Origin of the sequence: Clostridium sp., assembly GCF_050717535.1 — a bacterium.
Taxonomy (GTDB): domain Bacteria; phylum Bacillota; class Clostridia; order Clostridiales; family Clostridiaceae; genus Clostridium_AD.
In genome coordinates, this window is sequence record NZ_JBOITM010000090.1 from 1 (window position 1) to 57,671 (window position 57,671).

Annotated in this window: 46 protein-coding genes; 42 read left to right on the plus strand and 4 right to left on the minus strand. The window is 31.4% G+C overall.

The window, feature by feature from the left end; all coding sequences use genetic code 11:
- The 8 genes from pglZ to ACREVU_RS19655 all read left to right on the plus strand — a co-directional run.
- Positions 1-2,291, plus strand: a 2,291-nt coding sequence (pglZ, locus tag ACREVU_RS19620; protein WP_431553284.1) for a BREX-1 system phosphatase PglZ type A, incomplete at its 5' end; no start/stop codon positions are given.
- Between the two features lie 72 nt (positions 2,292-2,363).
- On the plus strand, positions 2,364-3,566 hold the full coding sequence (locus ACREVU_RS19625; RefSeq protein ID WP_431553285.1) for a GmrSD restriction endonuclease domain-containing protein: 1,203 nt from the start codon (positions 2,364-2,366) through the stop codon (positions 3,564-3,566).
- Positions 3,559-4,593, plus strand: a complete 1,035-nt coding sequence (locus ACREVU_RS19630; protein ID WP_431553286.1) for a DUF3696 domain-containing protein — start codon at positions 3,559-3,561, stop codon at positions 4,591-4,593. Before ACREVU_RS19625 ends, ACREVU_RS19630 begins: the two co-directional genes overlap by 8 nt.
- Positions 4,594-4,595: 2 nt before the next feature.
- Positions 4,596-5,369, plus strand: a complete 774-nt coding sequence (locus tag ACREVU_RS19635) for a hypothetical protein (protein ID WP_431553287.1) — start codon at positions 4,596-4,598, stop codon at positions 5,367-5,369.
- Between the two features lie 161 nt (positions 5,370-5,530).
- Positions 5,531-7,561, plus strand: a complete 2,031-nt coding sequence (gene brxL, locus ACREVU_RS19640; protein WP_431553288.1) for a protease Lon-related BREX system protein BrxL — start codon at positions 5,531-5,533, stop codon at positions 7,559-7,561.
- 606 nt (positions 7,562-8,167) lie between these two features.
- The gene (locus tag ACREVU_RS19645; RefSeq protein ID WP_431553289.1) at positions 8,168-8,455 is read left to right on the plus strand and encodes a hypothetical protein; all 288 of its coding nucleotides are present in this window, start codon (positions 8,168-8,170) and stop codon (positions 8,453-8,455) included.
- A gap of 681 nt (positions 8,456-9,136) precedes the next feature.
- Positions 9,137-10,402, plus strand: coding sequence for an MFS transporter (locus ACREVU_RS19650; protein WP_431553290.1), 1,266 nt, complete (start codon positions 9,137-9,139; stop codon positions 10,400-10,402).
- A gap of 295 nt (positions 10,403-10,697) precedes the next feature.
- Positions 10,698-11,300 (plus strand): ArsR/SmtB family transcription factor, encoded by a 603-nt coding sequence (locus tag ACREVU_RS19655; RefSeq protein WP_431553291.1) that lies wholly within the window; start codon positions 10,698-10,700, stop codon positions 11,298-11,300.
- Between the two features lie 113 nt (positions 11,301-11,413).
- On the opposite strand, the gene fliB is transcribed toward ACREVU_RS19655, so the two are convergent.
- Entirely contained in the window at positions 11,414-12,634 is a 1,221-nt protein-coding gene (gene fliB / locus ACREVU_RS19660; protein ID WP_431553292.1) for a flagellin lysine-N-methylase, read from the minus strand.
- Positions 12,635-13,123: 489 nt separating this feature from the next.
- On the opposite strand from fliB, the gene ACREVU_RS19665 reads away from it, so the two are divergent.
- The 12 genes from ACREVU_RS19665 to ACREVU_RS19720 all read left to right on the plus strand — a co-directional run bounded on the left by ACREVU_RS19665 (position 13,124) and on the right by ACREVU_RS19720 (position 24,486).
- The gene (locus ACREVU_RS19665; protein ID WP_431553331.1) at positions 13,124-13,561 is read left to right on the plus strand and encodes an HI0074 family nucleotidyltransferase substrate-binding subunit; all 438 of its coding nucleotides are present in this window, start codon (positions 13,124-13,126) and stop codon (positions 13,559-13,561) included.
- Position 13,562: 1 nt separating this feature from the next.
- Positions 13,563-13,853, plus strand: a complete 291-nt coding sequence (locus ACREVU_RS19670; protein ID WP_431553293.1) for a nucleotidyltransferase family protein — start codon at positions 13,563-13,565, stop codon at positions 13,851-13,853.
- 797 nt (positions 13,854-14,650) lie between these two features.
- Positions 14,651-14,977 (plus strand): TerB family tellurite resistance protein, encoded by a 327-nt coding sequence (locus ACREVU_RS19675; RefSeq protein ID WP_431553332.1) that lies wholly within the window; start codon positions 14,651-14,653, stop codon positions 14,975-14,977.
- Positions 14,978-15,072: 95 nt separating this feature from the next.
- Positions 15,073-16,107, plus strand: coding sequence for a hypothetical protein (locus ACREVU_RS19680; RefSeq protein ID WP_431553294.1), 1,035 nt, complete (start codon positions 15,073-15,075; stop codon positions 16,105-16,107).
- Between the two features lie 235 nt (positions 16,108-16,342).
- Positions 16,343-19,885 (plus strand): tetratricopeptide repeat protein, encoded by a 3,543-nt coding sequence (locus tag ACREVU_RS19685; RefSeq protein ID WP_431553295.1) that lies wholly within the window; start codon positions 16,343-16,345, stop codon positions 19,883-19,885.
- A 379-nt stretch (positions 19,886-20,264) separates the two neighbouring features.
- The gene (locus ACREVU_RS19690; protein WP_431553296.1) at positions 20,265-20,909 is read left to right on the plus strand and encodes a Crp/Fnr family transcriptional regulator; all 645 of its coding nucleotides are present in this window, start codon (positions 20,265-20,267) and stop codon (positions 20,907-20,909) included.
- A 78-nt stretch (positions 20,910-20,987) separates the two neighbouring features.
- The gene (gene modA / locus ACREVU_RS19695) at positions 20,988-21,815 is read left to right on the plus strand and encodes a molybdate ABC transporter substrate-binding protein (protein ID WP_431553297.1); all 828 of its coding nucleotides are present in this window, start codon (positions 20,988-20,990) and stop codon (positions 21,813-21,815) included.
- Positions 21,815-22,612: an ABC transporter permease gene (locus ACREVU_RS19700; RefSeq protein WP_431553298.1), complete on the plus strand. Its 798-nt coding sequence runs from the start codon at positions 21,815-21,817 to the stop codon at positions 22,610-22,612. The genes modA and ACREVU_RS19700 overlap by 1 nt, the downstream gene beginning before the upstream one ends.
- Complete coding sequence (locus ACREVU_RS19705; RefSeq protein WP_431553299.1) at positions 22,605-23,333, plus strand: ATP-binding cassette domain-containing protein; 729 nt, start codon at positions 22,605-22,607, stop codon at positions 23,331-23,333. Before ACREVU_RS19700 ends, ACREVU_RS19705 begins: the two co-directional genes overlap by 8 nt.
- Positions 23,311-24,057 carry a Rossmann-like domain-containing protein gene (locus ACREVU_RS19710; RefSeq protein WP_431553300.1) on the plus strand — a complete coding sequence of 249 codons (747 nt, stop codon included), beginning with the start codon at positions 23,311-23,313 and terminating at the stop codon, positions 24,055-24,057. The genes ACREVU_RS19705 and ACREVU_RS19710 overlap by 23 nt, the downstream gene beginning before the upstream one ends.
- Positions 24,058-24,115: 58 nt before the next feature.
- Positions 24,116-24,316, plus strand: a complete 201-nt coding sequence (locus ACREVU_RS19715; RefSeq protein ID WP_431553301.1) for a hypothetical protein — start codon at positions 24,116-24,118, stop codon at positions 24,314-24,316.
- A 47-nt stretch (positions 24,317-24,363) separates the two neighbouring features.
- Positions 24,364-24,486, plus strand: coding sequence for a hypothetical protein (locus tag ACREVU_RS19720; protein WP_431553302.1), 123 nt, complete (start codon positions 24,364-24,366; stop codon positions 24,484-24,486).
- Positions 24,487-24,696: 210 nt separating this feature from the next.
- Here ACREVU_RS19720 and ACREVU_RS19725 read toward each other — a convergent pair whose 3' ends face one another.
- Positions 24,697-24,969: a DUF5661 family protein gene (locus ACREVU_RS19725; protein ID WP_431553303.1), complete on the minus strand. Its 273-nt coding sequence runs from the start codon at positions 24,967-24,969 to the stop codon at positions 24,697-24,699.
- Positions 24,970-25,336: 367 nt separating this feature from the next.
- Here ACREVU_RS19725 and ACREVU_RS19730 point away from each other — a divergent pair, with 367 nt between their 5' ends.
- The 14 genes from ACREVU_RS19730 (at position 25,337) to ACREVU_RS19795 (ending at position 44,589) form a co-directional block, all read left to right on the plus strand.
- On the plus strand, positions 25,337-27,019 hold the full coding sequence (locus ACREVU_RS19730) for a PucR family transcriptional regulator (RefSeq protein ID WP_431553304.1): 1,683 nt from the start codon (positions 25,337-25,339) through the stop codon (positions 27,017-27,019).
- Between the two features lie 204 nt (positions 27,020-27,223).
- Complete coding sequence (fdrA, locus tag ACREVU_RS19735) at positions 27,224-29,764, plus strand: acyl-CoA synthetase FdrA (protein ID WP_503417263.1); 2,541 nt, start codon at positions 27,224-27,226, stop codon at positions 29,762-29,764.
- Between the two features lie 14 nt (positions 29,765-29,778).
- Positions 29,779-31,188, plus strand: coding sequence for a YlbE family protein (locus ACREVU_RS19740; RefSeq protein WP_431553306.1), 1,410 nt, complete (start codon positions 29,779-29,781; stop codon positions 31,186-31,188).
- Between the two features lie 20 nt (positions 31,189-31,208).
- On the plus strand, positions 31,209-32,009 hold the full coding sequence (locus ACREVU_RS19745) for a cyclase family protein (protein WP_431553307.1): 801 nt from the start codon (positions 31,209-31,211) through the stop codon (positions 32,007-32,009).
- A 99-nt stretch (positions 32,010-32,108) separates the two neighbouring features.
- On the plus strand, positions 32,109-32,783 hold the full coding sequence (locus ACREVU_RS19750) for a hypothetical protein (RefSeq protein WP_431553308.1): 675 nt from the start codon (positions 32,109-32,111) through the stop codon (positions 32,781-32,783).
- Entirely contained in the window at positions 32,780-33,976 is a 1,197-nt protein-coding gene (locus ACREVU_RS19755) for a thiolase C-terminal domain-containing protein (protein WP_431553309.1), read from the plus strand. The genes ACREVU_RS19750 and ACREVU_RS19755 overlap by 4 nt, the downstream gene beginning before the upstream one ends.
- A gap of 2 nt (positions 33,977-33,978) precedes the next feature.
- Complete coding sequence (locus tag ACREVU_RS19760) at positions 33,979-34,326, plus strand: Zn-ribbon domain-containing OB-fold protein (RefSeq protein ID WP_431553310.1); 348 nt, start codon at positions 33,979-33,981, stop codon at positions 34,324-34,326.
- A 168-nt stretch (positions 34,327-34,494) separates the two neighbouring features.
- Positions 34,495-35,763 (plus strand): uracil-xanthine permease family protein, encoded by a 1,269-nt coding sequence (locus ACREVU_RS19765; protein WP_431553311.1) that lies wholly within the window; start codon positions 34,495-34,497, stop codon positions 35,761-35,763.
- Positions 35,764-35,912: 149 nt separating this feature from the next.
- Positions 35,913-36,767, plus strand: coding sequence for an FAD binding domain-containing protein (locus tag ACREVU_RS19770; protein ID WP_431553312.1), 855 nt, complete (start codon positions 35,913-35,915; stop codon positions 36,765-36,767).
- 1 nt (position 36,768) lies between these two features.
- Positions 36,769-37,311, plus strand: a complete 543-nt coding sequence (locus ACREVU_RS19775) for a (2Fe-2S)-binding protein (protein WP_431553313.1) — start codon at positions 36,769-36,771, stop codon at positions 37,309-37,311.
- A complete protein-coding gene (locus ACREVU_RS19780) occupies positions 37,304-39,661 on the plus strand; it encodes a xanthine dehydrogenase family protein molybdopterin-binding subunit (RefSeq protein ID WP_431553314.1) in 2,358 nt (785 codons plus the stop codon). The genes ACREVU_RS19775 and ACREVU_RS19780 overlap by 8 nt, the downstream gene beginning before the upstream one ends.
- A 22-nt stretch (positions 39,662-39,683) precedes the next feature.
- Positions 39,684-40,319: a nucleotidyltransferase family protein gene (locus tag ACREVU_RS19785; protein WP_431553315.1), complete on the plus strand. Its 636-nt coding sequence runs from the start codon at positions 39,684-39,686 to the stop codon at positions 40,317-40,319.
- Positions 40,320-41,016: 697 nt separating this feature from the next.
- Positions 41,017-42,741, plus strand: a complete 1,725-nt coding sequence (locus ACREVU_RS19790) for an ABC transporter ATP-binding protein (RefSeq protein ID WP_431553316.1) — start codon at positions 41,017-41,019, stop codon at positions 42,739-42,741.
- The gene (locus ACREVU_RS19795) at positions 42,742-44,589 is read left to right on the plus strand and encodes an ABC transporter ATP-binding protein (protein WP_431553317.1); all 1,848 of its coding nucleotides are present in this window, start codon (positions 42,742-42,744) and stop codon (positions 44,587-44,589) included.
- Positions 44,590-44,870: 281 nt separating this feature from the next.
- Here ACREVU_RS19795 and ACREVU_RS19800 read toward each other — a convergent pair whose 3' ends face one another.
- Complete coding sequence (locus ACREVU_RS19800; protein ID WP_431553318.1) at positions 44,871-45,743, minus strand: cobalamin-dependent protein; 873 nt, start codon at positions 45,741-45,743, stop codon at positions 44,871-44,873.
- Between the two features lie 185 nt (positions 45,744-45,928).
- On the opposite strand from ACREVU_RS19800, the gene ACREVU_RS19805 reads away from it, so the two are divergent.
- The 5 genes from ACREVU_RS19805 (at position 45,929) to ACREVU_RS19825 (ending at position 50,420) form a co-directional block, all read left to right on the plus strand.
- The gene (locus tag ACREVU_RS19805) at positions 45,929-46,474 is read left to right on the plus strand and encodes an ECF transporter S component (protein WP_431553333.1); all 546 of its coding nucleotides are present in this window, start codon (positions 45,929-45,931) and stop codon (positions 46,472-46,474) included.
- Positions 46,475-46,476: 2 nt separating this feature from the next.
- Positions 46,477-47,007: a DICT sensory domain-containing protein gene (locus tag ACREVU_RS19810; RefSeq protein ID WP_431553319.1), complete on the plus strand. Its 531-nt coding sequence runs from the start codon at positions 46,477-46,479 to the stop codon at positions 47,005-47,007.
- 292 nt (positions 47,008-47,299) lie between these two features.
- Positions 47,300-48,196, plus strand: coding sequence for a carbohydrate ABC transporter permease (locus ACREVU_RS19815; RefSeq protein ID WP_431553320.1), 897 nt, complete (start codon positions 47,300-47,302; stop codon positions 48,194-48,196).
- 26 nt (positions 48,197-48,222) lie between these two features.
- Positions 48,223-49,020: a carbohydrate ABC transporter permease gene (locus tag ACREVU_RS19820; RefSeq protein WP_431553321.1), complete on the plus strand. Its 798-nt coding sequence runs from the start codon at positions 48,223-48,225 to the stop codon at positions 49,018-49,020.
- A gap of 41 nt (positions 49,021-49,061) precedes the next feature.
- Positions 49,062-50,420 (plus strand): ABC transporter substrate-binding protein, encoded by a 1,359-nt coding sequence (locus ACREVU_RS19825; RefSeq protein ID WP_431553322.1) that lies wholly within the window; start codon positions 49,062-49,064, stop codon positions 50,418-50,420.
- Between the two features lie 267 nt (positions 50,421-50,687).
- Here the strand turns inward: ACREVU_RS19825 and ACREVU_RS19830 are convergent, their stop codons facing one another.
- A complete protein-coding gene (locus ACREVU_RS19830) occupies positions 50,688-52,037 on the minus strand; it encodes an APC family permease (RefSeq protein WP_431553323.1) in 1,350 nt (449 codons plus the stop codon).
- A 196-nt stretch (positions 52,038-52,233) separates the two neighbouring features.
- Here ACREVU_RS19830 and ACREVU_RS19835 point away from each other — a divergent pair, with 196 nt between their 5' ends.
- From ACREVU_RS19835 to cphA, 3 genes are all read left to right on the plus strand, one after another.
- Positions 52,234-53,913 (plus strand): cyanophycin synthetase family protein, encoded by a 1,680-nt coding sequence (locus ACREVU_RS19835; protein ID WP_431553324.1) that lies wholly within the window; start codon positions 52,234-52,236, stop codon positions 53,911-53,913.
- Between the two features lie 72 nt (positions 53,914-53,985).
- On the plus strand, positions 53,986-54,789 hold the full coding sequence (locus tag ACREVU_RS19840; RefSeq protein ID WP_431553325.1) for a cyanophycinase: 804 nt from the start codon (positions 53,986-53,988) through the stop codon (positions 54,787-54,789).
- Positions 54,790-54,866: 77 nt separating this feature from the next.
- Positions 54,867-57,518 carry a cyanophycin synthetase gene (gene cphA, locus ACREVU_RS19845; RefSeq protein WP_431553326.1) on the plus strand — a complete coding sequence of 884 codons (2,652 nt, stop codon included), beginning with the start codon at positions 54,867-54,869 and terminating at the stop codon, positions 57,516-57,518.
- Positions 57,519-57,671 lie beyond the last annotated feature (153 nt).

The window sequence follows — 57,671 nt, forward strand, 5'->3', positions numbered from 1 at the left end:
ACAGTACAGAGTTTTCTACAGATAAAACTACTGCTATTATGAGAGATATTGGTGTAACAGATTATACACTAAGAGGGGTATTTAAGAAATATCTAAAATTCTTTAATAATAAAGATAGATATGCTGCTTTTACATCATATGAATTAGAAGACTATACTGAAGAGAAAGTTGATATTGCAGTGCTTTCTTCAATATGCAAACTTGATATTTGCGACATTGAAGCTGTATTAAAGGTGTTATTCGAAGAAGAATTAAGAGAGAAAAATAAATATTTAGAAGCCATAGAGAAATTTGGTGATATTGATGCCTTTTGGAGATTAATTGAAAAATATTATGGATTTAACTTAGAGGATAAAGACTTACCTTGTAAGGGCTTAGAAAAATTAATGATATTCTTTATGGTTACAAATTTGGATTACACAATGGAAGAAACTATACCTAAAACTTGGGAGCAATATGTATCTTCTAAAAAAGGAGATTGTATAATATTTGTAAATCATTTTATGAATCATTCTGTTGACTCTAAAACATATGATTTACTTGCAAATAAGATTGGAAGTAAATTAAATATAGATCAGTATTTAAAAGAGTGGGATTTAGATAACTACATAAAATGTGATACATTTAAAGATTTTGACAAGGCTATTTTAAATAAATTAGTAGATCAGTTATTGAATGATATTGAGGAATATGATAAGTATTTACGAATAATATCAGCAAGAAGAACAACTCACTTCTTTAATGATTTTGAGCAGGAATACGATGCTATAAATGCTGCTATAGAGTTATTTAAAATGAAGAAAAATTTAGGTGGGGTTATAAGACAACAAAAAACTTATGAATTAATTGAGAAATATGTAAATGAGTATTATATAGTGGATAAAGCCTATAGAAGATTTTACGTAGCTTTTGATAAAGCAGAGAATAAAGAAGCTTTAATGGAATTACGAGATAAAGTAGAGAATATCTATGTTAATTGGTATGTAGATGAACTATCAGTAAAGTGGTCGAATGCTATTAGCGAGGAACTAAAAGATAACTGGAACATACCTTTAGTTACTCAGCAAAAGGATTTCTACAATACATTTATAAAATCTCACGTAAATAAAAATGAGAGAGTGTTTGTAGTTATATCTGATGCATTAAGGTATGAGGCTGCTAAAGAGTTTAGTGATATATTAAATGTTGAAAGAAATGGATTTACAGAGATATCTTATATGCAGGGTGTAGTACCGTCTTATACAAAATTAGGAATGGCAAGTTTACTTCCTAGTAGTAATATTGAAATGGACGATAAGTTTGGAGTTATAGTAGATGGAATTAATTCTTCTGGAACAAGTAATAGAGAAAAGATTTTATCTAAATATTCACAGGAAGCTGTTGCTATTACATACAAAGAAATAGTTGAAATGTCTAGGGCTGATTTTAGAAAGGCTTTTACTGGAAAGAAATTAATATATATATATCATAATTCTATAGATGCGAGAGGGGATCATGCATCCACAGAAAGAGAAGTATTTAATGCTGTGGATGAAGACTTTAAAGAGTTAAAAACTTTAGTAAATGATTTAATTAATAATGTTAGTGCTTCTAATATATATATAACTTCAGACCATGGATTTATATATAAGCGTGGCTCAATAACTGAAAGCGATAAAACATCTAAGAATGTAGAAGATGCTGCGGAGCTTAAGAGAAGATTTATAATTAGCAATAAAAAAGAAGATATGGAAGGTACAATTTGCTTCTCAATGGATTATATATTGGGTAAAGATAGCGGCAAGTATGTTACTGTTCCTAGAGGATCAAATAGATTTAAAGTGCAAGGAGAAGGTGCAAACTTTGTCCATGGTGGAGCAACACTGCAAGAAATGGTAGTGCCAGTTATAAGATTCAAGAATGATAAAAGTAAAAATGGTAAATCTGATATAAAGAAGGTAGATGTAAAACTTACTAATATATCAAGAAAGATTACAAGTGCCATAACTTATTTAGAATTTTTCCAAACGGAGAAGGTAGAAGATAAAAAAATACCTTTAAGATTAAAAATTTATTTTGCAGATGAAGAAGGAAATAGAATTAGTAATGAGAATATAATTATTGTGGATAGTAAATCGACTAAGCCTGAAGAAAGAAGTTATAAAGAAAAGTTTACGTTGAGAAATATTGTATACGATAAAACAGTAAAATATTATTTGGTTATGGAAGATGAAGAAGAAACAGTAGAGAATATCTATGAGAAGATACCTTTTAATATAGATATTGCTATCGCTAATGAATTTGGATTTTAAAGAATAGGAATTTATAATTAATTAAAAGATGTTTTTACTGTAAAACATCTTTTAATATGTGAGGAGAAGGTATTGAAGGAGATTAGTGACAAAGAAAAGTATGGGATAGAAAATGAAAATCCAGAACTTGATGGAGAAGAATCATTGAATCCTGAAAAAAAAATATCAAATATAATTTCGGTAGAAAATATTAAAATAGATCCAGCCTATTTTTCTATATTCGAATTAAAAAGAAAATATGATAGAACAAGAAAACAAAATGGTAATTCAACTGAATACACGAAAACAGATAAGAGAAATCAAATAATTTTAGATAGTGATTTTCAAAGAGAAAAAGTATGGAAAATAAAGCAACAATCTGAATTAATTGAAAGTGTGTTAATTGGATTACCTATACCGATAATGTACTTATCAGAGGATAAGTTTGGAAACTTAATTGTTGTTGATGGAAGACAAAGGCTAACAGCATTTTTTGATTTTTTAGATAATAAATTTGAATTAACAGAATTAAAGATATTAACAAAGATATCACATAAAAGATTTAATGATATTGATCCACTATATCAATCGAAGATAGAAGATTATCAATTAATTACACAAATTATAAAACCACCCACTCCAGATAGTGTTAAATTTCATGTGTTTGATAGGGTAAATAGGGGTGGGACTCCATTAAATAATCAGGAAATGAGAAATGCGTTATATCAAGGAAATTCCACAAAATTATTAGAAAAATTAGCTAAAGATGATTTGTTTAAGGTAGCTACATATAATGGATTAAAACCAAAGAGAATGAAAGATAAATATACAATATTACGATCAATAGCTTTTTATTTATGGGCCGAAAAATCATTAACTGATGAGCAGGGAAAGTTGATTAAATATGAAGGAGATATTGATGATTTTTTAGGTAAAACTATGGAATTTTTAAATTATGCAAAAGATATAATTTTAATTAATTTAGAAGAAAAATTCAAAGTATCTATGAGAAATTCATATAGAATATTAGGTGAAGATGCATTTAGGCTAACAAGAAGTGAAGCAGGAAATAAATCGCCTATTAACATGAATGTATTTGAAGTATTGGTTTATATTATGATAATGCTTGGGGATAATGTTAATTTAGATAGAATTATAAAAGAAAAATATTTTGCAATGATAAATGATCCTGTATTTTTAGACAATATTGCAAATCATAGGGATGCTGTGAACAAAGTCGAGGATAGATTTAATAAAAACTTAGAAAGTTTTCGTGAGGTGATAATTGGTGATTAATAGTTTAATGGTACAAGGACTTAAATCAATTGATAATATTAAATTAAGTTTTAAAAATTTGAACTTATTGGTAGGAGTTAATTCATCAGGAAAATCAACAATAATACAAAGTTTATTATTAGCAAGTCAGAATATATCAAATGATAAACCTAATTTAAATGGCAATTTAGTATCAATGGGAGATTTTAGAGAACTAAGAAATTCCAATACTAATGCAAAAGATATAATTATAAATATTGAAGATAACACTGGTAATTGTAAATTAGTATTTAATGATTTAAAAGCTTCACTCACAGGCAATGACTTTTTAAAGTCTAATATAGAATTTGATAAAGAATTATATTATTTATCAGCTGCACGTATAGGTCATATGGATACTTATGAAAAAAACACAAAGGAAATTTATAAATTTGGATTACAAGGAGAGTATTGTTTATCCTATTTTGATAAACATATGGGATATGTACTTGAACAATGTTTATTAGTTGATAATATAAGTGGAACCTTAGAATACAATGTTAATTACTGGTTCAACTATATTATAGGAGGTAGTCTAAAGACAGAAGATATAAAGCAAACAGATAGATTAAAGGCGCAATTTAGCGGAGCAAGTGGTATAAAAGTAAGAACAAAAAATACAGGATCTGGATTAAGTTATATAATTAGCATTATAATTATATGCCTTTCTCTAAAAGAAAATGAGACTTTTATAATAGAAAATCCTGAAATCCATTTGCATCCCAAAGCGCAGTCTAGGCTAACTGAATTCTTCATTTTTATTTCAAAAGCAAGCAGACAGTTAGTAATTGAAACACATAGCGATCACTTTTTTAATGGACTTAGAGTTGCTATAGCTAATAATACTATATGCAATGAGGATGTGTCTATTAATTTTTTAAGCTTAGATGATAAAAACTGTACAATAAATAGTGAAATTAAAATTTCTAAAAGGGGCAGAATTCTTGACCCGCCAAAAGATTTATTTGATCAATTTGAAATAGATTTAGATAGTATGCTAGGAATATAGATATGAGTGTAATAGTAAATGATTTTTCCCTAGATGGCCAGTTTTTAAGCATTGAAGAATTTTTAGATAGTTTGGCTGAAATAACACTTCCAACTTTAAAGATATTAGAAAATTTAGAAGTTAAAATTCATAAGAGCTACGAAACATATAATATAATGATTACTAAAAATAAATCATTATATGATCTTATAAATATAAAAGGTAGTGCAGAAACGGCACGTTTAAAAATGATGTTAATTAATCCCTATTGGAGTGATGAAATAAAATCTTCAAATAAATCAATATACAAATGTGAATATACAACTAGCATGAATGGTTATTGCTTAGCAGAGGCACTGGAGAGAACTCTACCAGTAGTGTCTTTTGTTCATGATAAATTTTTGGAAAGCTCAATTAAGATTAAGAAAGATAATGAAGAATTTATGCTTGATAATTTATGTAATAAGAATATATTACTAAAAATATTTAGACAAACTGGTAAAATAGATAGCTTAAAATATCTATTACTAAAACATAGTTTATATGATAGTTTTGGATTATCGTTAGGAAGGGATTTATTTAGAGAATTGGTAGATGAAGCACATTTACACAATGACGATTTAATTGTAATAGTCGATGATATGGAGAAGTTGATTGAGCTTACAGTTAAGGGAGAAGATCCAGGAAGGTTATCCAAACCAATAGAAGGTAAAATAAAGGAATTTCGGACGACGTTATCAGGCCGTAGAGAAATTAGAATACTTTATTTTGAAAAGGGAAGAAAGATAATTTTTTAAATGGGTTTCTAAAAAAAACACGACAAACGCCAGTAAGTGAAATCGAAAAAGCTAAGATATTAATCAAGAGACTATAATAGATTGGCTATATATATACAAAAATGAGAAAAAACTGTATAGAAGAGTTAAAAGTAAGGGATTTTTGTTATAGGAGAGATAAAATGGATGAACTAAGTAAAAAACTAAACACTTATTTTGCAGGTAAGGTTGTAAGAAAAGACCTAACTAAAAAAATTAAAGAAGGAGCAAATGTTCCTGTTTACGTGCTTGAATATTTGCTTGGAATGTACTGTGCTACAGATGATGAAGATAGCATAAATGACGGTGTTGAAAGAGTAAAAAAAATATTATCTGATAACTTTGTAAGACCTGACGAATCAGAAAAAATTAAATCAAAGATTAAAGAACTAGGAAAATATACTGTTATAGATAAGGTAACTGTTAAATTAAATGAGAGAAAAGATATATATGAAGCGGAGTTTTCAAATCTTGGATTAAAAGGTGTGGCAATCTCTTCTCATTTTGTAAAGGAATTTGAAAAGTTATTGGCTGGTGGTATATGGTGCATCCTTAAAATGGGTTACTTTTTTGAGGAAGAATTAAAAGGGGTAAGTCCTTTTAGTATAGACGGCCTTACGCCAATACAGATGCCAAACGTTGATTTAGAAGAACTATTCGAGCAGAGAAAAAACTTTACTAAAGATGAATGGATAGACGCACTTCTTCGTGCCACTGGAATGGAACCAACTCAATTTGAAGATAAAGTGAAATGGCATTTACTAGAAAGATTAGTTCCACTAGTAGAGAATAACTATAACGTTTGTGAACTCGGGCCAAGAGGAACAGGAAAATCACATATTTATAAAGAAATATCTCCTAACTCAATACTAATATCTGGTGGTCAAACTACTGTAGCAAATCTATTCTACAATATGGCTAGTAAGAAAATTGGACTTGTTGGGATGTGGGATTGTGTGGCTTTTGATGAAGTCGCTGGAATAACATTTAAAGACAATGATGGAATTCAAATAATGAAAGATTATATGGCATCAGGTTCTTTTGCTAGAGGTCGCGAAGAAAAAAATGCAAATGCCTCCATGGTTTTTGTAGGAAATATTAATCAAAGTGTTGAGGTGCTACTAAAGACGTCACACTTATTTGAACCATTTCCAGAAGCAATGGCCTATGATAGTGCCTTCTTTGATAGAGTGCATTACTATATACCAGGTTGGGAAATTCCTAAAATGAGACCAGAATTTTTTACAGATGAATATGGATTCATAGTTGATTACCTTGCTGAGTTTTTAAGAGAAATGAGAAAGAAAACTTTCTCTGATGCTTATGAAAAATATTTTAAATTAGGAAATAACTTAAATCAAAGGGATGTAATATCGGTTAGAAAAACTGTATCCGGACTTATTAAGTTATTATATCCAAATGGAGAATTTGGAAGAGATGAAGTAGAAGAAGTATTAATATATGCTCTAGTAGGTAGAAGGAGAGTTAAGGAGCAGTTAAAGAAGATAGGTGGCATGGAATTCTATGATGTTCAGTTCTCCTATATAGATATGGAAACAATGAATGAGGAATTTGTTCCAGTTCTAGAACAAGGTGGAGGTAAAATCATACCAGAAGGTATGGGAAAACCAGGTCATATATATACAATCGGAAGAGGAAAGTCTGGGATGATTGGAGCATATAAGATTGAGACACAAGTAGTTACTGGTTCAGGCAAATTTGAAAAAACAGGACTCGGGTCTGATAGAGAAGCAAAGGAAGCAATTGAAACAGCATTCAGATTCTTTAAAGCAAATGCTAAGAACATTAGTGGAACAATAAGTACATCGACAAAGGATTACCAAATGCATGTGCAGGATATACATGGGGTAGGGCTTACTAGTGAACTTGCTTTAACGGCATTTATTGCACTTTGCTCAGGGGCCTTAAATAAACCAGCACAAAGTCAGATTGTTGTTTTAGGTTCTATGAGTATTGGAGGAACTATAAATAAGGTTGAAGAACTGGCGAATGTACTTCAGGTATGTTTTGATAGTGGAGCAAAGAAAATCTTAATTCCAATGTCATCCGCAGTAGATATTGCAATGGTTCCTGCAGAATTATTTGCTAAGTTTCAAATATCTTTTTATCAGAGTGGAGAAGATGCGGTGTTTAAGGCTTTGGGGGTAGAATAGTAGCAAACTCGGTCATTTCTCCCTTGCAAATACCCCTAGGGTGCTTATTTTTACATTTATGTAAAAATAAGCTAATCTTAAGTGGCTTAGGAAGCCCATTAAGATTAATGTTGAGACTACGATGATATATATAAATGATGGACTATATTAGGTGTTGTTAAAATATTTAAGCTTGAGTAGCATATTAGAGTATGCTCCTTAAACGAGGTGCTTACGAAGGAGGCACGACTAAGTTTGCTACTCCTTTTTGGATAAAATCACAGAGAGTACGTTCTTTATTATATACTCTGACCGCTGAACCATAGGGAGTAGTTAGTGTGGTAATGCCAATCTCATATCTATCTTTTATTAAATAATAAGTGATTACATTTTCATTCTTTGCAGAAGTTGTATTGTAACCAGCATGAAAGTTAATAAAACTTTATTTTGTAAGACTAACTTCCATTGTTTAATGTATTGGGGGTGGAATTTACTTTTGCAATTGAGGTTGTACAGGCTTTAAAATATAAGCTACTTACATATTTGCTTATTTATAGTAAAATTATGTTATAATGTTTTTAAGTATTATTTGCTTGAAATTTCTGTATAATAAAAGTGAGGGATGATATGCTTAGTAAAAATTCATTAAAAAAAATCAACATTAATGTTCAATACATTGTTTTCATTGCTATGTTAGGTATAGTTGTTTGTTATTTCTTTATCAATAAAAACATATTTAAAGAAACACGATGGCTTATTTTATGGAGTTTAGTTGGCGTTATAAATATAAGTAGCATTATTAATTCCAAATATTTTAAAGATGATTTCAGTTGGAAACATGTCTGGAAAAATGTTATATATATAATTATATCTACAATTGTAGTTGTTGTAGGAGCAATAAGAATATGGGTATAAATTAAATTTAGAACAGCAAAAAGCTAGACAAATATAGCTTTCTTTCATACATGAATATAATAGAATTTCCTTATTCGGAGCTTAGTTCCTTATAACACAACCTTAACATGTATTGTTTTTAGATATAGATACACTCGATGGTAAGTATAACTATAACATTTATTGTTTTAAGATTAAAGAAGATATAAAAGTGTTTTAAATTTTAACTAGCAGTATGCTTGTATATAAATAAAACATAAAAAAACAGAATATTTATTTTCATTAAAGAGTGTATTTTAACCTAATTATGGTATAAAATGCACCTTTTGTTTTTTGAATTATTGCTAAATAATATATAATTAGTGTATATATAGCAAACTTGGTCATTCATCCCTCGCAAATACCCCTGGGGTTCTTATTTTTGCATTAATGTAAAAATAAGCTAAAGATGAAGATATAGAAGCGTTTTATAGGTATTTGCTGCGTTTATATCAAAATTCAAAAGTTTTTAATTAAATTTTAATCTTAATGATTGTACCTGGTAATTTTCTGGACCTCGGAGGTGTAGTGGGTGAATTATAGCAACGTAAATTTTTAAAATTAATTGTTAATATATTGCATTTTACAAAGCAATGTGATAAAATAATTTTGACGTTAAAATAAATTTAACGTCAAAATTATTTTATTTGGGGGCGTGTATAAATGGAAACTGTAGAAATAAATAAAAAAATAGGAATTAAGGGGTTACTTCCTCATAAAAGTTACTTAACTTTTATTTTTGCAAATCTTATATCTCGTTTTGGTGATTCATTAGATTCCATAGCTTTTGGATGGATGGTTTATATCTTAACAGGTTCAAAACTTTTATTAGGTACAATTTTAGCTGTGAATGCAATTCCAAGTATTTTATTTAGTGCTTTTGCAGGAGTGTTAGTAGATAGATTAAAGAAAAAGACTGTATTAATACTAGGATATGCAGGGAGAGGCCTTATGGTATCTATAGTAGCCTTTTTATTTATGACAAAATTATTAAGACCCTGGCATTTATTTGTAATCACATTTATAAACTCAACATTTGAGAGTTTTACCATGCCTGCACAAAGCGCTATATTACCATTGCTTTTACCTAAAGAACTTTTCTTAACATCTAGTGCTATATCGTCATCTGTATACAAATTTGCTGAACTTATTGGGCTCGCTGCAGCTGGGGTTATTATTGCTGTTTTTGGTATTTCTGGAGCAATATTTATAGATGGTGCAACATTTTTTATAGCTGCCATTCTGATACTTTTTATTAAAATAAAGAATGATATTAAAAGTGTAAATGATTTGACTTTAAACTCTTATTTTGTCGAACTAAAAGAAGGTTTATTATTTATAAAAAACAACAAATTACTACGTATTATTATAGTTTTATTTGCACTAATAAATTTATTTCTTTCACCTATAGCTGTATTGTTACCGGCATTTGTTAAGGAAAACTTGAACAGTGGTCCTGAAATGCTAAGTATTCTAGGAATCTCATTAACTGTGGGAATGATCCTTGGAGGGCTTTTAGTAGCACAATTTGGTGCTCGTTTTAAAATATCGAATCTTATTATAGTGGGGTTCTTTTCCGTCGGTGTAAGTTATGCACTACTTTCTATACCGGGAAATATTATTAAGAGTACTACGATATCTTGTATTTTATCAAGTGTATTATTTGGATTAATGGGATTTTTAGTACCTATCATTTCAAGCCCAGTACAAACTTACTTTTTAAATGTAACTCCAAGAAAAATATTAGGACGTGTATCTGCTGTATTAAACATGGTATGTATTTGTGCTACGCCAATTGGCTGTGCTGCTTCTGGAATTATAAGTGAATATGTTTCAATATCAGCGTTATTTGGAGCAATGGGAATAATAATAATTTTAATATCACTATCCCTTATTTCAAATAAAAATTTCCGTGAGGTGGCTCAGTAGTGGAACAAAATAAGTTATAATAGACTTAGAATATAGTGTAGTAATTTAGATAATATTTATAGTAGTTTATGTTTGTTTTTTCTTCTGAAAACAACATGAAATTCTATAAATATAGTGCTAGTAATTAAAGTAACTATAATGAGACAAAATGGAGTATAGGGTGCGTTTTTTGCCCTATATGGAATGCGGTAGTATATTAAAATGATACGAAAAGTACATGTATTTAAAGTAAAACCAATATGGTGTAAGGGTTTAAAGGTTCTTAACACTAGATATCAAAAGGAGGTGATATATAATGCAAAAGAGTAAAATACTATCGACTATAGAACAGGTAAAGGCCATATCTGATCCTTACAAAATAAGAATTTTGAATACCTTGGATGTTATGAATGTACCCGCTACTGTAAAACAAATAGCGGATAGTCTAGAGCAGGTTCCAGCAAAAGTGTATTACCACGTTAAAAAAATGGAGAAATTAGGTATATTAGAACTTATATACACTAAAGAAATTAACGGTATAATTGCTAAATATTATTCAGCTACTGCAGAAAATTTTGAAGTAAAATGTGATGATGATATAGATGATGGATATAAATCTGTAATGTTAGGTGAGACGCAAAGAATGGTTGCTGAACTTTACAAAAGTAGCAAGAATATTTTCTTGGAACAAATGAATCATATAGCAAATAATGATAAAAAAACAGATAGAAGATTAACTACGACAGATTTATATTTTACAGAGGAGCAGGAAAAAGAGTTTTGTAAATACATCGAAGAGTTTGTAACAAAACATAAAATTAAAACTAGTGCTGACCAAAACAAATACCATGGTTTTATGAGCTTCATAAAATTTAATGCTACTGATGATGATAAAAAGGCAAAATCTAATTTAAAGTAGATTTTGTCTTTTTTCTATATTTAATGTTTAAAAGGTGACAGGCATCTTACAGGGATTGGTAGTGAACTTCGGGTTACCCATAGGGGTCATTGGCGGACCAACGGGTCGCCTTGCTATAGAAGGTTTTTAGCAAATTCCATATTATCCAATTTATTTTCTTTTATATAATTTAGCGAATCAACTAAATATGTTCTATGATGTTCTATGGTCTTTGAGAAAGACTGGATAAATTCAACCATATTTTTTTTGTTATCACTATTATTACATACATATTTCCCAACTAAATAAAATCTAATAAATGAGTATCTTACTAAAAGCAAAATATATCCATCAAAAATTGATTCCGATTCAGTAAATGGGAACATGTAGTTATACATAAAATTTACTAAATAATTTTCGAAAATATAGCTATTATTATTTATAAAATTTTCAGTATAATATTCATATGATTTTACATACAATTCAGAGTATTTGCTAATGTCTTCTCCTTCATCAAACTTAAATCCTCTTATAATTTGCTTAGTATATTCCTTAAAAGAATGACTATCAACTTCTTTAGATACATTTAAGAAACCCATCATCTTTTTGAAAAAATCCATCTGCAGAATATAACTTGATTGATTTTTTTCATAAGAATCATTAACTGAATTCATATTATATTGTTTAATAAATGTAGGTACATCATTATACTTATGTTTAAGTTCTTTTTCTAATGTGCTTATAAAATCACCTAATATGTACAGTCTTTCACTTAAATTAAATTCTCTGTTTTGTATTATTTTAATACTCAAATCTCTAATCTCTTTAAAATATTTAACGGGTGAGTTATTATATTCTGTAGATGTAGTTTCAATATCACTTGATAATATATGTTTTCCGAGTGGCTCGTAACTTTCCGTAAATTCAATGCCTTCTTCTTTTAATAAAAGAATTCTTGCAGCTTCGGGACATGCTACATCTAGGGACATTTCATAATACCTATCTACTTTATTTGTTATTCTAGGAAAAGATGTGCAAACATTTGAAAGATATTTCTCTCCAATTTTAGAATGAATTATACAGTAATTATCTTCATCTAAAAAAGCACACCGTTTCCCACTTTTTAATTTTACTTTTCCATAATCTATATCAGGGCTTAGGTAATAATCATTAATATGCACATTTTTCTGTAACATGAGCTTCATTTTTTTGTCTTGAACTTTATAATACTGCCTGAAGGTAACCTCATCAATATCTATATCCCATCCAATACAACAGCTATCTGTGCATTTTCCACCTATACATTTAAATTCTTTAAGATATCTTGGATGTCGCAATTTTACATTTTCTCTCATTGTATACTTCCTTTGCATATAAATTATTTCAATTTTATGTTTCATATTTATTTTACTATAGTATTTCGAGTTTGTCAGATGTCTCTTCATTTTCGTCGTTAATCCATCTTGCGACAGATGATAAATATCTGTTCTCACTACAACTGCAGCTGCGGGTATTTTTAAAATTATTAAGTTTAGCTCGTATATTCATCTTTCATGTATATACGATTATGTTCCCTGGGTATATATCAGTAGCAATCTCGGTCATTCCTCCCTGGCAAGTACCCCTGGGATACTTATTTTTACATTCATGTAAAAATAAGCTATTAACTTATAAATTGGTTGATTAAAAAAGATTTGTAGGGTAAAATAATAATAATGAAATATATGGTTATTAAAAATTGCCTTCATTACATACGAAGCAAAAGAAAATAATTTTTTTAATTTAATCGTGGACACATCATAAATGGTAGTTTTTGTTTGATAATTTAGAAAGGATGATTGAATATTATGGGAATATTAGATAAATACGATGAGTCAATAAAATTAACATATAATTATGCATATAGAATGTTAGTTCATCTAAAGAATATTACATATAATTTTAATAGTATAAAAGATCCAGATGATATAACAATGGAAGTTTATAGAGATTCTATTATTAAAAAATACGAAACATTAGAAGATTTAACTTGGAAGTTACTATCAAAGATTTTTAAAGCTTCAGGTTTAGAAATAAATAATCCAAGAGAGTGTTATAAGCAAGCATTCAAAGAAGGATTAATCAATAATATAGAAATTTGGAATGATATTTTACTATCACGAAACTCTACAGCACATATCTATGATGAGGAAGACTATGAAGAAATTAAAAATAAGATAATAAATTATTATACAGGTGCCATAGAAGATTTATTAAGCAAGATATCAAAAGAGGTAATTTGACATGTACGGAATAGATAAACACGTATATAAAAACTTAATTTATTATTTCCAAAATAACACCACCATAAAAAAAGTCATAATATTTGGGTCAAGAGCAAAAGGAACAGAAAATATAAATTCAGATATAGATTTATGTATTAGCTTTATAGGCAAAAGTAAAGGGACCATTGTAGAAGAAATTAATGATGTTATAGGAGTATACTCTTGTGATATTGTTTTTTTAGACTCATTAAATGAGAATATAGAAAAACAGATAGCTAGAGATGGAATTGAAATTTATTGTAAAATTTAAAAATATGAAAAGATGTTGGCAACCACTATAGGTTCTGCAACTATTTGCGGAGGATTAGTAAAAAGTAAAAAAATCCGGCTTTTAATACGACCTGAGGGGACATTACAATAACTGGTTGTTAGTGTTTGCTAAAAGGAACAAGTTGTATTAAATACACTCTATGTTTTGATTTGTATATTTTCAACTGTTAATATAAGTCTAAAAACCAAGAATTACTGAAATTAAGAAACCCTTTAATAGTAAAGATATATGTAATATTAATATGGTAGAGGCAATATTTATTTTGTAAGTTTAATTATTATATTTTTATGCTGTGAGTACTTATTTAAAAGAACTATTCGTTCAATTATTTCAAAGTCTTTAAAGTCAAATGTGCTGTATACAAAGCATATAGCAAAAATAACCTGTCTTGCTATGGGCCAAATTTAAAACCCCATTGTTTCTTATAAATTAGAGACAATGGGGTTTGCTTTTTTACTGGGAGATAGAATCTCTGTATGTAACCTGCTATCTGGTGGTTTATGTCGAATGATAATTATGAAATGTTGCATTCAAGTTATAAGTTAGAAAAATAGTAAGAGGGATTTCCAAAAGGGAATACCTTAAAACATATCCTGAGTATTAACATAAAAAATAGAGGTAACGTATAGTTATTGTCGAATCTAAAATGTATACAATCATAAACTTAATTAAACAAAAATGTTTAATTAAGTTAGAAGATGATAGTATTTATAATCTTTATTAAAAAGGGGATGTATATTGTGAACGAAATAGAATAAATAGCTTATTTAAAGTCACTGGTTTATATTGCCACAATTGATGAAGAATTTGATGTTAGGGAAAAGCAGTACATATTAAATATTGCTGATATGTTTGGGTTAAACAAAGAGCAGTCAGAGGAGTTAATAGTAGCTATTGTAGATAGAAAAGAAAATGTAGAGGATATTTTATCTGGGATAACGGAAAGAAAGACTAAGTTATTGTTGATTTATGACTTAATCACTTTAAGTTATGCAGATGAAAATTATTGTGATAGAGAAAAAGCTGGAATTATTAATATTGGGAAAATTTTAAATATTGAAAGCGGTAAGATTAGTGAGATAGAATTATACTATGCTAGCTAAATTAGTATCTTTAAAGTATCATTAATAAAATTTATATAAAGTGAGAAGTGCAATTGTTCATACTTTAACAAATTGTTATACAGGAGGAAGCAAATATGAAAATTGAAACGTTACAGTCGCTACTTATATCTTGGCTTCGATATATCAAAGAATGTCAAATGGTGCAAACAAAATGCAAACCTTCTTCTGATTGGGAACTCCAACATAATGAGGTTTTAGAGGAGATTATTAAAAATAGCTCAAATGTTTTCATGACAAAACATGGTTATAATTTACACAAGGGTAATAGAAGTATAGAGGAGCTGCTATCAAAAGCAGAGTTAGATATAATAGGCATATCATTTGCTAACAACAAAAATCACATTTATGCAATGGATATTGCATTTAACGAAGCTAAGTTATGTTATGGAACACAGGAAGAAACTATATTTAGAGTAATAAAAAAATGTATTATAACAGTCATGTGCATGTATGGTTATTTTGGCTTTGCCAACGGAACATTTATACTCGCAACTCCCAAAATAGAGCCCTCTGTAATAAATCATATAAACGCATGTGTTAGAGATATTGAAGCTGTTCTAAAAAAATTAGGATTGAATTATAAAATACAAATTATTAATAGTGAAAATTTTATGGAAGAGTTTGTTGAGCCCGTGATTAGCATGTTAGGGGATGCAGCAGATGAATCCAATTTATTTGTGGAAATTTTATCTAAGTATGATTTATTTACAGGGAAAGCACTTAAAACAGAGAATAAAGCAGACAGAACTCAAAGACAGGATTTTTGGGAATCCGATGACATAAAACGCAGAAATATAGATGAACTTAAAGAAATGAAAATTGGGGTTATAGTAAGAACCGTGCTACGCGAAATGCTTGAAAATGGTGATGTATCAAAAGAAGAAATAGATTTAATGCAAACAAGGGGTTATTCAAAAGAAACCTTTGATATACAATATCCGTTGCTTCAAAAGGCAAGTATAACAAGTGGTATAAGTCCTAAGAGGTATTACTCATCACTGATTAAGATTTATGGTGAAAGCTATTTTTTATGTTCAGAGTGGTATGAAGTTCCTGCAAACAATGACAGGCCACACTTATTAAAGTGGTTTGCATTACATAAAGATTAGGTAAGAATAGAAAAAAATTATAGCAAATGAAGATTTTATTCCCACCTGTAGAAATGGAGACTTTCTTTATGAAATGTTGTTATCAAAAATAGAATTGCTCATTGAAAAATGTTGAATTTTATGGGGAATTAAATAATTTTAGGATATAATGTAATTGTATTATTACTGCAAGGATTAGTATGAGGCTAATATAACAGATATTGCGGTAATTTATTTTAACAGCGGGGGGAAAGAAATGAATCAATTATTGAATGAACATGTAGGCAAAATAGTGGTTTCACGAGGGAAAAATCCTAAACAATTATATGCACATCAACTGGAAGCACTTAATAAATTAAATAAATTATCTGGTGAAAATAGATATAAGGGCATGCTAGTATTCCCCACTGGCGGTGGGAAAACATTTACTGCAGTATCTTGGGTTTTAAGAAATGCCATTGATAAAAACAGAAAAGTTTTATGGATAGCACATCGTCATGAACTGTTAAATCAGGCTAAATATACTATAGAAAATAGTGCATATTCAGATATATTGCCAAATAAGAAAGAATTTAATTATAGAGTTATATCAGGAATGCATGATAGACCAGTAAATATTAAGACGGATGATGATTTTATAATAGCAAGCAAAGATAGTTTGAATTACGGCATAGAATACCTTAAAAAGTGGATTAGTAAGAACAAAAATAATATTGTATTAATCATTGATGAAGCACATCATGCTCCAGCAAAATCTTATAGAAACATAATAAATTTACTTGATACTGAAAATAATGAATGGTTTCAAATGCTTGGGCTCACTGCAACCCCTTTTAGAACAGCTGAAAGTGAACAAGGCATTCTTGGAAATATATTTACTAATGGAATAGCATATGGCATAGATTTAAAAACCCTTATAAGTAGAAAAATACTTGCTGATCCAATATTTGAAGAACTAAATACAAAGATGGATATTGCAAGTGAACTTACAGATCGAGATGTTAAAAGTATTCAAGCATTTGATAGTATTCCTGAGAGTATTGCTATAAAGATTGCAAAAAATAAAGAGAGAAATAAGATGATAGTGAATCATTATATTGAAAATAGAGAAAAATATGATCAAATGCTCTTGTTTGCAATTGATATTGACCATGCTATTACCTTAAATGCACTTTTTAATCAAAGTGGTGTGCCAACTGAGTTTATTGTTTCAAGTATCAGAGATATGTACACGAAAGTTACTATTTCGAATAAAGAGAATGAGGATAAAATTAGAAGATTTAAAGATGGAACAGTTAATATACTTATCAACGTAAATATATTAACTGAGGGAATAGATTTACCAAAAGTACAATCTGTATTTTTAACAAGACCAACAATATCAACAATATTAATGACACAAATGGTAGGACGAGCACTTAGAGGTGTTGCAGCAGGTGGAACTGAAAAGGCCTATATTGTAAGTTTTATTGATAATTGGAATGATAAGATTGCGTGGGTTAACCCAGAAACACTTATTGCAAGTGGATCTGGTGCTATTCCGGAAATTAAAAATGAGAAAAAAGAATATATAACAAGACTAGTAGCAATAAGCCTTATGGAAGAGTTTGCAAAAATAATGGATAGAACTATTGATACATCAGAATTAGAAAGTGTAGATTTTATTGAGCGAATACCTGTTGGGATGTATTCATTTTCAATACTTATTTCTTCAGGAGATAGTGAAGAATATACTAAAAATTGTGGCATCATAGTTTATGATAGTTTTAAACAAGCCTATGAAGATTTTATTAATGATCTTGATTTAATATTTAAAGAAAAAAACCTTAGTGAAAAAGAATTTCTTGATGATTATGAATTGGATTATTTGTGTACATTTGTAAAAAAAGAATACTTTGAGGGATACTATAATCCTATAAATTATAAAAATGAAGATATAAAAGATGTTCTTAGATATTATGCTTTAAATGAAACAAAGCCGATTTTTCTTGATTTTGACGATAGAAATAATTTTGATCTGTCAGAGACTGCTAAATACATATGGAATAATGATTTAAGCATAAAAAAACAGAAGGAGTATTTAGATTTATTATGGCAAGATGAACAAAGCTTTTTAAAAGTGTTTTTTGGACATAACAAGAAATTCTTTCTAAATCAAATTGACATAGAACTTCATAAAGTGTCAAATCCTGAAGAATATAAAAATGTAATAGATGTAAAACCAAAAAATATCCCTGAAAATATTGATATTACAAAGTTAGCAATATATGAAATTAAAGAAAAAGATATAAATTACTGGAGAAGTCTTGTAAATGCTGTATACAATAACGCAAAAGATTCAGAAGGATATTATCATTGTGCAATTAGTGATTTTAAGAGTAAAAATAAAGTGAATTTTCAAATAGACCATATACATCCTATGTCAAGAGGGGGACTTAGTATACCAAGTAATTTACAGTTGCTTGCAATATGGATAAACATTGATAAAGGAAATAAAATTGATTATAAGATCCAAAAGGATAATAAAGATGAAGATAATTCAATCATATTAAATATACATGGAGAAAATGCAAATGAAAATGATAAATCAATAAAATCATTTGAGGGTTTAGACTCTAAAAGTGCAGATGAAATATTGACAATTATAAATGATATTGGCGAAGCAGAAAATTATGATGAACTGATAAAATTATGTAATAAGGCAATAAATTTATATCCTAATCGATATGAATTTTACAATAAAAAAGCAGAAAGTTTATGTAATATGGGGAATAATGACGAGGCTCTAAAGTGTATTGATAGCTCTTTACAAATAGACGCAGGACAAGCTGATAACTATGTTTTAAAAGGACGTATAAATTTTGAAATGAATAATTTAGAGGAAGCGTTGGTTAATACAAGAAAAGCAATAGCAATAGAACCTGAAAATTTACGTGCACTTAATAATATTGGCAATGTATTAATTGACCAGAAAAATTATAAAGAGGCATTAAAGTATTTTGATATTGTAATTGAAAAAGATGCGAAAAATGACCGTGCATATTATAGTAAAGGTATTGTATTTGAAAATATTAATAGTTATGATGAGGCCATACGATGTTATGATAAAGCAATTAATATCAAGAGAGATGAAAAAAAATATTATCTTAGAAAAGGCAATGTACTAGATTGTCTTGAAAAACAAGATAAAGCCATTAAAATTTACAATAAGATAATAAAAATGGACGAGACTTATGTTGAAGCATATCTTGAAAAAGGAAAAATATATCAGCAGCAAGGTAAATATGAGACTGCATTAAAATGCTATAATAAAATAATACAGCTACAACCAAGCTCTGAGATTGGATATTTACAGAAGGGCGATCTGTTAAATGATAAAAAATTATTTAATAAAGCTACAGAATGCTTTAATAGAGTATTAGAATTAAATCCTGAGAATGGAGAGGCATATCATAAGAGAGGAATTTCATTTGAAATGTTAAAGCAGTATGAAGATGCTTTGTCTGATTTTGAAAGGGCAGTTCAATTTAATGAAGAGTTAGAAAATGTGTATTTCAGAATGGCATATATTTATGATAAAAAAAGAAAATATGAATTAGCTCTAAAATTTTATGATAAGGTGCTTGAAATTAATGATGAAGAAATAGGTGCATATAATAATAAAGGATATGCATTAGAGAAAATGAAGAGATTTGATGAAGCTTTAGAATATTATAATAAAGCATTAGAGATTGATTCGGATTATAAATTAACAATAAGAAATAAAAAAAATCTACTTGTGAAAATGGAAAATAACTAGAAACACTGTAGATAATAAGAGCAAGTTAAAACACTTCAGTGATGGAGTGCTTTTTTGTCGTGAAGATGTATTTCATAGTTTAAAGTTCCGCTATATTATGACCGTTTTACATATTTTAGGAATACCCTTGAAAAAAACATGTAAAGCATTAGGTGAAATTTGTAAACATTTATTTATTCATCAGAATAATAGACATAGTAATCCTCCTATATGTGCTAATTATGATATTATTATATCATAATTAGCACGGTTGGAAGTAATTACAGGATTTTTGTGGGATAATCATAATATTGATTATAAATAATGGAGGGATATAGATGAGAAATAAATATGTAAAATGTAATTTCTATAAAAATCTTAATGATAGTAGGACTAAGAAGTGAAAAACACTAGGATGTTTTATGGTTTATCAGATCAACAAATTAATTTGGCGAAACAACAATTAGAAGGTGGTGTTAAGTCCTACAAAAGAGGTGAGATAGTTATAAAGGAAAATGCAATAGTTAAAGAAATTGGAATAATTCTTAATGGAAGTTTGTGTATTTCTATGTTCACCATTGATGGAAGAGAAATCCTTATGCAAAAACTTGTTCCATTTTATCTTATAGGTGCTGAAATTGCATGTACTATAAGTCAAGATGCTCCTTATACTATGTATAGTACTAATGATACCGATATACTTTGGTTTTCCGTTGATAAAATAATGGACAAAGGGTTTTTAGATGATGATATCAGATTAATTATGTTACGTAATATCATGTATCTTATTGCTGATGAAAATATTCGTAAATATTACAAAATAGAATTAATTACAGTACATAGTGTTAGAGAACGTATAGTACGTTATCTAACTTTACAACGGAAAAAGGCAGGAGCTAATAAATTTCATATAAAGCTTAATCGTGAAGAATTAGCTAATTTTCTTGCTGTTAATCGAAGTGTTCTTTCTCACGAATTAAAGCTAATGGAAAAGGAAGGAATGATTGTAGTTAAAAAAAATTACTTTGAAATAACCAGATTATAAATGTTGTTTGGACAACATACTTTTTATACGTTTTATTGTAAAATAATAATAAAATTATAAAAGGGGATTTTGTGAAAAATGAGAAAATTTTTTAAAAGTAGTATAGTTTTGGTATTTATAATTTTGTTATTAGTAGGGTGTAGTTCAAAAAATGAAACACAAAAACCAACAGTTAAAGATAACAGTAATATAAAAACCACAGAGGTAAAAATTGAAGAAGAAAATATAAAGCTTAAGGGACATAGTTTGCTAATTTTCTGTGGAGCAGGAATGAAAGACCCCTTTGAAAAGATATCACAACAATTTCAAAAGGCTACAGGATGCGATGTACAAGTTACATATGGCAACGCAGGTCAAACTCAAACACAGATAAAGACGGCAAAAGAAGGAGATTTCTTCATAGCGGGTTCTAAAGAAGAGCTAAAGCCAGTTGAAAAATTAGTATTATCATCTAAAGATTTAGTTCTTCATATACCGGTAATAGCAGTTGGAAGTGGAAACCCAAAAGGAATAAACGGACCTTCTGATTTAGCAAAACAAGGAGTTAAGTTTATTATGGGAGATCCACAGGCAACACCTATTGGTAAAATTGCAAACAAGGTTATAAGTGATTTTAAACTTAAAGATAAAATAAATATTATAGCGAATACTGCTACAGCACCAGCAATGATTATTGCTTTAGAGTCTGACGAAGCAGATGCAGCAATAGTTTGGAAAGAAAATGTTAAGGGTAATAAGCTCCAAATTGTAGATTCAAAAGATATGTCTGCATATATAAAAACTATTCCCGCTGCAATGTTAAACTGTACTAAAGATAAAGAAACGCAAAAGGCATTTAGTGATTATTTAAATACTCAAGAAGTAAAAGCTATATGGAATGAATTTGGATATAAAATTGTGGAATAATGAATAAAAAAAATAAAATGGAAATTGTATTTATATTTATGCTTGCCTTAATAACTATATTTATAATGTCTAATATACTTATGATATTAATTGCAGGTGCACCATATATAAAACAAGCTATATTTTCAAAGGAAATTCAGTTTTCAATTAAAATGAGTATTTCAACAGCAACAATTTCTACTATAATAGTTATGTTTTTTGCAATTCCTTCAGGTTACATCTTAGAAAGAAGAGATTTTGTAGGCAGAAGATTAATAAGTGCTATTTTGGAAATCCCATTAGCACTTCCTTGTTTAGTACTTGGTGTTTGTTTATTAACTTTATTTGCAAGTGATTTTGGAAAGATGCTTCGTAATTTAGGATTACCGGTTGTATTTCATCGAAATGGTATTGTACTTGTACAGCTTCTTATTAATGTTCCATTTGCAATTTCTATGGTTCGTAATACGGTAAAGGAAATAGACCCGAAGTTGCAATTTATAGCTAAAAATCTAGGTGCATCAAACTGGTATGTTTTTTATAGTATAATTTTATCAATGGGTAAACAATCTTTACTTTCAATTGGGTTAATATGTTGGTCACGTGCCATGGGTGAATTCGGTGCTACTTTGATGCTAGTAGGAGTGACGCGAATGAAAACAGAAACCTTACCAGGTAGCATATATTTAAATATATCTACTGGAAACAATAATCTTGCTATGGCTACTGCGATATTGCTACTCATAATAGCTTTGTCTGTACAAATGGCTAGCAGATATTTAACTAAAAAAAATAATATTGTACGAAGAAATGGGTAACAAAGATATGAATAATATACTTAGTATTAAAGATATGAAAATGAAAGCCGGTAAATTTGAATTGGGCCCAATAAATTTAGATATTAATAGGGGAGAAGTGTTTGCTTTACTGGGGAAGACAGGTGCTGGTAAGACGTTATTAATAGAACTAATTGCTGGGTTTTATAACGATTACCATGGAACGATAAAGGTGTTTTCAGACTTTCCCATAGGCATAGTATTTCAAGATTGTGGTCTTTTCCCTCACCTCACCGTCGAAGATAACATTACATATGGTTTAAAATGTCGTCATTCGAGTAAAGATGAAACAAAAAGAAAGTTAGAAGATATAACAAATATATTTGGAATAAGTCATTTATTAAAGCAATATCCAAACACATTAAGTGGTGGAGAAAGGCAAAGAACTGCTCTTGCCAGGACAATGATTTTAAGACCAGAACTTTTATTACTTGATGAGCCATTTAGTGCTTTAGATGTATCTACTAAAGGGAAAATATATGAGCAAATACAAATGATTAAAGAAAAATTCAATTGTACTATTATCTTAATTACTCATGATTTTCATGAAGCGGTTAAACTTGCTGATAGAATAGGTATTTTACTTAATGGTAGAATTAGAGATGTAGTAGCTTCAAATGAGTTATTTATGAAAAGAGAAGACGAAGAAATAAATGAATTTTTAGGAGTGGATAGAAATTATGACGAAAAAGGAATTATTTGATAAACTGAAAAATTATATGTATGAGCTTTTAAAAGAAAGTGGTTTAGAAGAAGAATCTATATGTATTGTAGCTAAAGGACTTTCTCCAGAAGAAGCAATTGGAATTACGGAAAGAAAAGATTATCCTTTATTAACTGGAAAAGAAGTAATGTTATCAGCAGAATTTGACGGTGCAAAAGGACAGGCATTTACTTCAGCTCCTTGTGAATATAAAGGTTCCATTAAAAAAATTCTTGAAAGCGACTTATTAGAAAATGAATATGGTAGAGGCTTATTTATAGCAGCATTAAATGCAGTTGCAATGAGACTTGGTAAAGCTGATAAAACAATTCATTGTCGTAATGACGGGCCTGAGAAATGTGCTAAAAACTCATTGGATTATTTAAGTGAAAATTATAATGTAGATAACATTGCTTTAATAGGTTTTCAACCTGCAATTTTAGCAAGTATATCGAAGAAATTTAATATCCGTGTTCTAGATTTAAATCCTTTGAATATTGATCAAATAAAGTCAGGATGTAAGATTGAAGATGGAGTTAAGGCATACAAAGAAGTGATAGAATGGGCAGATTTAATTCTTTGTACTGGAAGTACTGTATGTAATGGAAGTATTGTTGATTATTTAGATATTGGAAAAGAAGTAATCTTTTTTGGAACAACTTTAGCTGGTGCTGCACCATGTCTTGGTGTTAAAAGAATATGCTTTACCGAAGAATTAAGTTAGCAGTTAATAGAAACTAATTTCTAGGCATGTCATAAGACTTAAAAAAGAAAAAAATTTATTGAAAGCGGTGATTGATAGTGTACCTGGGATTCTCTATCTATATGATGATAGAGGAAATTTGATTCAGTGGAACAAAAAACTTATCGCCTCTTATACAAAGATGAAAGAAATGCAAAGCTACTTAATTCAATCTGAAAAAATGTCTGCCCTTGGGAATCTTGTTGCTGGCATTACTCATGAAATTAATACACCCAAGTGATTAACGGATATCCAGGAGCATTTGCTCAAATTATATCCAACCTAATTATGAATTCACTAATTCATGGGTATAACACTGAAGATAAGGGGAATATATCCATTTCAATTTCAAAGGTAATGGATACGGCCCAGATTATTTATTCAGATGATGGAAAAGGTATCCTAAGTTAGGAGAAATCGCTGAATTTCCTTCGGCTGAAACAGGACATCATGCTAAGTGGGTAGGGGAAATATCTGCATTACTAGGGAGAAAATTAGGGTATGAAATATAATAGAAAAACTCCATAGGATTTCTATGAAGTTTTTGTTATTGTGTGAGTTAAATGTTATATAACTCCAAAATTTTATTTACTATTTTGTAATTTAGTTTTCAAATTTAAATCATTTGCTCTTCCAATAGTTTTCTGCTTCAGTTTCCATTTTTTCAAGTCTAGTATAGTAGTCGGCATATTCTTCCAAATGTGCAAGTGCTATTTTTCCTGTAATCAATGGATTGTTATCTGTAACATTTGTATGCTGATCTACTGTTCCATGTTCAAGCTCAACTTCCAATCCGATTCTAAATTGCTCTATATTAAATTTGTTCCAGCTTATTCCAAGTGCGTCTCCAATTTTCTTTGCTTGTTCACTTGTAAATATTTTTTTTTCAGACATAAAAAATCACCCTTCCCGTTAAAACATTCGTGTAATTTCAACACTCAAATCTCAAATATACTAATAGTTACAATAGTAGATCAATTAAAATTTCAAAGATTCAAATAAATTTGAATCTTTCTACCACCATACCATTTATACAGGTATATTTCAATAGCTATGTAACCTGCTATCTGGTGGTTTATGTCGAAAAGCACACAATGCAGATAAATAATGTTATAGCTTTTGTTGGCACATATTCTATGGGTATTAAAATAATTGACATTTGAAACATAACATTGTAAAATTATTACATACAATAAACTATTTGCTATACAATGTTAGGTTTAAGTATACTATTATTTAAATGTATAAAGGATGTGATTAGATGTTTCGTTATTCAGGAATATCCTTAGAAAAACTACTAACGCTTGAAACACTTTGTGGGTCTGAAATTTTAGGCGGGGCTACAGGTATTTCTAATAGAGTTACAAAGGTAAATGTTATGGAGGTACCTGATATTTTAGAGTGGGTTAGTGAAGGAGAGTTTCTAGTTACAACAGCTTATTCTATAAAGGATAATATTAATATACTTCTTGAACTTATCCCTAAATTAAATGCAAAAGGTGTAGCTGGTCTTGGTATTAAGGTAGGCAGATATGTTAGTGAACTTCCTAGGGAGGTTATTAAGTTAGCAGATGAATTAGGGTTTCCACTTATCGAAGTACCCTTTGGTGTTTCACATACTGATGTAATATCAAGTATACTAAATGAAGTAATTAACGATCAAATGAATATGTTAATAAGAATTAATGTGTTAAACAGAGAAGTGATGAATATAATGATGATGGGTGGCAGTCTAAAGGAAATAGCACAAAAACTTTATGAAAATATAGGTAATTCTCTAGCCATATATGAGAATATGAGCGATAGCTGTGAAGTTATTTGTAATGAAGATGATAGAAATATAATTGATAACATTATATATGAACATATAAGTCTTAATCATATTGAGGATATTAATTATTATGATGAAGTAAGTTATAAAGTACATAGAGACGAAATTAGAGGAAGGGTTGTTGAAAGGGTAGTTATTCCAATAGTTATAGAAAATGTTGAGTATGGGTGTGTTTTTGTTTGGTTTGATAAAAAAGATATAACTCCCCTGGACAACATGCTAATAGAATCCTATGTACATATAATAGCTTTAGATTTTGTTAAAAAGCTGTCTTTGTATAATATGGAAAGCAATTATAAACTTGAGTTTTTTGATGATTTGCTTAGTTATAACGAAGATAGGCAAAAAAGAGCTATAGAAAGAGCAAAAACCTTTAACTTTTACAAAAACCTTAAATATTCAGTTATTGTAATCCTTTTAAAGGATATAGATGATTCAAACAAATTGAAAGTTGATAAGGTTAATTCATTACATGAGAGAATAAGTGAAATGCTCTTTATAACGGGTAGGGTGGCAAAACTTCAAAAAGATAGAATAATATATGTTGATAAAAGTGATAGAATATTGATACTTTATGGAAGTGATAGGAGTAAGAGTCCACAAACAATAAAGAGTGAAACCGTTAATTTTTGTCAGAAGATATTAGACGAGGCTTTAAAAAAATTTGATGTAAATAAGATAACAATAGGTATAGGACGTTCCTATGGTGAGACTAAAGAGTTATACAAAAGTCTTGAGCAAGCTAAGTTAATTGTTGAAAACTTAAGCGAAACAAATAGAAAAAATATTAAACACTATGATGATTTAGGGTTGTATAGAATTTTAGCTTTTGAAGGTCTTCAGGGTGAACTTATTGAATTTTGTAGTGATACAATAAAACCACTTATAGAATATGATAAGACAAATAATTCTGAACTTATTAAAACTCTAAAAGCATATTTTGAATGCGATGGTAATATGAAAAAAATATCAGAAAAGATGTACATGCATTACAATACTATAATATATAGGGTACAACAAATAAATGATATTACTGGACTTGATTTAGAGAATGGTGATAGTAGACTTAATCTTGAAATTGCACTTAAGGCAATGGATTTAATTGAAATATAATAGAAAGCTGACTCCTAGTGAGTCAGCTTTTGTTGATTATTAACAAAATATATTTAATTAACAATTACTTTTATAGTTATTTAAGGCGGTGATTTCAATGCAGTTGGTAATTGTTAACAATGTACTATATGAATCTTTAGAAATTACATACAAAGATAATGATGTATAAATATAGGAATTTATTAATAAGTTTTAAGTAAAGGGATGGTTTTATTGAAGGGTTTATATATATGTGAAGATCTCCAGAAGATCATTTTGGAAGGGGGAGTATTACACGGGCATGTGCACTCTGTGTTTAAGAATGCATGTAATATTGAATGTGATGGTTTATTTATAACACTTTTAAGTAAAGGAAAATATATGTCTCCAATGAGTGTAATTGTGGAAGGATTAGAACAAGTTGATTTTAATTTTCTAAATATAAAACAAGGATTGAAATTTGAATTTACGGAAAGTGAAATTTATTGTACACAAAAGAATTTATATATAAACATGAATAATGCTAAAAAGTGGTCTTCATGTGCGAGGCCCATTACATCCAAATGCTTGGAACAGCAACTTTTAGACAACATCAATATCATTGAGCAAGCACTATTAAAACTAGGAAAACTTAATGGTATGGGGCCACTGGTAAATATGATTTATGATAAACACCCAGAACTTAAATTAGTTTCTTTTAACGAATGTACTTTTGATAAAAATTTCGAATTCATAAAAGATAGGTTTATTAATTTTATTCATGCTGTGATGAAAGCAGATATGGATGAAATAGGAGGTTTAGCAGAGCGAGTTATAGGTTTTGGTTGTGGACTTACACCATCAATGGACGATTTTATTAGTGGACTAATGACCGTATTCATATATATGGGAAATTATTATAAATTAGATAGTAAATATATATATGAATTTAATAGTAAAATCATTAGCTTAGGATTACATAAAACAACTAGAGTTAGCTCTGAGATGTTAAAGCATTCATCAGTTGGAGAGATAAATGAGGCTGTACGTAATCTAATGGCGGCAATTTTAAATTACAATGATGATGATAACCGAGATATTATTAAAGCTTTGAAGGAAGTTGTTGGATACGGTGAAACATCAGGGACTGACACGGCACTTGGAATTTACGTGGGACTTAGGATCATGACTAATTTAAAGTATAGGAGGTTTTGGTTAATGAATTTGTGCGTTGATATTAGAAAAAATACTTATTATGATTCCGTGGCACTAATGCTGATAACTAAGGAAATTAAAAAAATGTTAAATGTTAAACAGGTTATAGTTGGTATGGGAACAGACCTAAATAAAGAGCTAACGGAAAATTTGAATTTATCAAATGATGATATAAGGGGATTAACCCCTAATGATTTTTTCATTGCTGCAGCAAGTGATGATGAGAATTCAAAGGAAATGATAGTTAAAAAGGTTGATGAATTATTAAATGCTAAGGTAGAAAATGATGACTCCTTAGTAGAGTATAAACCTACAACTCTAAGTGCAGCAATTAAGCATCTAGAGGAAGCTAACATGGCTATTATATCACTTCCTGGAAAATATGCAGCTTATGAAGCAAAGAAAGCATTAAATAATAATCTTCATGTAATGCTTTTCAGCGATAATATTTCAGTGGAAGAAGAGCTTGAGTTAAAGAAAATGGGTAGAGAAAAGGGACTTTTAGTTATGGGACCAGATTGTGGAACTGCGATTATCAATGGGGTACCCCTTTGTTTTGCAAATGTTGTAAGGCGTGGAGATATAGGTGTGGTGGGGGCTTCTGGTACAGGAACACAGGAAATTACGGTTATTATAGATAAAATGGGCGGTGGAGTTTCTCAGGTTATTGGCACCGGTGGAAGAGATCTTAAAAGTGAAATAGGTGGAATCATGATGATTGAGGGGTTTAAAGCACTAATGGATGACGATGATACAAAGGTCATAGTGTTAATTTCTAAACCGCCAGCTCCTGAGGTAGCTGAAAAAATATTAAATATGGTGAAAAATACAGACAAGCCAGTTGTTGCAAGCTTTATAGGTGGGGATAGAATGGAAATTGAAAAGCATGGTGCGTATTCAAGCGTGGATCTAGAGGACGCAGCAAGGAAGGCTGTACTACTCTCAAAGGGAGAGAAAATAGAAGATTTTACTGGATTTACACTAACAGACAAGGAAATAGATGCAATTGTTCAAGGCGAATGTAAAAAGTTTAGTAAGGGTCAGAAATATTTAAGAGCACTATATACAGGTGGAACTTTAGCAGATGAAGCAATGAAGATGTTAGGTAAAAAGGGTTACAAGATTTATTCTAACATTCCATTATCACCTGAACTTAGACTAAAAGATGTGCATAAAAGTGTAGAGCACACATGCGTTGATCTGGGTGACGATGATTTCACTGTTGGAAAGCCACATCCTATGATAGATCCAGTAGCTAGGGTGGAAAGACTCCCAAAGGAAGCTTATGATGATGAAGTTGCCATAGTACTTATGGATTTTGTTCTCGGTTATGGATCACATATAGATCCAGCAGGAGAAATGCTTGAAACTATAATAAATGCTAAAAAAGCTATGAAAGACAGAAATAAATATTTATGTGTAATTGGGTATATATGTGGTACAGATAGAGATCCTCAAAATTACAAATCCCAAAGAGAAAAACTAGAAAAAGAAGGAGTTATACTAATGCCGTCTAATGCTCAAGCTGTTAAACTAACTTCATTAATGCTTGGAAGATTAAATAAAATTTAAAGGAGGGATGTTAAGTGACCGCAATAAATAAATTATTTAGTAAGAAACTTATTGTTGTAAATATGGGACTAGAGTCTTTTCAGAAAGACTTAAAAGAGCAAAAGGTAAAGAGTTTGCATGTCAATTGGAGACCGCCAACCCAGGCAAGTATGAAACTTTCTGCTTTGGAAGAAGCAAGCATTAGTAAAAAAATTGAAAGTGCAAATAAAGTGGCAATAGAGAGACTGCTTTCAGCAGAACCAATAATTGTTGGTATAGGCACGGCTGGTATTGATATCCCGGGAATGACAAAACATACAATTCTCCACGCAGGGCCACCAATAACATGGGACAGAATGAGTGAGCCGGTTAGGGGCGCTATAATAGGCGGTTTAATATATGAAAAGCTTGCTACAAACGAAGAAGAAGCGAAAAAACTAGCAGAATCTGGAGAAATAATATTTGAACCATGTCATCATCACAATACAGTAGGCCCTATGGCAGGGGTTGTGACCTATTCAATGCCTGTTTGGATACTTCAAAACAAGACCTTCGGAAATTATGCATATTGTACACTAAACGAAGGACTAGGCAAAGTTCTAAGATTTGGAGCTTTTAGCCCAGAGGTAATAGAAAAACTAGACTGGATGGAAAAAATCTTAGCACCTGTACTTAAGTCCGCTATGATTTTAAAGGGCAGTATCGATGTTAAGACTATATTAGCACAAATGATTCAAATGGGTGATGAAGGACATAACAGGAATAAAGCAGGAACTTCACTACTGTTTAGAGAACTGGCACCATTTATAGTCAGAACTGATTATTCAAATGATATAAAAGCTGATGTGCTAACATTCATAGATAAGAATGACCATTTCTTCTTAAATATCTCTATGCCAGCATGCAAATGCAGCTTAGACCCACTTGAAAATATAGAATACAGTACAGTAGTTTGTGCCATGTCGAGGAATGGTACGGATTTTGGAATTAGAACTGCTGGTACAGGAAATGAATGGTTTACTGCACCTTGTGAACTTGTGGAAGGTCTTTATTTTCCAGGCTTTGAGGAAAAGGATGCTAACCCTGACCTTGGAGATAGCTCTATAACAGAAACAGCAGGAATAGGTGGTTTTGCAATGGCAACGGCTCCAGCAATTGTTCAATTCGTTGGAGGGACACCAAAGGATGCTATAAATTACACAACAAGTATGTACGAGATAACTTGCGGTGAAAATAATAGCTTTAAAATACCAAATATGAATTTTAGGGGAACACCCACTGGGATTGATATTAGAAAAGTTATTGAGACAAGAATATTACCTGTAATAAATACTGGAATTGCATGTAATAAAGCAGGGATTGGGCAAGTAGGAGCAGGAGTAGTTCATCCACCTATGAAATGTTTTGAAGATGCGCTAACTTCTTTTATTAATAAAACAATTTAAAAAATATATTATAAAAGGTCGTGATTATTATTAATATTATTGATGCTTTTAAAAATGTGAAAATGTATGATTTAACTCAAAAAATTAGTCACTTAACACCAGCATGGCCAACCTATGAGCCACTTGAAATCAAGTTTTTTAAAAGACTGTCATCAAATGGTGCAAATGGTCAAGTTTTAACTCATTCTAATCATGTTGGTACTCATCTTGATGGTTCACTACATTTTTGTACACATGGACGTGATATAGCAAGTATTCCACTAGAAGAACTTGTGGCACCTGGAGTTGTTGTTGATATCTCAGACATAGCGGAGGATTATGGAATATATACTTCAAAAGACATAATGGATAGAGCAGATGTTAGGAAAGGTGATATTTTAATTATACACACTGGCTATCACAAATATGGCTGGGATGAACCAGAAGCAGACGAGGAAAGAGTAATGATGAGGCACCCAGGGCCTACTAAAGAATTCTCGGATTGGTGTAAGTTAATGGAATTTAAATGGATTGGTGTTGACTGTGGTTCTGCAGATCATCCAATGAATACAAAAATTCGTGAATGGGCGCCTAAGGAAGCAAGACGAGCAGAAAAATATTTACAAGCCAAATACGGTAAAGGTATCGAAGATTTTTGGCCAGAGGATGATTATCAATTAATGCATTATGACTTATTTCCACTAAATATTATTCATGCCGAAAATCTTGGTGGAGATATTGATAAGGTACTTGGCAAGAGACTCATAATAGGGTGTTTCCCATGGAGATTTGAAGGCGGAGAATCCTGCATATCCCGTATAGTAGCATTTGATGCTGAATAGCATTCTATAGGAAAATTTAACAAATAGAGTTTTAATAATTATAATTAAAAGCTCTATTTGTTAATCAAATAAAAATTAAAATCGAAAGGATGATAAATAATGATCGTAGATAAAATGGAACAAAGCCTTAGACCAGTTGAAACAGAACTAGTTAATTATCCAGCAAAGTATATTACTATGGCTACTGGAGAAAAATTAGTAATTCGTCAAATTAGAAGAGAAGAAGTGCCACATATTTTAGAAGCTGTAAAGCCTCTTATGACTGTGGTCGCTGATTTTTATGATATTGTTGCATCAAGAATATACTCAGAACTTTTAGGTTATTACAGATATAGAGTAAAAGATGAATATTGTTTAATTGGAACAATAGATGGAATTTTGGTTGGTATTGTTAATGGTCGAACAGTTGATGATAAGGTTGGTATGTCTTACCATACAATGACATTAAAGCAAGGGCTTAGAATTGGAGCACAATTATTTGCTGCAAAAATGGAATACCATTTAGATTTCTTGAAGCAAGAAGAAGTTTGGATTGTTGCTGAGAGTCCAAATGGATTTAAGAGATGGATGATTGAATATGAACTCGAATCGAGACCAGAAATTTGGCATGAACTCGGTGGAGTACCCACATATGTGTTAACTAAAGCGTTATGGGAAAAACATAAAGGTGCTAAACTAGGTGGCCGCCGTCCGGTTAAGGAAGAACTACTTAAAACAGCAGATCATCCAATTCTACCAGAAACTTATTCTCAAATTCCAGGGTATAAAAGATGAGAGAAGTTGGTATTGTAGGGATAGGCCATAGTAAATTTGGTAAAATGTCAGGCGGGACATTTTCAGATTTGCTAAGTATGGCAGCTGTTGAGGCTCTAGACGATGCTGGTGTAAAGACCGGCACAGGCCATGGTATTGATCAAGTTTTTGTGGCAACAATGGGTGCAGGTATCCTTAATAAACAAAGTGGTATTGCATCAGCACTTGTGGATTATTTGAATTTAAGACCAGCAATGGCTGAAACAATAGAAAATGGTCCAGCCTCAGGAGCGTCAGCTATAAAACTTGGATATATGGCTATAGCCAGTGGTATGTGTGATTGTGTGCTTGTAGTTGGTGGAGAAATGATGAGAGTTGTTAGCGGCTGGGAAGGAACGGATTTCGTTGCTACAATGCTTCACCCCCAGGCTGAGTATAATTATGGGCTAACACTTCCAGCTTTCGCAGGACTCTTTACAAGATTATGTATGGATAAGTATGGAGTAACTGAGAAGGATTTATCCATAGTAGCAGTTAAAAATCACGAAAATGCAGTGCATAATCCAGTAGCACATATACATGTGGTGCCTAATCTTTATTGCATAACAGATGATGAGGATGCACCTATAATGAATCCATATGTTGCAGAACCACTTAGAATGTATCATTGTTGTCCTGTATCTGATGGGTCAGCAGCAGTTTTATTATGTGCCATGGACAAGGCAGATAGATTTAAGAGAAAACCAATAAAAATAGCAGGTGTAGGCTCAGCAACAGATACTCATGTAGTGGCTGAAAGAGAAGTACCTACGGATTTACTTGCTGTTCGTCTTGCGGCACAAATGGCATATAAAATGGCAGGACTTACTCCAAAGGATATTGATGTTGCAGAGCTTCATGATGCCTTCCAAATATTAGAGATAGTTGAATCAGAAGAGGTTGGATTCTTTGAAAGGGGACAGGGTCATATAGCAGCTCGAAATGGAGAAACAAAGATTGGCGGTATTATACCAATTAACACCTCAGGAGGCTTAAAAGCAAAGGGACATCCACTTGGGGCAACTGGAGTTTCACAGGTTGTAGAAATTGTAAAGCAACTAAGGGGAGAGGCTACAGGACGTCAAGTAGAGGGTGCTAAAGCGGGTCTTTGTGTTAACTTTGGTGGTTTCGGAAATAATGTTGTTGCAACAATACTCACGAGAGAGGAGGCATAATTATGGAGGAAAAAATGTATGCTTATAAATGCAGCGCTTGTGGTCAGCTTCACCATCCAAAGCATTATGTATGTAAAAAGTGCGGAAATAGAAAGTTTGAGGAAGTTGTATTAGGGGGAGAGGTAACTCTTGTAACCTATACAAAAGTATATAATCTTCCAGAGGGATATATGAAACCATATATTGGTTTTGGAATTGTTAAATTCGAAAATGGACTTGTTGTAACTGGACAACTTGAAGCCCAAAATCCTAAGATAGGGATGAAACTTATGTCAACAGTGGGGGTTGTAAAAGAAGGCATCGGTGCGGACCATTATGGATTTATTTTCAAACAACCCGTAAGAGAGTAACTGTGTAGTTATTGGGAGAAAAGACTGGAAATTAATTTATTATTAATCATACCTGGCATAATTTAATGTGGGCAATTAACCATATTTAATAAAATACGTGCATACATATAAGTATGCACCTATTTAAATTAAAGAACCTATGTATTTATTATAAAAGGGGGATTTTGTATGGCAAACAATCTTAATAGTCCAGATTTAAAAGAAAAGTCAAAGATTTTGGTGACATCAAGAAGAGTTTTACTAGCGCTTCAGCATTTAATTGCAATGTTTGGAGCAACAGTCTTGGTGCCTATACTGACAGGACTAGACCCAGCAGTAGCGTTAGTTGCAGCAGGGGTAGGTACTTTAATATTCCATTTATGTACTAAGGGAAAGGTGCCTGTATTTTTAGGTTCATCTTTTGCATTTATACCATTAATAATTACAGTAAAAGGAATGTACAATGGAGATCTCACATATGCTCAGGGAGGTATTGTAGCAGCTGGTTTTATTTATGTAATCGTTTCCTTGATTATCAAGAAAGTTGGAGTTGCTAGAATAAAGAATATATTGCCACCACAAGTAGTAGGGCCAATGATAATACTAATAGGACTTAATTTAATTCCAGTGGCAATTGATATGGCTAAAGTTAAACTATGGGTTGCAGCTATAACTTTAGGTACAGCTTTATTAATAACATTTAAAGGTAAAGGCTTTTTTAAACAAATGGCAATTTTATCTGCTGTTATTGTGGGATATGTAGTCTGTCTTGCAATCGGATTCGTTGACACTTCAATAATAAGTAAAGCAGCTATAGTTTCAATGCCGAACTTCACATTTCCAAAATTTGATATAGGTGCTATAGCAATAATTACTCCCGTAGTACTAGCGGTATTCATGGAGCATGTTGGTGATATAACAACTAATGGTCAGGTAGTAGGTAAAGACTTTATTAAGGATCCAGGCCTAAATCGTACACTACTGGGAGATGGTCTAGCTACAATATTTGCTGGCTTTATAGGTGGCCCTGCCAATACTACTTATAGTGAGAACACAGGAGTTTTAGCACTTACAAAAAACTATGATCCATCAATTTTAAGAATTACTGCTGTATTTGCAATTTGTCTTGGGTTTATTGCAAAAGTTGGAGGTTTTTTAAGGTCAATTCCTGTACCTGTAATGGGTGGAATTAGTTTAATGCTTTTCACTATGATTGCACTTATTGGTGTTAAAAATATGAGAACTAATATTAAAAAATATGATGCTGGAATAATTACTGTAATAGTTGCTATGTTAGTTATAGGGCTAGGAACAACTTATTTACAAAAATATACAGGAATTAATCTTGGTATACCTATAAACAAACAGGTTACAATTTCAGGACTTAGTTTGGCTGCAATAGTTGGAATTGTATTAAATATATTATTAAATAGAAATAAGCAGGTTCAATCCAATTAAGGCTGTTAAATATTTATTAAAATAAGAATTTTTAGCCCCCGAATAGATTGTTCGGGGGGGATTTTTAATTTAGAGGGATACAGACAAAATCCATATGGATTTTAAAAAACAATGCATGCTCTTTGGGTGATGCAAAAGGGAGGCCAAAAGTGTTAAGCAAGTTTGATTATGTAAAACCAAAACTATTAATAGAAGCCCTGAATTATCTTGAGAAAAATAACGGCACTAGAATATTAGCGGGTGGAACAGATTTAATGATTATGCTTCGTCATAATGCAGAAATAACCCAGCATATTCTTGATATTAAGGCAATACCTGAGACAAACAGGCTAGAATATAAAGCTAATGTTGGTTTGTTTATCGGCTCCTGCGTTACTGTTAATCAAGTGGCAGAATCAAAAATCATTACTGAAAAATATCCTGCATTGGTACAAGCAGCAAATTCACTTGCGTCTTACCAACTGAGAAACCGTGCTACACTTGTAGGAAATATTTGTAATGCATCACCTGGTGCAGACCTTGCAGGTCCACTTATGATATATGATGCAAAGGTTTATATTTCAAGTGCGCAAGGCTCTAGAATAGTTGATATAAATTCGTTTTTTACTGGTGTTAAAAAAACAGTACTTAAGACAAATGAGCTTGTTATTGGTATTTCTCTTCCAGATGTTTCGATAGGTGATACCAGCATATTTTTGAAGCAGGCAAGAATAAAGGGTCATGACCTTGGTATAGTTGGTGTATCCGCCAGAATGACATCGGATAAAAAAATAAGAATTGCTATGACTGCTGTAGCACCGACACCTATTAGGGTAGTAAGGCTTGAAGAAATCTTGAACTCCCAGCCTTTAACACCTGAACTCTCAGATATGGCGGGAAAAGAAGTTTGTAATATCATAAAGCCAATTTCCGATGTTAGGTCATCAGCTGAGTATCGCATTCATGTATCCGGAGTTCTTGTAAAACGTGCTCTACAACATTTGTTAGAATTGGGAGGTAAATAATATGTGCGAAAATCATAATAATCATGGAAATTGTTCTACCTATGTTGATTCTGGACTTGAAAAAGTGCCACTTAGCTGCATTGTAAATGGAGAAAGTGTATGTGCATGCATTGATCCCACCATGACGCTACTTCATTTTTTGCGTAAGGAGTTAAAGCTTCTTGGCACAAAGGAAGGTTGTGGTGAAGGTGAATGTGGAGCATGCACAATAATAATGAATGGCCATTCTGTAAATTCATGTATAATACTCGCTTTGGAAGCTATGGATGCTAACATTATAACTGTAGAAGGACTTAGTGATAATGGAAAATTATCAATACTTCAAAAGGAATTTATGAATCAGGATGCTCTACAATGTGGCTTTTGCACACCAGGTATGTTAATGTCAGCACGCTCTCTATTAGATAGAAATTCGAATCCGAGTGAGAGTGAAATAAAGGAAGCCATTGCAGGTAATTTTTGCCGCTGCACAGGTTATGTTCCGATTATTGAAGCAATTAAATCAGCTGCCAAGTTGGAAAGGGAGGAAAAGAATAATGAGTGATAAAGAGTACCGTTATATTGGTAAATCCCCTACTCGAAATGATGCACTGGAAAAAGTAACAGGTCAGGCGGTTTTTACCTATGATTTGGAATTACCGGGAATGTTGTATGCTAAGTGTCTTTATTCTCCCTATGCAAGAGCAGAAATTGTATCCATAGATATAACCCAGGCCAAAGCTTTACCTGGTGTTAAAGCTGTCATTGTAGGTGATGACATACCTTATCTTGTTGGACTCTATATGGTTGATAAGCGTATACTTGCAAGAGGCAGCGTAAGGTACCAGGGAGAGCCAGTTGTTGCTGTTGCTGCAATAGATGAAAAGACAGCAGAAATTGCAGTATCCAAAATAAAGATTCAATATAATATACTTCCTAGTATACAAACTATTGATGAAGCATTAGAAGGTAAAATACTTGTTCATGAAGATATAAATGAGCTTGAATATATTAAAGGGGTTTTCTTCCCACAGCCTGATTCTAACATTGCAAGTTTGAATAGTACTTTAAAGGGTGATATAAAAAAAGGCTTTGAAGAGGCTGATCTTATTGTTGAAAACGAGCTTATGCTACCTGCTGTTGCTCATGCACCTATGGAAACTCATGTTGCCATAGCCCAGGCTGATATCTATACAAACAAGGTCAAAATATGGTCTTCAACTCAATCTCCTTTCGGTGTACGTCAGTTGCTTGCGAAAGCTCTCCATATATCTGCTGCTGATATACAGGTAATTGCATCTTATGTTGGTGGAGGATTTGGAGGCAAAGCAGGGATACACCTTGAACCACTTGTAACAATTCTCTCACGTGCATGCAAAGGCCGTCCTGTGAAGTTAACTGCGACAAGGGAAGAGGAGTTCAATACACTTCCTACGCGTGCAGGTATGCGTGGACATGTTAAGACTGGTGTAAAAAAGGACGGGAAAATTACTGCGGAAGAAATTTATTTTGATTGGGATAGTGGAGCTTATGCTGATTACGGCGTGAATGTTGGAAAATCAGCAACATATTCAGGCGCAGGTCCGTACGAGATACCTAATCTTGAACTCCACTCAAGGACACTTTATACAAATAAAGTTTTTAGCACGGCTTACAGAGGTTTTGGACATCTAGAAACACACTGGGTTATTGAACGTCAGATGGATATGGTGGCACAAAAACTTGGAATGGATCCGTATGATTTCCGTATGGTGAATATATTACGGGCCGGTTGTCATACAATAAGTGGAGAGCTTATAAATGAAAATTCAGGACGACCTGCAGATTGTTTAGAAGCTGTGGCAAAGGAAATCGGTTGGACAGGATATCGCTCGGAGAAAGAACGTAAAGAAAATTTTAAAACAGGAAAGCTACGTGGAAAGGGTCTCGCTTCGCTGCAAAAGGCACCGGCAATGCCTCCACACACTTCAACTTCTGCAATAATGCAGATGGATGAAGATGGTAGTATCCGCATTATGCTTGGAGTTATAGATATGGGTCAGGGTGCAAACACAGTAATGGCTCAGATTGCAGCAGAAATACTTAACATGCCTTTAGAAAAAGTAAAGGTATTGTGTGAAGTTGACACAAGCCGTCATCCATATGATTGGTCCACTGTTGCTTCAAAATACACATTTATGGGTGGTAATGCAGTAAAGAAATGTGCACAGAATATGCTGTGGCAAATGAAGAAAATGGCGGCGGAGGTACTTCGAACTTCAACTTCAGATTTGACACATGGAGATGAATATATTTATCATGTATGTGATAAACAGAAAAAAATAAAGTACAAGGATCTTGCACTTGGCTATGCTTACGAAAATGGGAATGGCATTGGTGGTCCTCTTATAGCAAAGGGTACCTATATGGCTGATGGACTTACTTTTCTGGACCCTGTAACAGGACAGGGATTACCAGCTCTTGACTGGACCTTCGGAGCTCATGGAATAGAACTCGAGGTTGATATTGAAACCGGGAATATTGAGATTATTAAAATAGCTTCTGCTTTTGATATAGGTCAGGCAATTAACAAGAAGCTTGTTGAAGGCCAAATCATGGGAGGAGTACTTCAGGGAATTGGATCTGCAATAATTGAAGGGTATAAGTTCAGCCCAGAGGGTAGGCTTATGAATCCATCATTTACAGATAATAAAATACCTACAGCAAAGGATATACCCATTGAGATAATTCCTATCTTAATTGAAAATCCTCAACCAGATGGACCTTTTGGTGCTAGGGGCATTGGTGAACAGCCAATGATTTCTGTACCATCGGTTATTGCGAATGCACTTTATGATGCTTTAGGGATTAATTTCTACAAACTACCGCTTTCACCTGAAAATGTTGCACTTGCCATTGCAAAACAATTGGGATAATAGTATGAGGAGTGGTGTAGAAATGACGGAAAACCTTCTAAAGATAAATCCTAATGTTAAAGCCGTTTCTGCTATTATCTTAGCAGGTGGATATTCCATGAGAATGAAGAAGTTCAAACCTCTTCTTCCTTTGGGAGACTCAACTACTATAGAAAATACAATCAATGTATTCAGAAATTCAGGAGTTAATGATATAACGGTAGTTATTGGATACAGGGCAAGGGATCTTAAAGATGTATTGGATGGTATTGGAGTAAAGTGGGTATATAATGAAAACTATCAGCAGGGAATGTATTCATCAGTTGTAGCAGGAGTAAATTCACTTTCAGCCGATATGAAGGGATTTTTCCTTCTTCCGGCTGATATGCCTCTTGTTAATAAGGAGACAATTGCAAAAATGTTAAGGGTATATAATAGCACGGCATATGATATTATATATCCTACATACAAGGGTCGACGTGGTCATCCTCCTCTGATTTCTTCCAACCTCTTTCCTATAATTAAAAATTGGGATGGGTGCGGAGGTCTTAGAGCCTTGCTTTCACAATATCAGCAGGTTGCATCGCAAGTTGAAGTCATGGATGAAGATATTTTAACTGATATGGACACACCTGAGGATTATTTAAATATCTGTAAATCTTTTAAGCTTCGTTCTTAAATCTCTCTTCACAATATAACCTGGTATCTGGTGGTTCTGATTTATTAAGTATCCTAATGTAGGTTTTGGTGGAATCTTTAAAAGGTGGGTATACTCTGAATATATGAAACTTTATAACAGTTATGGTAAACATATAACTTGCGTTTTTTCATTGCTACTTACCTTTGAACTGCTAAAGTGTAGATAATCTGAGTTAGATTGACGTCTTATATCTCTAACTTAGATTACCTACAATTATCTTATAACTTATTAATAGTTTTGTAATATTCCGCTTTATTACCATACATATCATTAACCCGCTTTAATCTGTTAAACATTCTAGTTAGAGCATCAATTGACACTGCCCTTAAGGAGTAACAAAATTTAATATTCTTAAATCAATAACTAAGCCTGTGCATAGGATATGCATAGGCTTAGTTATTATAGTTTCTGAATCCTAGTAAGTTATTAAATATTATATAGATTTAGCCTGGTTAAAAGCATAAAAGAACCAGTGCTAACACAGAAAGGTATGCAGCAAAACTACTTGATACATTGAAGAGTAGCATTTTGAGCAAAAGAAAAGGCCATATTTGTCCAGAATAAATAAGATTTATGGAATATAGATAATTTTGCATAAATTAATGTTAAACTAATTAGGTTAGAATTTAATTTAAAAATTATTTATAAAATATAATTAGTATGGGGGGAATCCACTTTGGGTTATTTAAAAGTATATGCTCATAAATATGGTAAGGGATTTTTTTTCGCGGTGTCTTTTGTAATACTAGAAGCATTTTGTGATTTACTGCAACCAACAGTAATGTCTAAAATTGTGGATGTGGGAGTTGCAAATAAAAATTTGAATTATGTAATCAAAATGGGAATTGTTATGCTGATTATTGCAGGTTTTGGAGCAATAGCTGCGACCATGCGTAATATTATCTCTAGTAATGTGTCACAAAAGCTTGGGACAGAAATGAGATCTGATTTATTTAAGAAAATTCAAGGCTTTTCTTTCGAAAATATAAATAAATTTGAAGGTGCTACTCTAGTTACAAGGCTTACAAATGATGTAACACAGGTTCAAAATTTTACTAATGGGCTAATGAGGATATTTGTTAAAGCACCAATTGTAGGTATTGGAAGCATTATAATGGCGGCAAGACTAAACCTTAGGTTATCTATGATTTTATTTGCTATTGTACCCGTTGTAGCTATTCTTATATATTTCAATATGAAAATTGGGTTTCCATATTTTATTAAGCTGCAAAAATCACTTGATAATGTTAATGGAGTTATAAGGGAGTATTTATCGGGGGTAAGAGTAGTTAAAGCTTTTAATAGGTTTGCATACGAAACAGAAAGGTTTCAAACAAAAAATGCACTGCTTACAAAAAATTCTACCAGTGCTATGAAGGTAACATCTGTATTCGCTCCTGTCATTGGACTTATAGTGAACATTGGAATTGTACTCGTGATTTGGATAGGTGGTATAAATGTAAATAACGGTAGTATGCATGTAGGACAAATAATTGCATTCACAAATTATATGACACAAATATTATTCTCACTTATGATGATAACTAATGTTTTTACAATATTTGTACGTGCAAGAGCATCTTCGCAGCGCATTAGTGAAGTGTTTTCAGAAAATGACAGCATGATTAATGGAAATAAGATTATGGATAATTCTAAGTGCAGTGGAAGAGTTGATTTTCAGCACGTATTTTTTTCATATAATAAAGATAAGGAGCCCGTACTAAAAGATATTTCATTTACTTGCCTACAGGGAGAAACTGTTGGAATAATAGGGCCTACTGGAGCAGGTAAAAGTACTCTTGTGAATCTAATACCTAGATTCTATGATGTATTAAGTGGTGAAATAAAAATTAATGGTGTAAATATTAAGGAGTTAGATATAAAGTCATTAAGAGATAAGATTGCAGTAGTACCACAAGAGGCCATGTTATTTTCTGGAACAATAATAGATAATATGAGATGGGGAAGCGCAAAAGCTAGTTTTGAAGAAATTGTGGAAGCTTCAAAAGTGGCAAATGCGCATGATTTTATTGATAAACTTCCAGAAGCTTATAACGAAAGAATTGGACAAGGCGGTGTTAATTTTTCTGGTGGTGAAAAACAACGTATATCAATAGCGAGAGCAATCGTTAAAAAAGCTGAAATTCTAATACTTGACGATGCAACCAGTGCAGTTGATACAGATACTGAAGCTATGATAAGACGAAGTTTAAAAAAATATGCTAAGGATTTAACTTGCATTTTAATAGCACACAGAATAACCTCTGTAATGAGAGCTGACAAAATAATAGTAATAGATGACGGAGAAATAAAGGGCATTGGAAATCACGCAGAGCTTTTAAAAAGCTGTGAAATATACAATGATATCTTCCTTTCTCAGGTTGGAAAGGAGATTTTGTAGATGAGTGATAATAGATATAAAGATGATAAAAATGTAAATATGACCATTACTGGAAATAGATTTGGAAAAAGAAACAGAGCACCTGTAGTGAAACCAAAGAATTTTAAAAAAACGCTTAAAAGATTATGGGGTTATTTTGGAACTGAAAGACAAACATTAATAACAATATTTATATTTGTAATAATTGATTCTGCTGTTGTGCTTTTAGGACCATATCTTATTGGAAAAGCAGTGAATGCTATGTCATCTAATAATGAAAAAGTAGATTTTAATCTACTCAGTATAATAGTAATAGTTCTCTTAATATCTTATCTGGTGGATGCCACTATAACCTTATTTCAAGGGTTTGCCATGGCAAGTTCTAGCCAAAGAATAGTTATGACTATGAGAAATAACTTGTTTTTAAAGCTACAAAAGCTCCCCATGGCTTTTTTTGATTCAAACAGCCATGGAGATATTATGAGTAGATTGTCAAATGACATTGACAATGTTAGTTCTACTATTTCGCAATCAGCAATTCAGCTTATGGGAGGAGTTATAACAATACTAGGGTCATTCACCATGATGATAGTTTTAAGCCCAATACTAACCGTGGCAAGTTTAATAACAGTACCACTGGTGTTTCTCTTAACTCGCTCTATTACAAAAAAAACAGGTAAGCTTTTTAAAGCTCAACAAATGGAACTTGGTAAACTTAATGGGCAGATTGAAGAGAGCATATCTGGGATTTACATCGTAAAAGCTTTTAACCATGAAGATAAAACAGTGAAAGAGTTTGATGAAATAAATGAAAGATTGTGCACGGTGGGACTCAAAGCTCAAATATATTCTGGATTTTTGATGCCAATTATGAATGTTATAAATAATATTGGATTTGCTACAGTAGCTGGAGTAGGTGGAGCTTTAGCAATAGAAAGTATGATTACAGTAGGAGTAATTGCAAGCTTTTTAAGTTATTCAAGGCAATTCGTGCGCCCTCTTAATAATTTAGCAAATATATTTAATACACTGCAATCTGCTGTGGCTGGAGCGGAAAGGGTGTTTGAGATACTGGATGCAGCAGAAGAAACAGAAGATATAAAACTTTCAAAAGAGCTTAATGACTCCAAGGGACATGTTCAATTCAATAATGTGTATTTTGGGTATAGAAAAGATATAAACATTCTGAGTAACGTTAACTTCGAAGCAGAGGTCGGTGAGAGTATAGCACTTGTTGGACCAACCGGAGCAGGGAAGACCACAATTGTAAACCTACTTACAAGATTCTACGATGTGACAGGTGGTGAGATATTTATTGATGGGGTTGATATTAGAGAATATACAAGGGATAGCCTTAGGAGAGCTTTTGGTATAGTTCTTCAAGATACTTATCTTTTTACAGGAACTATAAAAGAAAATATTAAATACGGAAATTTAGATGCAACAGAGGTTGAGGTACAAAATGCCTCCAAAATGGCAAATGCTCATGAATTTATAAAAAGACTTCCCAATGGTTATGATACAATACTCTCTGAGAGTGGAAGTAATCTTAGTCAAGGTCAAAGGCAACTTTTAGCCATTGCTAGGGCAATTTTAACAAATCCATCCATATTGATATTGGATGAGGCTACTAGTAGTGTAGATACTAGAACTGAACTTAGAATACAAGAAGCAATGCTTAAATTAATGCATGGAAGAACTAGTTTTATTATAGCTCACAGGCTAAGTACTATTAGGGATGCAAATAAAATAATGGTTATAGATGATGGTCGAATTATAGAGATGGGAAACCACGAGGAGCTTATACAAAAAAAAGGGAAATACTATAATATGTATTTTAATCAATATAATAATAGCGACGAGGAATAAGACCTGTTATTAAAAGTGATAATAATGTTAGAATTTGTCCGACATTGTAGTATAATGAAGCATTGTCGGTTTAGAGGATTTCTAATGTAGGGGGTATAGTATTTTATTAATATTCGTGAAATAGTATAAATAGAAATAAGCCACTAATGTGATTTGAAATCATCTTAGTCGGCTTTTTCTATTTATTATTACCATTTAAAGATTTAAATTACTAAAAAATAGGGCTCGTAACCCATAAATCAGTTTTAACTAGAACTACTTTACTTGCCACGTGGATGGTACTATAATTGTTCCGCTAATAAAACTAATTCTTGAAGATTTTTCGCAAAACCATCCGCACCAATTTCATGCCATAGGTTAGGGCTCTTATCAAAGGCATTTCCGCCTACAATAACCTTTACATTTTTAAGTTTTGTTTTACTCTTTATCAATTTAATAATGGCTTCAATGGTGGCTACATTATATTGCATGGTGGCAGACATTACTAGCAATTGGCAAGAGCAACTCTCTAAGGTTTCTACTATGCTATATATTGGGGTATTATTACCTAAGTAATAGGTTTTCCATCCCTCCATATCCAATAAATCTTTTGCCATCCTTAAAGGTATTTCATGTAGTTCACTAGCAGGTAAAGCCATTAATACATTACGGTTATTACTAGATTTTTTTTGAATAAAAGAATTTAATTGATTCATAATAGTTTCTATTGTATGCGAAAAAAAATGCTCTTTAGCAATAGAAACCTGTCCATTTTCCCATAGTGATCCAACCATCAAAAGGCTTTTTTCAAAAATCACTCGATATATATCTTTTACTTGGATGCCACCCTTAGCTAGTTCTATTATTAATTCTGTGGCTGCATTATTATTATCTTCCATTAACTCTTTTAAAAAACTTTCTTGAGCTTCCTGTAATTTCATTAGATATTCTGCATCATTTAAGTTATAATCCAAAAAATCTCTTCCTAAAAGCTCATCTAAGGAAACATGGAAATAATCTGCTATATTTATAAGTGTAGCTTCGTTGGGAAATCTAATTCCACTTTCATAATTTGCCACAGTCGTTTGGGCTAAACCCAAAATGTAGGCTAAATCCTTTTGTTTTAGTTTTTTTTCATTTCTTAGGGATTTTAAATGTGATCCTAAATAATGCATTGTGTATCCTCCTATAAAATAAAGCTGATTTATAATATTATAAAATATAGTTATATTATAATACAAAACGAAATAAATTTGAATAAAATTTTACAAATAAACCTTTATATACTTCATTATGTGTAGTATACTTAAATCAAGTTTTAAAAGGGGGTGAACATATCATTAAATACTCTGCTAAACAAATAGTTAGGATAGCTATATTTAGCACTATATCCTTTATATTAATGTTCTTGAATACTAGCTTACCCCTATTTCCACCGTTTTTAAAAGTGGACTTAAGTGAAATACCTGCGGTTATTATGTTGCTCACAGGAGGTGCTTATGAAGCTATATTTGTTAGTTTAATAAAGAATATTATACATTTTACTGTATCACAATCAGCTGGAATTGGGGAATTAATTAATTTTATAATATCAGCATCCTTTATTATACTTATTCATTTTTTATATAATAAAACAAAAAAAATTAAAATAAGTTTAGTATTATCTACAATTATTATCAGTATTCTATCTGCCATTGTAAATTATTTTATTATGTTTCCATTATATAGTATTTTGTTAGGTATTAACAAACAAATGATTCTTAATTTAGCTGCTTCTTTCAACCCACTTGTAATTAATTTAAGCTTATATTTCGTATTAATTATTATTCCGTTTAATTTAATTAAGTTTACCATTGTATCAATATTATCTTATAATTTGTTCAATAAAGTTAAAGGAGGATTTTAAAAATGAAAAATTTTTCAATATATGATGAAATTTTTAAAAACGTAGATGGGGATGTTATTAAAATGTCTAGCAACGAATCGGAAAAAACCTTTTCTATAGCAAATATTAAATATGAAACTCAAATTCCAAATTTAGAAAGAATGTGTTTTATAATGGAAAGTGTGGCACTAAATAAGAAAAGAGAGGGCATCATATATGCAGGTTTTCAAAAAATATCTAGAGCTAAAAAAATCTGGGATAGATATTTGAAAATGGCTGATAATGTAGATAAAATATACTTATTTGGAGAAAAAGATACTACGCTAGAGTCCCACCCAAACATTGAGTTTGTTTATTTACCTCCTAACCACAAACTAATGAGGGAATGGTTTTTGGTAATGGATATAAAGTTTAGTAAAAATATGATGGTAGCATATGATTTAGATGGATTTGGAACTTTGCCCATTGATAGAGACAGGCACTTCAAAGGAGCAAAAACTGTTAACCTTACTCACATTGATAATACAATAAAACTATTAAAAACTATAATATAATACATATCATATTTTAAGTCTTTTTTAAGAGTGACAATAAACTAATTTATTACGTTCAATCCATTTATTAAATTATCATTCAATTTATCATAAATAAGCGCGCTGTTAATAAATTTATTAACAGTGTGCTTATTTATGTGAAAACATATCCTAAAATACACATATAATGCAATAAAACTATGACTAAATATATTGACATTATTATTAATAATTGGTAAAATATACATAATGATACCCCCGGCGGATTTTAACAAATAACATAATTGGTATAACTAAATTATAAGAGGAAGGTATGCATGTGAAAACTACAGAGGTGAAAATCAAATCAAAAAAAATATTTTTTGAAAATGTAGAACCATATCTGTATTTAATGCCAGCATTAATTATTTTTGGGATATTCGTATTTTTTCCACTTGGTAAGACAATATTTTTAAGCTTAAATGCCACAACACCTCAAGGGAAAATAAGCTATTTTGTTGGATTGGATAATTATATTAATTTAATGAAATCCCCCTCATTTAGAAACAGTTTATTTGTAACTGGAAAATTTGCTTTAATTAATGTTGCTTTTTCTATTTTTATTGGATTTATTGTTTCTATATTAGCTAATGAAAAAGTTTTTGGAACTGGTGTTTTTAGAACAATATATGCATTACCAATGGCAATATCCTCCGCTTCGGCTGCTATAATATGGATGTTTATATTTCACCCAAGTATAGGAATATTAAATTACACTTTAAAGTTACATATTGGGTGGCTAACAGATCCAAATTGGGCACTATTTTCAGTGGCAATAGTAACTATATGGATGAATATAGGAATTAATTTCATTTTTATAATTGCTGCGCTGCAAAACATTCCAGCTGATTTATATGAAAGTGCATCAATAGATGGAGCCAGTTTTTTCAGAAAACATTTATCAATTACAATACCATCTATAATGCCGACTTTATTTTTTTTACTTATTATAGATATTATAAATTCATTTCAGGCATTTGGACAGATTAATCTTATGACTACTGGGGGACCTGGTGAGGCTACCAACTTAATTGTTTACTCCATATATAGAGAAGCATTTTTTAACAACAGATATGGGATTGCAAGTGCTGAGTCCATAATACTTTTTATTATCTTACTAATACTTACAATATTCCAATTCAAGGTAGGGGAAAAGAAGGTGAATTATTAGTGCATCAAAAGAGAAATACAAAAATAATGTTTTTTATAGTAAATGCTATTTTTTCTATTATCATTATTTTGCCTATATTGTATGCGCTATCTGTAAGTTTGATGGAGCCTGGGCAAATATTTGAATATCCTCCTAAAATAATACCCAGAAGTCTATATATTCAAAATTATAAAGATGCTTTGGCGACTGCACCAATTTTAAGATTTATTCTTAATAGTTTTATTATGGCAAGTAGCATAACAATCGGACAGATAATAACAGGTACACTAGCTGCTTATTCTTTTGCAATGCTTAAGTTTAAAGGGAAGAATATACTATTTTTGATTATGCTTTCTACGCTAATGATACCTGGGCAAGCAATAATCATATCAAATTATTTGACTATTAGCAGTTTAGGCTGGATTGATTCATTTAAAGCACTAATACTTCCAACTACTACATCGGGTTTTGCAATATTCTTATTAAGACAAGCTTTTTTGACTTTGCCTAGGGAGTTAAAAGAAGCTGCAGAAATAGATGGATGTAGTAATTTTAGATTTTTATTTAGTATAGCGCTTCCACTGGTAAAACCATTTATTGGTGCGCTTGGTATATTTACATTTCTTCAGGCATGGAATATGTATATGTGGCCACTTCTCGTTACAAATACTGACACTTTGAGAACTGTCCAAATAGGAATGAGTATGCTACAAAATATAGACTCACAGTCTTTTGGGACAGTTATGGCAGGAATAATAATGATTATATTACCATCAATAATTGCCTTTGTTATAGGCCAAAAGCAGCTTATATCTGGTATGACAGCTGGTTCTGTAAAGGGTTAATTTTGCTTATTATTTATGTTAAATTAATAAGGGGGAGAAAGATGAAAATCAAAAAAATTTCATGTTTAGTTTTGGCGACTTCTATGATCATGGGACTGGTAGGATGTGGTAAAACCGTAGGGACAACTAGTACTGACAATAAGAAACCAATTGAAATAGTATTTTGGCATGCTATGGCTGGAGTAAACGGACAGGGAATTACAACTTTGGTTGAAAATTTTAATAAAAGTAATAAAGATATTCATGTTACAGCTCAGTTCCAAGGCACATATGATGATGAACTTACTAAATTAAAGACTGCTATGCAAGGTAAAGCAGGGCCAGATGTTTGTCAGGTATATGATATAGGTTCGAGATATATGATTGATGGTGGATGGGTAGTACCCGTACAAAAATATATTGATAGTGATAAATATGATAAGACTAAGATAGAACCAAACCTATTAAGCTATTACACTATCGATAATAAATTATGGTCAATGCCATTTAATTCATCAACACCAATTCTATATTACAATAAAACTGCATTTAAAGAAGCAGGACTTGATCCCAATGTCGCGCCTAAGACATTTAAAGAGGTAGAGGAGTATGCAGCTAAATTAGTTAAAAAAGATAACAGTGGAAATGTAACTCAATATGGATTTTCAATGGCCATATATGGTTGGTTTTTTGAACAACTTATAGCGAAACAGGGTCAACTATATACAAATAATAATAACGGAAGAACAGATAGAGCAACTGCAGTAGAATTCGAAAAAAATGGTGCAGGACTTAATATACTTAAACAGTGGCAAACATTAATCAAGTCAGGTAATGTTGGTAATTTTGGTAGAAAAACTGACGATACTAAAAATGCTTTTTCAGCTGGAAGAAGTGCTATGATATTAGAATCAACAGGGGCACTAAATGGATTAACCAAAGGAGCTGGAGGAAGGTTTGAAATTGGTACAGCTTTCATACCATCACTTAATGATTCTAAAGATGGTGGGGTTATAATAGGTGGAGGATCACTCTGGATGATAGACAATAAAAATATTGATAAAGAAAAGGCTACCTGGGAATTTATTAAATATATGTCTCAGCCTAAGCAACAAGTTTTCTGGAGTAAAACTTCAGGATATTTTCCAACAAATGTAGGTGCTTATGACTTAGAGGAAATGAAGACACATTTAAAAGCGAATCCTAATTTTCAAACTGCTGTAAATCAGCTTCATCAAACACCAACAAATTATAATACTCAAGGCGCATGTATAGGAGTATTTTCAGAAGCAAGAAGTACTATTGAAACAAATATTGAAAAAATGCTTCAAAATAAACAGACACCAGAGGTTACTATTAAAACTGCAGCTACTACAATAAATAGTGCTATAGATAATTATAATAAAACAAATACAAAATAAAGAACATGGAATACTAAAGAAATTTTAAGACTTTATTATCCTGAATTAGGTAAGAAAAGGTAATTAATTTCATTTGTGTTATTCATTAAATAATATAAATAGAAATAAGCTGACTAAAGTGATTTAAAATCACTATAGTCAGCTTTTTGCGTTTTACTAGATCTGCGCATTTAAGTTTTGAGATGTTAAAATAAAATTATTTTTACGCATTGGGTTTTTAAAAATAAAGCTAATTAGAATGAATATGGGATTAACCTTAGATGAAGTTTACTTTGGATTCTTTCTCATATACAAGTACACAGGAAGTCCTAGTAAAGTTATAATTATTCCATAGGTTGCATTGTACGAATCTGTTATAAAAGTACTTACAAGTATAAATGCGCCTCCTACTATCCCTATTAATGGTGTAATAGGGTAAAAGGGGACTTTATAGGATGTTTTTATATTTTTATGTTTACTTCTTAAAATGAAGATACCTGCAACACACATAGTAAAGAATATCCACATTATAAATACAATTAGATTTGTAAGAGTATCAAAGGAACCACTTAATATATAAAAACTTGCCAGGATTACTTCAAATGCAAATATATTAATAGGGGCTTTAAATCTATTATTTGTTTTACTAAAAAATTTTGAAAAAGGTAAAAGCTTATCTTGAACCATAGCGAGTGGAATCCTAACCCCTGTCATCAAATATCCATTTAATGCTCCAAAGATAGAAACCATTATTCCTCCGGCTATTAAGGCAGCACCAATGGGTCCAAATAAAATTTCTGCTACATCTGAAGCAGGTTTAGAGGATGCGATTACCGCAGTGACAGGCATGACGTTTATTATTGCTATGTTAATAAATAAATAAACTATTATTATAACGGATAGTCCTATAATTATAGATCTTGAAATATCCTTTTTACCATTTTTAAGTTCACCGCTCATGTTACCAACACTAATCCAGCCATCATAAGCCCATAAGGTTCCTAAAGTTGCTGCTCCAAAACCCGCAATGCCTACTGAATTTAATGAAGCTACTGGTGCTATAAAATCATGAGCAGTCCCTTTCACTAAACCAACTATGATGATAACAAGTATTGGAATAAGTTTTCCAATAGTCGCAACAACCTGAAGTTTGCTTCCAAGCTTTGTTGATATAATATTTATGACCATGAGGAAAAATAAAATAATTATTGCTAGTATTTTTTGCTGCATTGTTGTCATTTGCGGTATAAAATAAGTGGATTGAGTGACTAGGATTATTGATAATGCTGCTACTACTCCGGGTACATAAATTAAAGTTTGCATCCATCCAAATAAAAATGCACATTTTTCACCATATAATTCTTTAAGATATACGAAAACTCCACCAGTGGTTGGAAAAGCTGTAGCTACTTCAGCAACTGTTAATGCAGCGGCTGTTGTTATTAGCCCTCCAATTACCCAAGCCAATATTCCTAGCATAGGTGTACCAGCATTTTTAAAAACTGAGGAAGCTTTAAAAAATATTCCCGAACCTATGACCATGCCTATAACTATAGTAATAGCTTCTAGAAGTCCTATCTCTTTTTTTAGCCATTTAGAAATAGTAATATCATTATTTTCAGTAATTGACTCTTTCATTAATAATCATCTCCTTTTTATATAAGCATTTTATAATTAATCTGGTACATTTATTATTACTATAATTAAGATAGTTATAGAACTATTAAAATAGCATACACTTCATCTAACTAATACAAAATATGAATAAATAATTAGTAAAAGACAACAATATTGTAATGAGTATAAATAAATACGCGTAGGAGATGATTACTTCTTGGAAATTATTAGCTTTAAGGTTTTTAAGGGAAGAAATATATATTCTCACAAGAAGTGTATAAGGCTTAACTTAGACTTAGAAGGGTATAGTGAAATTCCTAATAATGAAATTTTTGATTTTAATAATAGGCTTATAAATATATTGCCGGAGCTCGCTGAGCATATATGTGGTATAGATGATAATGAAAGAGGTTTTAATAAGACGCATGTAGAAGGCACTTATTTGGCACATGTATGCCAGCATATTATACTTGAACTCCATAATATGATTGGTGTTAAAGTAAGTTATGGAAAGGCAAAGGGTGTATTTAGGGATAATTGTTATGTAATTTATCAATACCAATTTGTGGATGCAGGTATAGAGGCCGCAAATATAGCAGTGGATCTAATTAATTCATTAATTCATAGGTCTCCATTAGATATAAATTCAAGATTAATTAAGTTAAGAGAAATATTAATTAGCGAACAGGATAAAGTAATTGTGGATGTACAAAGAAATATGAAAGTAGTAGCAATAACAGGAACTAATGGAAAAACTACTACCACAAGGCTAATAACACACATACTATCAATTGCAGGATATGTAGTTGGAATGACTACAACTAGTGGAATTTATATAAATGGAAAATGTATATGTAAGGGGGATATGTCAGGTCCTAAAAGCGCTTTAGTGGTTCTTACAAATAAAAATATAAATGCAGCTGTACTTGAAACTGCACGTGGTGGAATAATAAGAGAGGGTCTTGCCTATGATCTATCTGATGTTGCAGTTATTACAAACATAACAGAGGATCATATTGGGATAGATGAGGTTAAAACCATAGAGGACTTAGCCAAAGTTAAAGCTTTGGTTGGTGAAGCAGTTAAAACTGATGGCTATGTGGTTATCAATGGAGATGACAAAATTAGTATAAGTATTTTGCAGCGGTTTAAGAGTAAGCTTATTATTTTTTCTATGGATAAGAACAATGAGATAATGCAAGTTAACATTAAAAATGGCGGATATGGAATTTATATAGATGAGGATTATATGATTGTGCAAAAAAATACTAATGTTAAAAAGTTGATTAGCATAAATAATGTAGGAATAACAATGAGTGGTTTACTCAAGTTTAATATAGAAAATGCCATGGCAGCTTGCGGGGCTGCAATAGGGCTAGGCATAGATTATGACATTATAGAGCAGGGGTTAATGTCATTTTACAATGATGATAATCAAAATCCTGGGAGGTTTAATAAGTATTTTGTTAATGATGTAATGGTAATCTTAGATTATGGGCACAATATTGCAAGCTACAAGGCTGTATTTAGCGTACTTAAAAATATAGAACATAATAAACTTATAGGAGTTATTGGGGCACCAGGAGATAGACTTGACAGTTTTATACTTGAAGTTGGTAAATATGCAGGAGAAAATTTAGATTTCATCTTTATAAAGGATAACGAAGATAAAAGAGGCAGAGCTAAAGGGGAAGTGGCGGATATTATAGAAAAAGGAGTGTTAAAATCCAATTTCCATAGTACAAACATAAAGAAGATTTCAGTGGAGTCTGAAGCATTCAAAGCTGCTTTAGATTTTGCAAAGCCTAAAGATATTATTATAATATTTATTGAAAATCCAAAACCTTTCATAGATATAATGAGAGAAAAAATTCAACTAAGGGAGTTAAAGGGATAATTTTTTTTAGTAAGGTAAGAACCAAGAATTTAGTAAAAAAGAGAATTTCTAAAATTTATTATAGGATGGTGAATGTCAATTAATATACAAGAAGGGTTAATTATAATAGGTGGAGCAGAAGATAAAAAAGGCGATAAAAAGATACTTAAAGAGGTAAGTCTACATATTAATTTGGAGAATCATCTTTTAGTTATAGTAACAGTAGCAACAGAGTTACCGGTAGAAGTAGGTAATGATTATACAAATATATTTCATGAGCTTGGCATTGTAAATATCAGAGTACTTGATGTAAGAAATAGGGCAGATGCTTTAAAAACTGAGAATGTGGAATTAATTGAAAAAGCTTCTTTAGTATTCTTTACTGGTGGTGATCAGCTTAAAATAACCAGTATACTCGGAGGTACTCCTTTATATAAAAGTATGAAGCGTAGACATTTAGAAAATTGTGTCTTTGTTGGCACTTCTGCTGGGGCATCAGTAATGAGTGATGTTATGATAGTAACAGGACTCGATGATGAGTCCCCTAAAAAATGTACTCTTAAAATGGCCCCAGGACTGGGATTAATTACTGGGGTTATAATAGATCAACATTTTGCTCAAAGAGGAAGAGTAGGAAGGTTATTAGTTGGAGTAGCAGAAAACCCAGAAGTTTTAGGGATTGGTATTGATGAAGATACTGCAATTATTGTAAATAAAGATAATATTTTAAGAGTAGTTGGCTCTGGTGCAGTTTATATTATTGATGGAAGTAATATAAGCAATACAAATGTGTCGGAACAATATCAAAATAATATATTGTCAATATTTAATGTTAAAATGCATGTATTAAAGGATGGAAATAGGTTTGACCTGACATCTAGAATACCAATAGCATAAATATGTTATTATAATTTACTGCCAATATTTTTTAATATCTATATTGGTGGTGGATATATCATTAGGAGGAGAATTACATGAAAATAATTAATCAAAGGGTATTTAACGGTAGAAATATATATTCTCATAAAAAGTGTATAAGGCTTGACTTAGACTTGGAGGGTTATAGGGAAATTCCTAGCAAAGATATTTATGATTTTAATGAAAGGTTAGTACAACTTTTGCCAGAACTTAGTAAACATAGATGTGGAATAGATGAAGATAGGGGTTTTATTAAAAGACTTACAGAAGGAACTTATTTGGCACATATAACTGAACATATTATAATAGCACTCCAAAATATGGTGGGGGTAGAAGTGAGTTATGGGAAGTCTAGGGAAATATCTGGAGATAATTATTATGTTATATATCAATATGAATATAAAAATACTGGACTTCAGGTTGCAAATATAGCAGTTAATATTGTTAATTCATTAATTAATAAAGAAATATTTGATATAGATTTAAGATTAAAAGAATTAATGGAAATATTAATGGAGGAACAACTTGGAGTAAGTACACTTAATATTTGTAATGAGGCAAAAAAAAGAGGGATACCTATTCTAAGGATAGGTGAAGATAGTATTTTTCAATTAGGGTATGGTAAGTATTCTAAGATCATTCAAGCGACAATGGGAAATGATACAAGCGCAATAGCTGTAGGTATTGCACAGGATAAATTGCTAACCAAACAAATATTAGGTATACATTGTTTACCTGTAGCAAGCGGAATGAAAGTTAAAAGTAGATTAGATGCTCTTTACTTTGCAAAGGATATTGGGTATCCAGTTGTAATTAAACCTGAGTTTGGAAACCAAGGCAAGGGAGTTATTGTCAATATAAAACATGAAAAACAGTTATCAGAGGCCTATGAGCTTTTAGCTGGTGATTACGAAGATATAATAATAGAAAAATTTATAAGTGGAAGGGATTACAGAGTATGTAGTGTTTATGGAGATATAGTTGCAGTGTCAGAAAGAATTCCTCCATATATTATAGGTGATGGTATAAATACTATTGAAAAACTTATTCATATTACCAATGAGGATCCAAGACGAGGTGAAGGTCACGAAAAAGAATTAACTAAAATTAAAGTAGATGATAGACTTATAGAATATCTTAAACAAAAGGGATATACATTAAAGGTTGTTCTTCCCGAAAAAGAAAAATTATTTTTAAAAGATAATGCAAATTTATCTACAGGTGGATTCGCATTAGATTGTACAGATTTAATATGTGAGGAAAATATAGAAATATGCAAAAGAGCTGCAAGTGCCATAGGCCTTGATATTTGTGGGATAGATTTAATATGTGAAGATATAAGTAAACCAATAACTGACGGCGGAGTAATTATAGAAATAAATGCTGCACCTGGTATTAGAATGCATCATAATCCGTGTATTGGATCACCACGTAATGTAGCTGGTCATATAGTTGATAAATTATTTAAGGATATACCAAAAAACATTCCATTAGTATCAGTAACAGGAACCAATGGAAAAACTACTACTACAAGACTTATTTCGCACATACTTTCCATTGCAGGATATACTGTTGGAATGACCACCACAAGTGGAATTTATATTGATGGAAAATGTACATTTAAGGGGGACACTACAGGTCCTAAAAGCGCTTTAGCCGTTCTTATGAATAAAGAAATAGATGCAGCAGTCCTTGAAACTGCAAGAGGTGGAATGATAAGAGGCGGACTTGCTTATGACCTTGCTGATGTTGCTGTTATTACAAACATAACGGAGGACCACCTAGGAGTAGATGGTGTAGAAACCATTGAAGATTTAGCTAAAGTTAAGGCTTTGGTTGGAGAAGCAGTTAAAGAAGATGGATATGTTGTAATTAATGGTGATAATGAAATGTGTATAAGCATTTTGCCTAGACTAAGGGGGAATCTTATAATTTTTTCAAGTGATAAGGACAATGTAGCGATGAGAAGTAACCTTGATAAGGGTGGATATGGAATTTATATAGACCAGGATAAAATTATAATCCAAAACAGCACTCACTGCGAAAGTTTAATTGACATAAAAATGATAGGTATAACAATGAATGGTGCTTTAAAATATAACACTGAAAATGCCATGGCAGCCTGCGCGGCTTGCATAGGACTTGGAATAAGTTATGATGTCATTAAGAAGGGCTTAACTTCATTTCACTGCAATAATGAGCAAAATCCAGGAAGGTTTAATATATATTATGTAAACGATATAATGGTTGTATTAGATTATGGACACAACATTGATGGCTACAGGTGTGTACTAGATGGACTTAAGCAGATAGCACATAATAAACTTATAGGAGTTATTGGGGTGCCAGGAGATAGACCAGACAGTCACATTCTACAGGTTGGTAAATGTGCAGGAGAAAGCTTTGATTACATTTTTATAAAAGAAGATGAAGATAGAAGAGGTAGGGCTATAGGGGAAGTAGCAAACATTCTATTAAGTGGAGCTCAAAAATCCAATATTCATAACAAGAACATTAAGACAATGTTAAAAGAGAGGGATGCATTTAAAACGGCATTGGATTTTGCGAGCCCGGGAGATATTGTTATAGTTTTCTTTGAAAAGGAATTAGAGCAACTTATAGATATAATAAATAACAAAATTAAGGAAGGTAAAAGTGAAACTAAATTATTGAATAGTTCAAATTTCATGGACAAAAAAGTACAATAGATTTTTTCTTATCCTATACTTAAAAGATGGTTACCACATATAGGAGCCATCTTTTAACTATTAAATTTATATAGTTTATAGATATCTTGACTTCACTTCCCATAATAATTGAATTCAATAAAGAATAATAAGGCATAAATATAAGGAGGGAAC

Excerpts from the sequence above, each read along its gene's own strand:
- ACREVU_RS19635 (WP_431553287.1), top strand. The coding sequence starts at position 4,596 with ATGAGTGTAATAGTAAATGATTTTTCCCTAGATGGCCAGTTTTTAAGC.
- brxL (WP_431553288.1), top strand. The coding sequence starts at position 5,531 with ATGGATGAACTAAGTAAAAAACTAAACACTTATTTTGCAGGTAAGGTT.
- ACREVU_RS19645 (WP_431553289.1), top strand. The coding sequence starts at position 8,168 with ATGCTTAGTAAAAATTCATTAAAAAAAATCAACATTAATGTTCAATAC.
- ACREVU_RS19650 (WP_431553290.1), top strand. The coding sequence starts at position 9,137 with ATGGAAACTGTAGAAATAAATAAAAAAATAGGAATTAAGGGGTTACTT.
- ACREVU_RS19655 (WP_431553291.1), top strand. The coding sequence starts at position 10,698 with ATGCAAAAGAGTAAAATACTATCGACTATAGAACAGGTAAAGGCCATA.
- fliB (WP_431553292.1), bottom strand. The coding sequence starts at position 12,634 with ATGAGAGAAAATGTAAAATTGCGACATCCAAGATATCTTAAAGAATTT.
- ACREVU_RS19670 (WP_431553293.1), top strand. The coding sequence starts at position 13,563 with ATGTACGGAATAGATAAACACGTATATAAAAACTTAATTTATTATTTC.
- ACREVU_RS19680 (WP_431553294.1), top strand. The coding sequence starts at position 15,073 with ATGAAAATTGAAACGTTACAGTCGCTACTTATATCTTGGCTTCGATAT.
- ACREVU_RS19685 (WP_431553295.1), top strand. The coding sequence starts at position 16,343 with ATGAATCAATTATTGAATGAACATGTAGGCAAAATAGTGGTTTCACGA.
- modA (WP_431553297.1), top strand. The coding sequence starts at position 20,988 with ATGAGAAAATTTTTTAAAAGTAGTATAGTTTTGGTATTTATAATTTTG.
- ACREVU_RS19700 (WP_431553298.1), top strand. The coding sequence starts at position 21,815 with ATGAATAAAAAAAATAAAATGGAAATTGTATTTATATTTATGCTTGCC.
- ACREVU_RS19705 (WP_431553299.1), top strand. The coding sequence starts at position 22,605 with ATGGGTAACAAAGATATGAATAATATACTTAGTATTAAAGATATGAAA.
- ACREVU_RS19710 (WP_431553300.1), top strand. The coding sequence starts at position 23,311 with ATGACGAAAAAGGAATTATTTGATAAACTGAAAAATTATATGTATGAG.
- ACREVU_RS19720 (WP_431553302.1), top strand. The coding sequence starts at position 24,364 with ATGAATTCACTAATTCATGGGTATAACACTGAAGATAAGGGGAATATA.
- ACREVU_RS19725 (WP_431553303.1), bottom strand. The coding sequence starts at position 24,969 with ATGTCTGAAAAAAAAATATTTACAAGTGAACAAGCAAAGAAAATTGGA.
- ACREVU_RS19730 (WP_431553304.1), top strand. The coding sequence starts at position 25,337 with ATGTTTCGTTATTCAGGAATATCCTTAGAAAAACTACTAACGCTTGAA.
- fdrA (WP_503417263.1), top strand. The coding sequence starts at position 27,224 with ATGGTTTTATTGAAGGGTTTATATATATGTGAAGATCTCCAGAAGATC.
- ACREVU_RS19750 (WP_431553308.1), top strand. The coding sequence starts at position 32,109 with ATGATCGTAGATAAAATGGAACAAAGCCTTAGACCAGTTGAAACAGAA.
- ACREVU_RS19755 (WP_431553309.1), top strand. The coding sequence starts at position 32,780 with ATGAGAGAAGTTGGTATTGTAGGGATAGGCCATAGTAAATTTGGTAAA.
- ACREVU_RS19760 (WP_431553310.1), top strand. The coding sequence starts at position 33,979 with ATGGAGGAAAAAATGTATGCTTATAAATGCAGCGCTTGTGGTCAGCTT.
- ACREVU_RS19765 (WP_431553311.1), top strand. The coding sequence starts at position 34,495 with ATGGCAAACAATCTTAATAGTCCAGATTTAAAAGAAAAGTCAAAGATT.
- ACREVU_RS19775 (WP_431553313.1), top strand. The coding sequence starts at position 36,769 with ATGTGCGAAAATCATAATAATCATGGAAATTGTTCTACCTATGTTGAT.
- ACREVU_RS19780 (WP_431553314.1), top strand. The coding sequence starts at position 37,304 with ATGAGTGATAAAGAGTACCGTTATATTGGTAAATCCCCTACTCGAAAT.
- ACREVU_RS19785 (WP_431553315.1), top strand. The coding sequence starts at position 39,684 with ATGACGGAAAACCTTCTAAAGATAAATCCTAATGTTAAAGCCGTTTCT.
- ACREVU_RS19795 (WP_431553317.1), top strand. The coding sequence starts at position 42,742 with ATGAGTGATAATAGATATAAAGATGATAAAAATGTAAATATGACCATT.
- ACREVU_RS19800 (WP_431553318.1), bottom strand. The coding sequence starts at position 45,743 with ATGCATTATTTAGGATCACATTTAAAATCCCTAAGAAATGAAAAAAAA.
- ACREVU_RS19810 (WP_431553319.1), top strand. The coding sequence starts at position 46,477 with ATGAAAAATTTTTCAATATATGATGAAATTTTTAAAAACGTAGATGGG.
- ACREVU_RS19815 (WP_431553320.1), top strand. The coding sequence starts at position 47,300 with ATGCATGTGAAAACTACAGAGGTGAAAATCAAATCAAAAAAAATATTT.
- ACREVU_RS19820 (WP_431553321.1), top strand. The coding sequence starts at position 48,223 with ATGTTTTTTATAGTAAATGCTATTTTTTCTATTATCATTATTTTGCCT.
- ACREVU_RS19825 (WP_431553322.1), top strand. The coding sequence starts at position 49,062 with ATGAAAATCAAAAAAATTTCATGTTTAGTTTTGGCGACTTCTATGATC.
- ACREVU_RS19830 (WP_431553323.1), bottom strand. The coding sequence starts at position 52,037 with ATGAAAGAGTCAATTACTGAAAATAATGATATTACTATTTCTAAATGG.
- ACREVU_RS19840 (WP_431553325.1), top strand. The coding sequence starts at position 53,986 with ATGTCAATTAATATACAAGAAGGGTTAATTATAATAGGTGGAGCAGAA.
- cphA (WP_431553326.1), top strand. The coding sequence starts at position 54,867 with ATGAAAATAATTAATCAAAGGGTATTTAACGGTAGAAATATATATTCT.